The sequence below is a fragment of the Aquabacterium sp. genome (genome assembly GCF_016234775.1).
Lineage (GTDB): Bacteria > Pseudomonadota > Gammaproteobacteria > Burkholderiales > Burkholderiaceae_C > Aquabacterium.
Window position 1 is genome coordinate 1 of sequence record NZ_JACRAH010000064.1, and the last position, 56,727, is coordinate 56,727.

The window sequence follows — 56,727 nt, forward strand, 5'->3', positions numbered from 1 at the left end:
GCGAGTTGGTCCCACTCCTTCCCATCCCGAACAGGACAGTGAAACGACTCAGCGCCGATGATAGTGCGGATTCCCGTGTGAAAGTAGGACATCGTCAGGCTACCTATACAGTCAAAAGCCCCTGCGCAAGCAGGGGCTTTTTGTCTTTTGGGGCTACAGTTTGTTTGATGCGCTTGTCTCTTGCCAATCAGTTTTAGGGGCAGGTCAGACTGACGTGTTTGCTTGCCTCGCTGAGCTCACGAGCCTCACTCCCCATCGTTGTCGCTTTTGGCCTGCCCGAGTTCACGCCCTTGGTGTCAACGTGCATGCGTTGGCTTTTCCCTTGCGCTATAGTGATCTCATGTTTGATGTTCTGGTCTACCTCTACGAGCATTACTGGCGTCCTGACGCTTGTCCGGAGTCCGATCTGTTGATGCGCAAGCTGTCGGCAGTCGGGTTTGAGGAAGAGGAGATCAACGAGGCGCTGACTTGGCTGGATGGGCTGCAGACTGTGGCTCATGGCGTGGTGTTGGCGCCCTCCAATCGCAGCAGTCGTGTCTACGCGGAGGCTGAGCTCGAGCGTCTCGGCGCCGAGGCGCTGGGATTTCTCCAGTTCCTCGAATCTGCCGGTGTGTTGACGCCTGTCCTGCGCGAGGTTGTTTTGGATCGTGTGGTTGCCGTGCCTCGCGGGCCCGTTGCGTTGGACGACTTCAAGATCTTGGTCTTGCTCGTATTCTGGAGCCGCGGCGAAGAGCCGGATGCCTTGATCCTCGACGAATTGTTCGTGGACGACGAGGATCGGCTCATCCACTGAGCGCAAGTTGCCAGATATTGCCGAGCGGAAGCCTGGCTTCTCCAAGCATCAAGATTCCGCCTCGCATGCCGTAATTGTGGATGTATTGGGCCATGCATGAGCGGCCCGATTGATCACTCAGGCAAACCATGTCGTTCCCGTCCCCAGTTTCTGGTTCTTCCTTGGTCTCGCCGCAGAACAGCCCAGAGGTTGTAGGTGCGCGGCTTCGCCGGGCCGTTGCCGGAGTGCTGCTGACATGCCTCATGGCTGGCTGCGATCAACTGGGGATCGAAACCCCCCAGAAAGCCGCTGAGCATCAGTTGGCCGAGTCCAAGGCGGTGGGCAGTGCCTGCCGTCATGCCGTACGGGCCATCGAGGATTGCTACACGCTCAACCCGAAGGCAGACAAGGCTTCTGTGTTCGCGGGGTGGCGCGAGATGGACGAGTACATGCGGGAGAACAAGCTGGAGGGGGTGACGCCGGTTGTGCCTCGCCCTCCGCCCCCTTCTGCCTCCAAGGCGTCGGCGCCCAGCAAGCCTGATGATGAAGAGGAAGATGTCGCCTCCTCGGATGCATCAGACGAGGCGGCTTCAAGCAAGCCTGCAAAGAAGCCCAAACCCAAGGCTCATTGAGTCTTGCTCGGGCGCTGATCACGCCAACAGACTCATGGTCTGCGTGAACCCTGGGTTGACTACTGGTGCTGTCTTGGCCCGACAATGAGCGGATGTTGTCGAGCTCCTCTTTGTCTCTCAGTCTGCTGGACCGCCGCTTATGGCAACACGCAGAGTGTCGACAGGGCATGCGCGACATGGCGCGCGTGATGCCTGGGTTGATGGCATGGGGGCTGGTGACCGGGGTGGCCATGGCGAAGTCCGGGTTGCCCATTTCCATCGCCTTGCTCATGAGCCTATCGGTGTTTGCCGCCAGCGCGCAGTTGTCGGCTGTCCCGCTGATGTTGGCGGGGGCGCCGATCTGGGTGGTGTGGCTGACGGCGCTGTGTGTGAATCTGCGCTTCGTGATTTTCAGCGCGCAGATGCGCGAGCACATGATGTGCCTGCCTTTGCGGTGGCGCCTGGTGGCGGGTTACCTGACGGCTGATGTGACCTATGTGATGTCGGTGCACCGGTATGGCGGCAAACCATCCGCGTCCAGCGAGCGCGTCGAACCCCTGGCCTATTTCGTGGGCCTGGCGGTGATCAACTGGGGTGGCTGGAACATCGCTTCATTGTTTGGCGTGCTGTTCGCGGCTTGGGTGCCGACTGCCTGGGGCCTGGGTTTTGCCGGCACCCTGGCGCTCTTGGGGCTGCTGGTGACGCTTGCCAGGGACCGACAAACCTTGTGGACTGCCGGGCTGGCCGCCTCGGCAGCGGTCGCGGCCTTCGCACTGCCGTTTCGCCTGTATATCGTGGTCGCGGTGGCGGCCGCCGTAGCGGTGGGGCTGTTGATGGATGCGTGGTCTGCGCGTTCTGCGGCCAGGGTTGGGGGATGACCGTGCCCACGACACTCCTGCCCATGACGGAAGGCGAGATGGTGCTGGCGGTGCTGGGCCTCATGGTGATTTCGGCGGTGACGAGGTCGACCTTCTTTCTCTCGTGCGAGCCCTGGAAGCTGCCGGCTTGGGCTGAGCGGGGCTTGAAGTACGCGCCTCTGGCCGCGTTGGCCGCCGTGGTGGCGCCCGAGGTGCTGATGTCGCAAGGTCATCTGGTGAAGACCTGGCAGGATGCGCGCCTGGTGGCCGCGCCGGTGGCGATCGCCTGGGCGGTGTGGCGCAAGGACATGCTGACCACGATCGGCGTGGGCATGGCGGTGTATCTGCTGCTCAAGCTCGGGCTTGGCTGGGCCTAGGCGCCCGCGCCGTGCCCTGTGGTGACTGGGGGCGCAGAAATGCACGCTGTCCACTGAATCGGGGGGGACGAAGGCGCCAGACCTTTCTACAATGTTGGACTTTCGTTTTCATTCAACGCCGAGGCGGCAGCACAACATGAACATCCTCCGATTTGAAGACCTCGTGGCTCAGGGCAAGGCAGCGGGCCAGCGCGTGTTCATCCGCGCAGATCTGAACGTGCCGCAAGACGATGCCGGCAACATCACCGAAGATACCCGCATTCGCGCCTCGGTGCCGGCGATCGAACTGGCCTTGAAGGCTGGCGCTGCCGTGATGGTCACATCCCATCTGGGCCGCCCGACAGAAGGTGAGTTCAAGCCTGAAGATTCGCTGGCCCCTGTGGCCAAGCGATTGGGCGAGTTGCTGGGGCGCGAAGTCAAGCTGGTGAGCAACTGGGTCGACGGCGTGAGCGTGAACGCGGGCGAGGTGGTGCTGCTGGAGAACTGCCGCCTGAACAAGGGCGAGAAGAAGAACAGCGAAGAGCTGGCACGCAAGATGGCCGCGTTGTGCGACATCTTCGTGAACGATGCGTTCGGTACAGCGCACCGCGCAGAAGGCACAACCTACGGTATCGCCCAGTTCGCCAAGATCGCTTGTGCGGGCCCGCTGTTGTCGGCCGAAATCGACGCGATCAGCAAGGCGCTGGAAGCCCCGAAGCGCCCCTTGGTGGCCATCGTGGCGGGTTCCAAAGTGTCGACCAAGCTGACCATCCTGCAATCGTTGTCAAAGAACGTGGACGGTTTGATTGTGGGCGGCGGCATCGCCAATACCTTCATGCTGGCTGCCGGTTTGAAGATCGGCAAGTCGCTGGCTGAGCCGGATCTGCTGGGCGAAGCCACGGCCGTGATCGCGGCGATGAAGGCCCGTGGCGCCGAGGTGCCTATTCCTGAAGACGTGGTGGTCGCCAAGACCTTTGCCGCCGATGCGCCCGCCACCATCAAGGCCGCGACCGATGTGGCCGACGATGACCTGATCCTGGACATTGGCCCCAAGACTGCTGCCAAGCTGGCTATCCAGTTGAAAGCCGCGGGCACCATCGTGTGGAACGGCCCCATGGGTGTGTTTGAGTTTGAAGCCTTCTCGCATGGCACGGAAACCGTGGCGCGCGCGATCGCCGAGTCGGCCGCGTTCAGCATTGCCGGTGGTGGCGACACCCTGGCTGCGATCGCCAAGTACGGCATCGAGAAGGATGTGGGCTACATCTCGACCGGTGGTGGCGCGTTCCTGGAAGTGCTGGAAGGCAAGACCCTGCCGGCGTTCGAGATCCTGAGCAAGCGCGCCGCCGGTTGATGCGGGCGTGAGTGGCCGGCCGGTGCGCGAAGGCGTGGCCTGGCTGGGCTACTGATCGGATTGAAGGCCTGTTCCTTGGGGGACAGGCCTTTTTCGTTTCGGCGGCGCGGGCGTGAGCGAACTGAGCTTGTGGTGCTCAGGCGCGAGGCTGCAGGGCATCGCTGGCCGCGATCGGGTCTCCGCTTTGCTGCATCACCCGCATCCAGGTCTGGAATTCGCCGGGGGCGCCAGCGTCCCAGGGATGGAAGCCTGGCTTGTACCAGGCGAGGTAGGGGCGCAGCAAGGGGCCCATGAGGCCGCCGGGCTTGTAGAGCCACCACAGGCCTTTGAGCCAGATGCCCCAGCGCTGCCAGCGGTTGAAACCATCCACCTTGAGCATGTGGTTGAGGATCTGGAAGACGAACATGGGGAACTGGATGCTGACCATCAGCAGGGCCCACACGCGCAGCCAGTAGCCGACATGGGCCACCTGCTGCATGACGTCAAAAGCCACGCCCTTGTGTTCGACTTCTTCGACGGCATGCCAGACGTACATGGCGCGCACACGTGGATCGGCGTCTTCAAAGTGATGGCGGTTCTCGACGAAGGTGTGCGACATCAAGGCCGTGATGTGTTCGGAGGCGGCGGTGATGGCCAGGGTGTGCCCTTTGCTCATGGTCTTGCGCGCGATGTCGAACAGGTTCCGGCGCTGGTTAGCGAGAATTTTGTCGACCTTGATACCCTGCTTGGACAGGCGGTGGTTGAAGGCGTTGTGGACCTTGCTGTGCTGGGCTTCCTGGCGGGCAAAGTCGAGCAGGACTTGCTTGTGGGCGGGATCGCTGATCTGGTCCTTGTAGTCACGCACGCAGGCAATGAAGAAGCGCTCGCCCTCAGGGAAGAGCGTGGACATGGCGTCGAAGAAGCGGGTCTTGAAGGGATCACCGCCAAACCAGTGCCGTGGGATGTCGCCATCGAGGCCGAAATCCAGGCCTTCTCGGACGGTGATGGGCAACTGGTCTTCGGGCAGTTGTCCGCTGGTGCTGAGGTCGTGCGCAGTCATAGCTGAACCTTTCGGTTGACTGTGCCATGTGCTTGACTGATACGGCGCATGCGCAGGGCGGATGCGCGCTGGAAAACGTGTCGGATGCACGCAGATCGAATCTGGCAAAACTGGCAGATTCAAGGCCCGGCATCGTCGGGCAAAAAAAAGCCACGGCGCCCGAAGGTGCCATGGCTGCAATGCGCTTGATCAATGAGCCCGGAGACGGCGTCCGTCCTGGGGCTTGAGGGCGCGTGAGGCATCACGCGAAAGAGATATGGACGTGGAGATGCGCCGTGATGCCTCAGGTAGGTTGCCGGAGCCTGACCTTGATCAGGCGCCCGCGGCGTACAGGGCTTCACCAGCCTTGAGAGGGTCACCGGTGCGGTTGTAGGTGTCCAGCCAGAGCTTGTAGCTGTGCATCTGGCCACTTTGCCAGGGGTGGAAGCCAGGCTTGTAGTACTGGATGTAGTGGCCGAACAGGGACATGAACAGGCCTCCGGGCTTGTACAACCACCACAGGCCCTTGGCCCAGATCTTGGTGCGTTCCCAGCGGCTGAAGCGGTCCACCTTGAGCATGTAGCGCGTGACCAGCAGGGCGTGGATGTTGAAGCCCAGCGTGACCAGCATCATGGCGAGGATGCGCTGGAAGTAGTTGACCTTGGCAGCCTTCTGCATCACGTCAAAAGCCACGGCCTTGTGCTCGACTTCTTCCATGGCGTGCCAGGCGAACATCGCGCGCATGCGGTGGTCGGCGTTGGCCAGCAGGGTTTTGTCTTCGCAGAAGCTGTGCGCCATGATGGCCGTGAGGTGCTCAGCGGCGGCGGTGTCGGCCAGCGTCATCTTCTTGGGCACCTTCTTGCGAATGATGTTGAAGAGGATGTGGTGCTCGATGCGCTCAAGCATATCGACATCAATGCCTTGTGCCTTCAGGCGGTTGTTGTAGGTCGTGTGCACGATGCCGTGCTGACCTTCCTGGCGCATGAAGTCCTTGATCTCCTGCTGGAGCTTGGGATCGGTGACCTGATCACGGAAGTCACGCACGCAGGAGATGAAGTAGCGCTCGCCTTCGGGGAAGATGGTCGACATGGCGTCGAAGAAGCGCGACTTGAACGGGTCGTTGTCGAACCAGTACTTGGGGATGTCGCCATCCAGGCCGAAGTCGAGCTTTTCGCGAGGGATGATGGGGGGCGATTTGTGGGTTTCGTTCATGATCTCACTCCTTCATGGGTGGGAATCAAAGGGCAGGTCAGGCGTGCGCCATGCCTTGCTGGGTCAGGTTGGCGTGCAGGCGGTTGCCGGCTTCTACGGGGTCACCGGTTTCCTTGAGCAGGCGCACCCAGGGTTCGTAGCTCGGCACCACCGGCTCTTGCCAGGGATGGAAGCCGGGCTTGAGGTAGGAGAAGTACTTGCCGAGCATGGGCATGAAGATGCCGCCGGGCTTGTACAGCCACCACAGGCCCTTGGCCCAGATCTTGGTGCGCTCCCAGCCGCTGAAGCCATCAGCTTGCAGCATGTGCTTCATGATGCGGAAGACGTGGAAGGGAAACAGCGCCGTGACGAGCAACATGGAGCCAATCCGGTTGCGGTAGCTCGATTTGGCGGTGTCGATCAGCACGTCATAGGCCACGCCCTTGTGCTCCATCTCTTCCATCGCATGCCACACGTAGAGCGCGCGCATGCGCTCGTCGGCGCCGTTGAAGATGTGGGGGCGTTCGACGAAGCAGTCGGCCATGATGGCGGTGATGTGCTCGGAGGCCGCCGTGATGCCCAGCGTGAATTCACGCGAGCAATGTTTGCGGATGATGCCGAACAGGCGGCGCTCCTGGCCTTCCAGAATCGCATCGACATTGATGCCCTGGCTTTTCAGGCGGTTGTTGTAGCGCGTGTGCAGCATGCTGTGCTGCGCTTCCTGGCGGTTGAAGTCCTTGATGTCCTGGACCATCTTGGGATCGGTGATCTGATCCTTGAAGTCGCGCACACAGGTGATGAAGAAGCGTTCGCCCACGGGGAACAGCGTGGACATGGCGTCGAAGAAGCGGGTCTTGAACGGGTCGTTGTCCAGCCAGTGCTTGGGGATGTTGCCGTCCAGGTCGAAGTCCAGCTTTTCGCGCGGGATGATGGGGGGCGGCGTGAGTTTGTTTTTGCTCATGTTTTGTCTCCTCGGACTCCGTGTGTCGCAACTTGCAACGGGGGTCTGACAGGTTGTGACTTTAGGGGTGACCCTTGATCTGCGCTATGTGACGCAACGACATGAAGGTAAGTTTGGCGACAGCGCTCCGCTAGGGAAAACGCGGAGAACGCGTTTCGTTTTCGGCTGTGGGGCTGAGGGCTTGAGCCCTTCGCTGGCTAGGGTCTCAGCCGTGCTGGCGGCGGTATTGGCTGGGCGTGACGCCAGACCAGCGCGTGAAGGCCTGGGTGAAGCTGCGCCGATCGGAGAAGCCCAGCTTGTCGCTGATGTCTTCGATCGGGGTCGTATCTTGACGCAGCCATTGCTGGGCCAGTTTGTAGCGCACGCGCCCCTGGATGGCCGAGTGGCTTTCGTTGACTTCCTTGAGGCGCCGCTGCAGCGTGCGGGCGTGCAGGCCGAGCTCTTCGGCCAGCGCCTCCAGACCCAAGCCCATCAGGCGGGGCTTGTCGTGGAAGGCGCGCTCGATTTGTTTGATGAGGGCCTGGCCGTGGTGGCCAGCGCCTTCCTGCGGCTTGTGCTCTGCGCGTTGCGCCACCTTTTGCGCCAGGCGTTTGGCAGCCTGTTCGTGCAGGATGGGGAAGGCGCCGGTCAGGGGTTGATCCAGCAGGGCGCGGTCGAACCACAAGGCATCCATCGGGGCGCCCCATTCGACGGGCACCTGGAAGGCGGCTTCAACCTGGTCGCTGAAGGCGTGGCGTGGGTGGCGCATGGTGATGCGCCCGATCAGCGTCTGGCCGCCCAGCAGCAGTCGGCTGAATTTGATGGTGGTGGTGATCACGCCTTCGGTGAAGGGCCAGGTTCGCTCAACAGATTCGTCGGGTACGCTGAAGTTCAGGGCGATGCGGGCTTCGTTGCCATGCTCTGCCAGGGCGAAGGTCAGATAGGGGTTGATCAGTGACGGGATCCACTCGAGCGCGCGGGTGGCGTCTCGCAGCGTGGCGCTGGTCGTGATGAAGGTTTCCACGTCCGACATGTATTCGAACGCGAAGGTCTCGCCCAGCACGACCGGGAAGTGCTTGGGGCTGCCGATGCGGCGAGTTTCGTCCACGCAGCGTTGCATGAGGCGCTGCATGGTGTCGCGCGACAGCATGGAGGTTTCGGGATGCAGGCTGGCCGTGTCGATGCCTTCCTGACGGAAGATGGCCTCGATGTCGATGCTGCACAGGCGGGCCGCGCGCACCCAGTTCGTCACGGTGACGAAGGGAATCATCTGGTCGGCGCTGGGATCCGTGATCGACTGGTTCATGGGCCTCTGTTCAGGCGGGGGACAAGGCGGGAGACGCGGCAACAGGTGTCGCGGTCTGGAAATGATGCAGCCATTTCAGGACTTCTGCAGCCGTCAGGTCCGGCAATTCGAAAGGATACAGGTGGGTGCCCTCGATCCACGACAGATTGCGCCCCACCAGTTGCTTGATGCCCTGGATGCCGACCTTGCGGGTTTCGCGCGAGTGGGTGCCGCCGATGAAGGCCAGCGGGCATTGGTGCGGGTGACGGCGGAAGGTCTGCAGCAGGTCGTGCGGCATGGTGCCGTAGATGGCGGCTTCAATTTCACGGCGGAAACTCAGGCGGCGCGACTGGCCATCGAGATGCGTTTCAGTGCCATGGGCCAGGTAATCCTGTAGCACGCGCGGGTGGAAGGCGGCGAACTTGGGCTTGGCTGAGAAGTGCTCGTGCGCGACTTGAAGGCTTTGCCATTCCTGGGTGCGTTGGGCTGCGATGCGGGCGGGCGCAACCACGCGGTCGATCGTGCCCAGGCGCTTGGCCAGGCCCACGCCCGCGCTCTTCCAGCCGTGCAGCACGGGCGAATCCATGATCACCAGGCCTTGGGCCAGATGCGGGTGCCGACTGGCGGCCATCATGCTGAGGTAGCCGCCCAGCGAGTGCCCCACCAGCCAGGCAGGATGCCCCACTTCGCGTTCGACGAAGTCCTTGAGCTGGTCCACCAGATGCGGCCAGTTCATGGTGACGGGGTAGCGCGCATCGTGGCCGAACTTGTCCAGCGCATGGACCTCGTAGCCAGCTTGCCGCCACGATTCGAACAGCGCCTGGTAGGTGCTGGCCGGAAAGCTGTTGGCGTGCGAGAAAACGATGGTGCGGTGTACGGTATGGGGCTTCATGGCGGTCTCAGCGGTGAAAGCAAGCGCGTGCAGCCCGTCTGCGGGCATGCGCACCCTGAGCCTGTATTCGGCAGTCTCGTCCCGGCACTGAATCAAATGGCAACATTACTTCTTGAGGCATTTTTATGCGCCGAAGTGTAATGTCGTTGCGTCAGGGCATCAAGGATCTGATCTGGAGGTGTATTTCCAGCATTCAAGTGAAGGGGTTTGGTGTGACACTGGTCACAGATAGACAACAGCAGAGCCTTTCACCATGCAGCGTGCCACCAAGATCGTCGCCACCCTCGGACCAGCCTCCTCGACACCTGAGGTGCTCGAAAAAATGCTGGTGGCTGGGGTCGACGTGGTGCGGCTGAACTTCTCGCACGGCAAGGCGCAGGACCACATCGACCGCGCCCAGGCTGTGCGCGACGCCGCGGCCAAGGTTGGCAAGGTGGTGGCCATCATGGCCGATCTGCAAGGCCCCAAGATCCGCGTGGGCAAGTTCGCCGAAGGCAAGGTGATGCTGGAGCCCGGCCAGCCTTTCGTGCTGGATGCCAGCCGGACCGAGCCGGGCGACATCCACGGTGTCGGCCTGGATTACAAGGAGCTGCCGCGCGATGTGAAGCCGGGCGATGTCCTGCTGCTCAACGATGGCCTGATCGTGATGAAGGTGGATGCCGTCAAGGGTGAGGCCGTGCACACCACGGTCAAGCTCGGCGGCGAGCTGTCCAACAACAAGGGCATCAACAAGCAGGGCGGCGGGCTGACGGCCCCGGCACTGACCGCCAAGGACATGGAAGACATCAAGACGGCCGCGAGCTTCCAGTGCGACTACATCGCCGTGTCCTTCCCCAAGAACGCCACCGACATGGAAATGGCGCGCCAGTTGTGCAATGTGGCCGGCGAGCCCTGGAAGCACCGCCCAGCCCTGATCGCCAAGATCGAGCGCACCGAGGCGATCCCGAATCTGGAGGCCATCCTGAAGGCGTCTGACGGGATCATGGTGGCGCGGGGTGACCTGGCCGTGGAAGTGGGCAATGCCGCCGTGCCGGCGCTGCAAAAGCGCATGATCAAGATGGCGCGCCACATGGACAAGGTGGTGATCACGGCCACGCAGATGATGGAGTCCATGATCGTCAACCCGGTGCCCACGCGCGCCGAGGTGTCGGACGTGGCCAATGCGGTGCTGGACGGCACCGACGCCGTGATGCTGAGCGCCGAAACGGCCGCCGGCAAGTACCCGATCGAGACGGTCGAGCAGATGGCCAACATCGCGCAGGCCGCCGAAGCCGCCGAAGAGGTGTCGCTGGACGCCGATTTCACCAACACGACCTTTGGCCGCATTGACCAGTCCATCGCCATGGGCGCGCTGTTCACGGCTTACCACCTGGGGTGCAAGGCCATCATCGCCCTGACCGAATCGGGCTCGACGGCGCTTTGGATGAGTCGTCACAAGATCCACGTGCCCATCTTCGGCCTCACAGCACAGCCGATTTCGCAGCGCAAGATGGCGCTCTATCGCAACGTGCGCCCCTTGCTGATCCCCAATTATTCGGACCGTGACGAGGCCCTGAAGCACGCGGAGGCCCTGCTGGTCGAGCGCGGCGTGCTGCGCCCAGGTGACACCTATGCCATCACCTGCGGGGAGCCCATGGGCCACCCCGGCGGCACCAACATGCTCAAGGTGTGTGAGGTCAAGTGACCTGAAGGCAACCCTCCGCCCGAAACTGGGGGTAGGTAAGGTGGCCGGGCTTCGTTAGAATTCCGCCCAGTTCGCACGCGCAGGACGTCGCAGTTCTGCGCGTTTCATTTTTTTCTCGTTTCCGCTTACCTGGGGGTTTCATGGCACTCGTTTCGATGCGTCAACTGCTGGATCACGCTGCTGAAAACAATTACGGCATTCCGGCTTTCAACGTGAACAACCTGGAGCAGGTCCAGGCCGTGATGGCCGCTGCCGACGAAGTTGGTGCCCCCGTGATCCTGCAGGCCAGCGCTGGCGCCCGCAAGTACGCCGGGGAATCCTTCATCAAGCACCTGATCCAGGCCGCTGTCGAGATGTACCCCCACGTGCCCCTGGTGATGCACCAGGATCACGGCCAGTCGCCCGCGATCTGCCAAGGCGCCATGGACCTGGGCTTCGGCTCGGTGATGATGGACGGTTCCCTGAAGGAAGACGGCAAGACCCCCGCCGACTTCGCCTACAACGTCGCCGTGACCCGCAAGGTCGTGGACATGGCCCACAAGCTGGGCGTGACCGTGGAAGGCGAACTGGGCTGCCTGGGCAACCTGGAAACCGGTGATGCCGGCGAAGAAGACGGCATCGGTGCCGATTGCAAGCTGGACCACAGCCAGATGCTGACCGACCCGGAAGAAGCCGCCGTGTTCGTGCGTGAAACCCAGCTGGACGCCCTGGCCATCGCCATCGGTACCAGTCACGGTGCTTACAAGTTCTCGCGTAAGCCCACGGGCGACATCCTGGCCATCAGCCGCGTCAAGGAAATCCACAAGCGCATCCCCAACACCCACCTGGTGATGCACGGTTCGTCGTCGGTGCCTCAGGATCTGCTGGCCATCATCAACCAGTACGGCGGCAAGATGAAGGAAACCTACGGCGTGCCCGTGGAAGAAATCCAGGAAGCCATCAAGTTCGGCGTGCGCAAGATCAACATCGACACCGACATCCGCCTGGCGATGACCGGTGCCGTGCGCAAGTTCCTGGCCGAGAACCCCGACAAGTTCGATGCCCGCGAATGGCTCAAGCCTGCTCGCGAAGCCGCCAAGCAGATCTGCAAGCAGCGTTACATGGAATTCGGCTGTGAAGGCCAGGGTTCCAAGATCAAGGCCATCTCGATGGTCGATATCGCGGCCATGTACGCCTGCGGCAAGCTGGCTCAGGTTGTGGCCTGATTCCTTGGCTGACTGAACGAATGTTGCTGCCGTCGGTCGTCGATGGCAGCGCGTCATCGGCGAGGGCCCTTTGTGGTGCCTCGCCGTTTTTTTGCCTGTGTGCGTGATTGGGTTGCTTGTGGCAAGTCGTGTTTGGAAGTGGACCTTGGGCGGCCTGGCTGCTGCCGTGGTTCTGGCAACGACCCTGGTGGTCGTGCCTTGTGTGGCGACCTTGTCAGGCGAGCCCGTGTCTTCGGTGAAGGTGGCGGACGATGCCCAGACTCAATACCCCATCGTGCTGGCGCATGGGATCCTGGGTTTTGCTTACGTGGGCAAGCAGTCCTACTGGCGTGACATTCCTGAGACCTTGCGTGCCCATGGGGCGCAGGTATTCGTGACCCAGGTGTCGGCCTTCAACAGCTCGGATGTGCGTGGCCAGCAATTGCTGGATCAGGTGCAGAAGATCATGCAGGAGACGGGCGCGAAGAAGGTCAACCTGATCGGGCACAGTCACGGCAGCCATTCGGTGCGCTATGTGGCGGGCACGCATCCGGAGTGGGTGGCCTCGGTCACAACCGTATCGGGTCCGACGACGGGCTCGGAAGTGGCGGATTGGCTGGCCGATCTGGACCGGAATCACCCCTGGGTGGCTGGCGCGGTGCTGGCGTTCGGTAATGCCGTGGGCGGTGTAATCAACAGCCTCACGCACGCCGATCTACCCATTGATGCGCGCCAGGCGATGCTGTCGCTGACCAGCACGGGTGCAGGGTATTTCAACCAACGTTTTCCAGCTGGTGTGCCCGAGCAGCCATGTGGCGAGGGCGGCAACGTGGTGGATGGCGTGCGCTACTACTCGTGGAGCAGCGTGGGGCAGTTCTACCGCGCGTTGAACCTGTCGGACTACCTCATGAGCTTCACGGGCATGGCTTTTGAGCGCGAGCCGGACAACGACGGCCTGGTGGGCAAGTGCGCCAGCCACCTGGGTCAGGTCATCCGCGATGACTACCCCATGAACCACTTTCAGATCGTCAACCAGTTCTCTGGCCTGGTGCCACCCGGGGCCGATCCGATCGGGCTGTTCGTGGCGCACGCTCAGCGTCTGAAAGAGGCCGGTTTGTAATCTGCACGAGCCCTGGGCCTTGGGCGGGAGAGGGCGACGAGGGGCCGGGATACGCCAAACACGGCTTTGCCGTATGCTGCGTCCCGGCCTTTCTTCATGGCCACGACCTGATTGACCGCCCGACAACCGACCTCGGAGACATCACATGCTCAAGCTCTACGGCTTCCCCTTGTCCAACTACTACAACAAGGTCAAGCTGATCTTGCTGGAAAAGGGCGTGCCCTTCGAAGAGGTGCTGGTCAGCTTTGGCGCCGAAGGCAAAGCGGGCAAATCGCCGCTGGGCAAGGTGCCTTACATCGAAACCGAGCAGGGCTTTCTGTGCGAGAGCCAGGCCATCGTCGATTACATCGAAGCGCGCTGGCCTGCTCCGGCGTTGATCCCGTCCGACCCCTGGCAGGCCGCCAAGGTGCGTGAACTGATCGCCTACTGTGACCTGCATGTGGAACTGTGCGGGCGCCAGCTCTATTCGCAAGCCTTTTTCGGTGGCACCTTGCCCGATAAGTTCATCGAACGCGTCAAGGGCGATCTGATCAAGAACCTGGCGGCGTTCAAGCAACTGGCTCAGTTTGCACCGTATGCGGCTGGCGACACGTTCACCATGGCCGATTGCGCCGTGTACGTGAGCCTGCCTTTGACTGCATTGGCCAGCAAGATCGTGTGTGGCGAGGACCTGGTGGCAGCAGCCGGCATCGATTGGAAGGCTTACGTGAAGCTGATCGAAGCGCGCCCGACGGCTCAGAAAGTCGCCGCGGATAGAAAGGCTGATCAGGCACGCGCGATGGCCGCCAACAGGCCCAAGGCCGACGCTCAGTAGTCAGCACGTGCCATTTCAGCCTGGCTGTGATACAAAATGCAGCACGGGCACAGCTTGGCTTGATCCAGTGCATGAGGCCCGCCTGACAATCCAGGAGGTGTTCATGCGTGAGGCTGTACTGGCCCGGCACCATGTGACCAGCATGGGCAATGGGCAAGCTGTGATCGTGTTGGCTCATGGCTTCGGGTGCGACCAGCGCATGTGGCGTCATGTCGCGCCCGAACTGGCGCGCGACCACCGCGTCGTCTTGTTCGACCATGTCGGTGTTGGCCGCTCTGACGCATCAGCCTGGCGACCGGAGCGCTACGCCAGCCTGTCGGACTACGGACGCGACGTCATCGAGATCATCGAATCGCTCCAGTGCGGACCGGTGGTGTTTGTGGGGCACTCGGTCAGTGGTTCGATCGGCATGCTGGCGGCCATCGCTCGGCCAGACTTGTTCGAGTATCTTGTGATGCTCTGCCCCAACCCTTGTTTCATCAACGATCCCCCCTATGAGGGCGGCTTCGAGCGGGCCGACGTCATGGACCTGCTGGAGTTGATGGACCGCAACATGAGCGCCTGGGCCAACTTCTTTGCCCCTGTGGCCATGAAGAACGATGACCGTCCGGAGTTGCGGCAGGAGTTGCAGGACAGCCTGTGCGCGGGCGATCCTGTTATCGTCAGGCACTTTGCGCAATTGGTCTTCCTGGCCGATGTGCGCGCCGAATTGCCGAAACTGCGCGTGCCCTCCCTGATCCTGCAAGGCGGTGATGACAGCGTGGCGCCCTTGTCTGTGGGCGACTACCTGCATCAGCAACTTGCCCAATCGACACTCAGGCGCATGGCTGCGCCTGGTCATTGCCCACACATGAGCCATCCGCATGAAACCGTGGCCTTGATACGCGAGTACCTCGCAGACAGGTATGCCGGCAAACAGCTTTGATGACTTGCCTGTCGCTGTGGCCGTGGTCAATGACGATGGCCTGTTGATCGAGGCCAATGTCGCACTGGCTCAGGTGCTCGTACGCGATCAGGCCAGTCTGCGAGGGCAGGTGATCGGGCTTGTGCTGACGCGCGCCGCTGCACTGCTTTACCACTCCTACATCTTTCCGATCTTGAAAGTGTCCGGAGAAGTCCACGAGGTGGCCATTCAGCTGCAGGATGCGCGAGGCCGGCGTGTGGATGCCCTGCTCAGCGCGAATCGTCAAGAGCACGAAGGCCAGGGACTGGTGCGCTGTGTGTTCATGCGTTTGCAGGAGCGTGGGCGATTGGAGTACCAGTTGCTGACCGCCAAACGCGCTGCTGACGAAGCGCCGGGTCTGTTGTTTCAGCTGTGTCGAGCCGGCGATGGGCACACCTGGTTTTCGTACGTGACCGATGCGGCGCGGCGCATCTTTCAGATCTCGCCATCTCAAGCGCTGGAAGATGTGAAGGCGGCCTGGCGCCAGATTCATCCGGATGATCTGGTGACCGTGCTGCAGACCTTGGACTTGTCTGCCGCCTCGCTGGATCCCTGGCTTTGCGAGTTCCGTGTCTGCTTGGGTGACACACCGGTGTGGCGGGAAGTTCACGCCACACCTCACAAGGAGGTGGATGGCACGGTGGTCTGGAACGGTTTCATTGCCGACACCACCGAGCGCCGGACCATGGAAGCCGGCTTGCGCGAAAAGGCCGCCGCAGAGCGCGCGAACAAGGCCAAGAGCGAGTTCATGGCCAGCATGAGCCATGAATTGCGCACGCCACTCAATGGCATTCTGGGATTTTCCCGGCTGCTTCAGATGCAGGATGCGAGCAATCTGCGTGCGGACCAGCAGCGCAAGCTGGGGCACATCGAAACAGCCGGACAAAGCTTGCTGAGGCTGATCAACGAGTTGCTGGAGGTGTCGCGCATCGAGGCTGGCGCCATCAAGCTGCACATCGCACCGGTGGTGCTGGCGCCTGTTCTCTCGGAGACCGTGGCCCTGGCTGAACCACTGGCCGCGCCACGTGGCGCACGGCTCACCTGCGTGGGGGACCCTTCGCTGGCCGTGCAGGCCGACGGTCACCGGCTAGGTCAGATCCTGTTGAACCTGGTGAGCAACGCCATCAAGTACGGACCGGCGGGCGGCATTGTGACGGTCCAGGTGGAGCAGGTCGGTGACGCAGATCCTATGGTCGAAGTGGCGGTGCAGGATCAGGGCCCTGGCCTGACGCTAGCCCAGCAGGCGCAGCTGTTTCAGGCCTTCAATCGCCTGGGGGCCGAGCGCAGTCAGATAGAGGGCGTGGGGCTGGGCCTGGTGATCACGCGCGGCCTGGTCGAATTGATGGGCGGGCAACTGTGCGTTCACAGTGAGCCGGGGCAAGGGGCCCGGTTCGCGGTGAGGTTGCCGCGCGCCGTCGTGCGCGATGAGGGCGGCCAGTGTCTGGATGGGTTGCAGGTCGTTTTGCCGCAAACCACGCCGGCATCGTCCTGTGAACGGCCGATGTCGCGCCATCGTGTGCTGTACGTCGAGGACAACGCGATCAGCGCTTTGCTCATGCTGTCGGTGTTCGAGCATTCGCCAGACTTCGAGTTGCAGGTGGAGGATTCGGGCGAGAAGGCCCTGGCCGCCGTGCGTCAGGGCCCGTGGCCTTCTGCACTGTTGCTGGACATGCACCTCGCCGACATGGATGGCCTGACCTTGTTGCAACACCTGCGTCAGCAGCCTGGATGGGCCGGGCAGCCCATCGTGGCCGTATCGGCCGATGCCATGCCTGACGACATCCATCGCGCCATGCGGGCGGGCTTCGCTGACTACTGGACCAAGCCCATCGACATCACCCAGGTTCAGCCTGCCTTGAAGCGTTTGTTGAGCGCAAGCGCCCAGTGACGGCACAATGTCGGTTTGACGAGACGATTTCAGCGCCCGAACCACCATGACTTCTGCCCTGCACACCTCCGCCCTGACTTCCCTGCCTCTCCTTGCCCGAGGCAAGGTGCGCGACAACTACGCCGTGGGCGATGACCGGATCCTGATGGTGGCCTCCGACCGCATCAGCGCGTTCGACGTGATCATGGGCGAGCCCATTCCAGGCAAGGGCGCGCTGCTGACCAAGATGGCGCTGTTCTGGTTCGAATTGCTCAAGGACGTGGCCCCCAACCACCTGACGGGCGAAGATCCTGTCAGCGTGGTGACGCCCGCCGAGCGCGCCCAGGTTGAAGGCCGCGCCATGCTGGTCAAGAAGCTCAAGCCTCTGCCCGTTGAAGCGGTCGTGCGCGGTTATCTGGCTGGCAGCGGCTGGAAGGAGTACCAGGACAACGGTGAAGTCTGCGGTGTGAAACTGCCTGCCGGATTGCAAAACGCCAGCAAGCTGCCTGAGCCCATCTTCACGCCTGCCACCAAGGCCGATGTGGGCGACCACGACGAGAACATCAGCTACGACAAGATGGCCCTGATCATCGGTGCCGACATGGCGGCGCAAGTGCGCGAACTGGCCATCAAGCTCTACAAGAAGGCCGCCGACTACGCGCTGACCAAGGGCATCATCATTGCCGACACCAAGTTCGAGTTCGGTCTGGATGCCAACGGCACACTGACCGTGATGGACGAGGTGCTGACGCCTGATTCGTCACGTTTCTGGCCTGTGGAAGGCTATGAGGCCGCATTCAAGGCCGGCGCCAACCCGCCCAGCTATGACAAGCAGTTCGTGCGCGACTGGCTGGAGCAGGCCACCGTCAATGGTCAGCCCTGGGACAAGACCGCACCGTCGCCGGCCTTGCCGCAAAGCGTGATCGACAACACGTCGGCCAAGTATCAGGAAGCGCTGACGCGCCTGACCGGCCAGTGATGACGCAGGGCTGGGCGGACTGGGCCGTCCGTCAGCCCGGGCGCTCGTCACAGGCAAAGAAAAAGGGCACCCTTGCGGATGCCCTTTTTTTTGGCCCAGCGGCTTGATGCCCGCGTGGGTGCCGTATCAGTTGGCCTTGCGGCGACGTGCCAGCATGCCAATGACGCCCAGACCGGCGAAAGCCAGTGCGATGGATTCGGGTTCAGGCACGGCACCGGTCACGCCCAGGTCACCGTAGTAGCTGCCACCAGCTTTGCCAATGGCATGACCCTTCAGGGTGATGGTGTAGTCGCCAGCGACCAGGTTCGAGAAGCCGAACGAAGCTTGCATGCCGTTGGAAGAAATCACGCCCGTGCCGGCGAACAGTTCGGGGCTGATCAGGGTGATGGAGTCAAAAGCCACGCCCTTGAGCAGCACGTTGCCGGCGGCGTTGTACAGTGGGTCGGAGACCACGCTGAAGCTCACGTCGCTCAGTGCGTCCAGGTGGAAGCTGTAGAAGTCCTTGAACGTTTTGGTGGCGTCAACCTTGCGGGTTTCGACTTGGAAGAACGAGAAGGCCGGATCGTCGCCGCTGACTTCCAGCGTGGCGTTGACGTTGACCGTGGCCGGGTTGGCGGCCATCACGGCAGAGCTGGCTGCCAGGGCCGCCAATGCGGCGGCAAATTTCAGTTTCATGTAAAGGGCTCCAATTGACGGTACTTGGGCCCGTCAACAACTTGTTTCATGAGCGTGAACAGTGTCACAGGCAACCGGCTGCATTTTTGCGGATCACCATGACACTGTCACCCCACGGCTGCGGGGGGCGTAGGCCCTTCGGATGAGGGTAATCCCGTATTACAAGGGATTTGCGTCCGGTATTGCGTGCGCTGCAGCGAGCGTTTGCGCCAGCTCAGGAGAGGCTGCCCACTCCTTGATCATCTGCGCCGCATCGCCCACGCCGATTTTCTTCAAGGACGAGAACAGGGCGATGCCGATGTCGGCTTCTTCGGTGGCCAGGTTGGCCAGCACGTCCTGCGCTTGTCGAAGTGCTTCGGCGCCTTCCTTGCGATTGAGCTTGTCAGCCTTGGTCAGCAAGACCAGCAGCTTGACTTCACCATTGCGCACACGTGGTGTGACGAACTCCAGCAAGTTGAGATCGAGTTCAGTGAAACCGTGGCGTGAATCCACCATTTGCACCACGGCGGTGAGGTTGCGTCGCAGGGCCAGGTAGTTGGCCATCACTTCCTGCCAGCGCAGTTTGGCCGAGCGCTCCACGGCTGCGTAGCCGTAGCCGGGCAAGTCGGTCCAGACTTGATTGGGGGCCGCCTTGGGGCCAACCTGGAACAGGTTGATGTGCTGGGTGCGGCCCGGCGTCTTGGAGGCGAACGCCAGTTGGCGCTGCTGGGCCAGCGTGTTGATCGCGGTGGATTTGCCGGCGTTGGACCGACCCACGAAGGCCACTTCCGGCAGTTCGGTCACGGGCAACTGGTTCAGTTGGGCCGCTGTGGTGAAAAAACGAGCCGAATGGGCCCAGGCCAGGGCCTCCTTGGCCGGGTCAGCCACCTTGGCTGGCGTGGTGTTGGCAGGAGTGGAAGCCCCAGGATTTGCATCCTTCTGGGGACGCTTTGGTCGGGTTGCGCTTGGACGGGTCATAGGACATTGTAAAATCTCTCGGTTTATCTGCCTAATCAACTCACAGCCCACCACGCCATGAAGCGCTTTTTCAACCTGATCGCCCTTGCCACAGTGGCCCTGTCCCTGTCGGGCGTGGCCCACAGCTCGGAAACCAAAGCCGCTGCCAAGCCTGACCTGGCTGCCGGGGAAGCCAAGGCAACGACCGTCTGTGCTGCCTGCCACGCGGCAGACGGTTCGCGCGGCATGCCGACCTACCCGAATCTGCAAGGTCAGCACCCTGAATACCTGGTCAAGCAATTGACCGAGTTCAAGGAAGGCAAGCGCAAGAACGCCATCATGAACGGCATGGCTGCTGCCTTGACGCCTGAAGACATGCGCAATGTATCTGCCTTCTACGCCACGAAGGCAGCCAAGGCTGGCACCGCCAAGAATCCTGCGCTGGTGGCTGCTGGCGAGCGCATCTACCGCGGTGGCATTGCCAAGAAAAGCGTGCCTGCCTGTGCTGGTTGCCACAGCCCCAATGGTGCTGGCATCCCGGCGCAGTACCCGCGTCTGGCTGGTCAGCATGGCGACTACATCAAGGCTCAGCTGGTAGCCTTCCGTCAAGGCGAACGTACCAACAACGCCCAGATGATCAGTATCGCCGCCAACCTGAGCGACAAGGAAATCGAAGCGCTGGCCGATTACATCGCCGGTCTGCGTTGATCGCTTTGCCGGCGTGCTGTCAGGGTGCGTCGGTCCTCATTGCCAAGGCGGGACGCCCCTTACGGGCTGACCGCCTTTTGCTTTCCTGGGCTCCGCGTTTTCACCAGTGGAAGAGGTCGCGTGCACGACTTTTCAGTGCGGCGCGCCTCGGTATAGTGGCCCCTTGCCAGATCAGAACCTATGACCGCTGCAGTTGTTCCCCCCGGTGAGCCGGTGCCTTCGAGCCCACAGCGCCCTCAACGCGAGCTTGGGCGTGAGTTGCTGGAGTTGCTGGCCTCCATGCGTTTTGCCATTGCGTTGCTGACGGTGATCTGCATCGCATCGGCCATTGGCACGGTGGTCAAGCAGGGGGAGCCTTTCGTCAATTACGTGGATCAGTTCGGGCCTTTCTGGGCCGAGATCTTTGGCGCACTGGGGCTGTACCGTGTGTATGGCACCTATTGGTTTCTGGTGATACTGGCGTTTCTGGTCATCTCCACCAGCCTGTGCATTGCGCGCAATACACCCAAAATTCTGGCTGACTGGCGCACACACAAGGAATACATCCGCGAGAAGGCCCTGCAGGCGTTCCCACACAAAGCAGCGGGCCTCATCGCCACACCCCTGGAGCCCGTGCGCGAACACGTGGTCCAGTTGCTGGCGCTGCAGGGCTGGTCGGTCAAGACGCAGCAGCGCGAGGCGTCGGCCAAGGGTGAGGCCGGCTTCATGATCGCGGCCCGCCTGGGTGCGGTCAACAAACTGGGCTACATCGCCGCGCACTCTGCCATCGTGCTGGTGTGCCTGGGCGGTTTGTTCGATGGCGATCTGATCGTCAAAGGTCAAGCCTGGTTGCAGGATCTCAAACCTTTTAAAGGTGGTGTGGAAACCGAGCACAGCCGCCTCAATGAAAACAACCCGGCCTACCGGGCGCAGTTGTTCGTGCCTGAGGGCCAGCGCACCAATGCGGCCGTGATCACGATGGAGCAGGGCATGCTGGTGCAACCGCTGCCTTTTGACATCGAGCTCAAGAAGTTCACGGTCGACTACTACAGCACGGGCATGCCCAAGCGCTTTGCCAGTGACATCGTCATCCATGATCCCAAGGCCAAGGCTGCCAAGGCGTTCACGGTCGAAGTCAATCATCCGGTCACCTATGGCGGTGTCACCATCTTTCAATCCAGCTTTGAGGATGGCGGCTCGATCGTGCACCTCAAGCCGCACAACCTGACCGGTACCCATGATCAAGGCGTGCAGGCGGTGGATGGTGTGGTGGGCGGCGAGCCGCGGCAATTGCTGGGCACCACGGCCAATGGGCAGACGGCCACGGACCTGCGCCTGGAGGTGACCGGTCTGCGCGTGATCAACGTCGAGGACCTGAGCACGGCCCAACGCGGCCGTGAGGGAGCTTCTGCCGAGGGCACGGACGTGCGTGGTGTGAACCTGGGCGAGTTGAGCAAGCATCTGGGCTCGGGCGCCAAGCCCCCGGGCGACAAGAAGCTGATCAACATCGGCCCCTCGGTGACTTACAAGCTGCGTGACGCGGCCGGTCAGGCGCGCGAGTTCCAGAACTACATGGCCCCTGTGCAACTGGATGGTCAGGCGATCTTCCTGTGGGGGGTGCGTGACAGCCTCGCGGAAGGCTTCCGTTATCTGCGTGTACCCGCTGACGAGAACATGAGCATGCAGGGCTGGATGCGTTTGCGCCAGGCTTTGAACGATGCGCAAGCGCGCACCGAGGCTGCGCAACGATTTGGCAAAGGCGCAGCTCCGGCTGACAAGCCCGAGTTGCAGCAACAACTCACCACTTCTGCGCAACGTTCGCTGGATCTGTTTGCAGGTGCTGTGCAACTCAAACCCGAGAGCGGTGAGCCTTTGCCAGCTGGTGTGAGCGATGGCGGCCTGCAGGCCTTGTCCAACTTCATCGAGCAGGTGGTGCCCGCTGACCAGCGAGAGCACACCTCGGCCACCTTGATCCGCATCCTCAATGGCGCGATGTTCGAATTGTGGAACATCAGCCGTGAGCGCGCGGGCCTGAGCAAACAGTCGCCCGAGCAGGAGTCGGCACGGGCCTTCATGACGCAGGCGGTGCTGTCGATTTCGGATTCGATGTTCTATCCCGCGCCCATGATCCTGACGCTGGAAGGCTTCGAGCAGAAGCAGGCCAGCGTGTTCCAGGTCACGCGCACCCCTGGTCGCAACGTGGTCTATCTGGGCTGCGTGCTGCTGATCATTGGCGTTTTCTCGATGCTTTACATCCGTGAGCGTCGTGTGTGGGTCTGGCTGCAGGATGATGGCCAGGGCGGCACGCGTGTGAGCATGGCCTTGTCGTCCACACGCCAGACACTGGATACCGATCGTGAGTTCAATCGCCTGCGTGACGAGGTGTTGGGCCCCCAGAGCCAAGACAGATGATTTGCAAGGATGCATGAGATGAGCAGCACCTCGACTTCCACACAGGCCCCCATGGGCGCGCCTTCGATGGTGCAGCGCCCCTGGACGGACTGGCTTTTCGCGCTGGCCATCGTGGTCACGGGCGTGTGGGGCTTCACCTCCTTCGGCGATGCCATGGATGTGTATGAAAAGGGCATCCTGGCGGTGGCCATCCCCAGCCTGATCGGCCTGGGCTGGTTCTGGCGGCCCTTGCGTGCGCTGATGTTGTTGTCTGGCCTGACGGCGTGGGGTGCGGCGGCCCTGTACATGCGGGCTACGGATGATTACGGCGCGGATCTGGCCAAGGCCGATCAGGTGTTCTGGTTGAAGTACATGTTGTCCAGCCAGAGCGCGATTCTGTGGATGAGCGTGCTGTTCTTCATGAGCACCTTGTTCTACTGGATCGGCGTGGCCACGCGCAGCGATACGGGGGCTCGTCTGGGCGCGCGCATTGCCTGGGCGGGCGTGTTCATGGCGGTGACGGGCACGCTGGTGCGCTGGTTCGAAAGCCACCAGATCGGGCCTGATATCGGCCACATCCCGGTGAGTAATCTGTACGAAGTGTTCGTGCTGTTTGCCTGGTTGACGACCATCTTCTGGCTCTATTACGAAGACCGCTTTGCCCGCATGGGGCAGTCGCTGGGCTCTTTGGGGGCCTTTGTGATGCTGGTGGTCAGCGCCTCAGTGGGTTTCCTGCTCTGGTATGCCATGGCGCGTGGTGCCAGCGAGATCCAACCCCTGGTGCCCGCTTTGCAAAGCTGGTGGATGAAGATCCACGTGCCCGCCAATTTCGTGGGTTATGGCACTTTTGCCCTGTCGGCCATGGTGGCGCTGGCCTACCTGCTCAAGACGGCCGAGAAGGCTGCGCTGTGGAAGGGCCTGGTGGGTCTGCCTGTTGTCTTCGTTGGCTTGCCCCTGCTGGGCTTTGCGCTCTTTGGTGACCTGTCGGCCGACAACATGGCGGCCGTGAGCAAGGCCGGGCGCATGCTGGGTGGGCTGGTGGTGTTCCATGCGCTGGTGATCCTGGCGCGTGACTGGATCAACGAACGCACGCCCGCGCCGGAGGTGGCCGATGACGTGATGTACAAGGCCATTGCCGTTGGCTTTGCCTTCTTCACGATCGCCACCATACTGGGCGCTTTCTGGGCAGCCGAGGCCTGGGGCGGCTACTGGAGTTGGGACCCGAAGGAAACCTGGGCCCTGATCGTCTGGTTGAACTACGCGGCCTGGCTGCACATGCGCCTCATGAAGGGCTTGCGCGGTACCTTTGCGGCCTGGTGGGCATTGGTGGGATTGGTCGTCACGACCTTTGCCTTCCTGGGCGTCAACATGTTCCTGTCTGGCCTGCACTCTTACGGCCAGCTCTGAGCTGCTTTGAAAGGCTGCCTGCATGCGTGAATGGATTACGCCCGATGTGTTGGCGATGTTGCGAGCCGATCCCTGGTTCGGCAGCGTGCCCAAGGACTTTGAGCGCGACCTGCTGAGCCTGGCCACGCCACGTCGGCTCAAGCATGGCGAGCACCTGTTCTTTCGTGGTGATGCGCCCGATGGCCTGTACGCCATTCTGGAGGGCACCCTGCGCGTGTCCGGTGTGACCGAAGCGGGTAAGGAGGCCATCCTGTCGCTGGTGGACGCGCCCAGTTGGTTTGGTGAAATCGCTTTGTTCGATCGCCTGCCGCGCACCCACAACGCCGTCGCTGAGGGCGCCGTCAAGTTGCTGCACATTCCGCAACAAGACCTGCTGACCTTGCTGGGGCGTGCGCCGCATTACTGGCGTGAGCTGGGCGTGTTGATGGCGTTGCGCTTGCGCCTGACCTTCATCAGCATGGAAGACCTGGCCTTGCTGCCGGCAGAGGCTCGCCTTGCACGGCGCCTGGTGTGGCTGGTCGAAGCCTCGGCGCTGACGCCCAGCGAGGGCGTGTGTGTGGTGCCCATCAGCCAGACGCAACTGGGCTTGATGTTGTCCCTGTCTCGCCAGACGACCAACCAGGTGTTGCAGAGCTTGCAGGATCAGGGCGTGCTGCGCGTGGCCTATGGCCGCATCGAAGTGCTGGATCGTCAGCGGCTCATGGAAGTCGCCAGCGTGTCCACCAATGAAAAGCGCATCCTCAGCCAGTTGCAAGGCGCGGGCCCCAAGGGCCGGGCGTCCGATCAGGGCTGAGGCTACGGTCTTTCCCTTGAATGTCGTGGCGCTGACAGGGTGAAGGGGCCGATGTCGGCATGATCCGCCCCATGGCGAATTTGTCTGCGGCTCACCGCGAACTCCTGCTCACTGACATCTGGTTGTCTCAAGTGCCTTCTGCGTTGGCGGAGGCCTTGATGTCGCACGGCATGCTCAAGACGCTGCGTGATGGCGAAACCTTGTTCTTGCGTGGCGAGCCCGTGGATGGCTTGTATGCCGTGCTGGAAGGCAGTTTGCACATCACGGGCGTGACGCGGGATGGCCGGGAGGCCATGTTGTCGCTGATCGAGCCACCCATGTGGTTTGGCGAAATCGCCTTGTTCGATCGCCTGCCGCGCACCCACGATGCCGTGGCCGTGGGTGCGACCTCCTTGCTGTTCGTACCCTTGGGGGCGCTGGACGCCATGCTCGACGATGAGCCCTTGTGGTGGCGCCATTTCGGCAAGCTGATGGCCTTCAAGGTGCGCATGGCCTTCATCGCGCTGGAGGACTTGTCCATCGTGCAGCCGGCAGAGCGTCTGGCGCGGCGCCTGGTCTGGTTGACCTATTGCGCAGTGACCGGTGGCGAGGTAGGGCGCTGCAAACTCACGATCAAGCAGACCCAGCTGGCACTGATGATGGCCTTGTCTCGCCAGACGGTGAACCAGTTGCTGCGGGCCCTGGAGGAGCGCGGCATCATCCGCCTGTCATATGGCTTGATCGAGGTGCTGGACTTGGCGGCCTTGGTGGATGCCGCGACGCTCACGCCGATAGAACGACGCATGCTGGAACGTGCGGGGTTTTTTCCTGCCAGCGAGGGCTGAGGTCTTTCCCTGATTTGTCGTGGCCCTGACATGGATGTCAGCCGACCTTGGCGAACATGGCGCCATCGTTCATTGGCAAGACTTGTTCGAGGAGATGACCATGGCCAGACAACATCGATACACAAGGGGGCTCGCCAGCCCCTCATGGGCACCCGCACTGGGTGCCATCGCCTTGGCGGCGCAATGGGTGAGTGCCCAGGCTGCCCCCGCTTTTCCCAATCAGGAAACCATCTGCAGCTTCAATGCCGCGCGTGAACAGCAGCGTGCCGCATCGGCGCAGAACTTCGGCACGCCCGTGGTGTCGCAGATGCTGGTCAATGGTGCCCTGGTGTGGACGGCCGGCGCCAACAATGTGGCGCCTACACTCAAGCCTGGTGACACCGTTACGCTGAACGGTAGTGGTTTTGGCCAAGGCACGAACATCGACTTCAGCAAGATCATGATCGGCAATGCCCGTGTGCTGGAGACCGATCTCGTGATGTACGAGCAGAAGCTCGACATCATCTCCACGGCCAACTACGAGACGGGCGTGGTGCGCAGCAGCTGGCCCAAGGATGTGCTGGCCTGGTCTGACACGCAGGTGCAGTTCCGTGTGCCGCCCCATGCCAGCAAGGGCCCCTTGAAGCTGCAGGTGCAAAAGCGCACCGGCTACAACAATTCGCTGACCAAGTCAGGGCCGCACAATATCATTGACGCCCAGGTCTACCGCGTGCCGGCGCCCGCCAACCCCAATTGCGATGTGGTGTCGACCTTGTCCGAGCAGACCAAGGCCATCACCCCGATTGAAGTGGCGGTGAGCAATCCGAGCTTCGCCGCGATGGTCAAGCTGGGGCGCCAGATGTTCTGGTCGTATGACTACAACCTGGGTCTGAGCCACAAGTTCAAGAACCTGGACTGGGACAAGATCCTCAACTACAAGACCACGGATCCGTACACACGCAAGGCGGCTGATCCACTGGCGCTGTTTGGTGCCTACAAGATCAATCCGAGTGAAGTGCCGGCCGAGGCCTATACCGATGTGTACTTCAAGCCCTATCCGCAAACCAACCCGACGCCTGGCTTGCTGGCACTTGGCCCGCAACTGACGGAGGGCAATACCAGCTCGACCGGCTGGGTAGGCTACCGCAAGGCCGAGTCCAACCATCCGCTACTGGGCAAGGGTGCCTGGGCCGGGTTTAACTGCGCCTCCTGTCACGGCTATCGCATCAGCTATGACAAGGGCGGCAGCACGGTCACCAAGGTTTTCCCCGGCCTGCCCAACCCTGGCTGGACGATGAAGTGGGCCGTGCTGGGTGACAAGATCGGGCAGACCACCGCCAATTTCGCCTACATCTCCGAGATGGAGGAGGGCCCCAGCTGGAATCCGGGCTCCAAGAAAGTAGACAAGACGGCCTTGCTCTACCACATGCCTGCCGGTGCGGCCGAGGCCACGATCACGCGTACCGCTCACGAAGGCACGCTGTACGACAACGACTACATCTTCTCGCCGATCGCGATTCCTAACGTCACCTTCCACTTGCCGATTCGCCGCTCGCTGTCGCACACCGAGTCGTACGTGGGCTTCGAGGGTTCCTACATCCATGCCCAGGAGCCCGATGGCGCCATGGGTTCGACGGACGCCAATTCGCTGAAGGCGCTGACGGCCTACATGTCGACGCTGGACGAGAACGACGACGATCTGCGCAATGCGGGCATGTTCCGCTGGCTCAAGTCCAACGGCAAGCTGGCCCAGACCGGCGGAACCGGCACAACCGAAGGCAGCTTCGTGCAGAACGGCTGGAAGGCTTATCCAGGGGTGAGCGGCGCGGTGGCGCAAGGCAAGCTCACGTATGACCAGAACTGCGCGAGCTGCCACTCGGACAAGGTAGGCGCCAACACCAACGAGCGCATGATTCCGCTCAATCAGGTGGGCCGCTTCTTCGCGCCGACGGACTTCCAGGTCAAGCAGCAATCCATCCGTGCCACCTATTTGCGTGATCTGTACTGGGTGACCTCACGCGGCTTGCTCAGCGATGGCCATGTGCGCAACCTGGAGGACCTGGTGCACCCGGATCGCTGCGCGGAAGGTACGGCGCTGTACAACCAGTACTACACGCTGCACGCACCGGTGCGCCCTGCGCCCGGTACGGCGGATCAGCCCACCCCGGTGCCCGATCTGAACCGCAAGGGCGATGTATTCCGCGTGCCCAAGGCCAAGCAGATCAACATCTTCGATGTGACCTCGCCCGCCCGCAACCTGTTCGTGGAGCGCCACAAGTACTTCACGGTGCCTTCGTTCGACGCGAACAACTACTACTGGGATTTCCAGAAGATGCGCAAGGAGTTCGGGCCTGAAATGGGTGCTTCCGGCCCCATCGGCATGCCGGCTTCGCCGCACCCTTGGTGTGCCAAGTCCAGCTCGGAGGTCTCCAATCTGGTGCAGTACTTGCTGACGCTGTAAGGCGCGGCCTGGCCCAGGCTTGTGCGCGCACAGTGTGCATGGCTGGCCTGGTCTTTGCTGTCACTGGGGGGCAGTGGTCTGCTCTCTCCTTTGGCGCCAATGGATATTGGTGTGATGGCGTCTTGATGCCGCTGGCTTGTTGGCCAGCGGCATTTTTTTCTCGACGGTTAAATGCGTGGCGGCTGGAGAAAGCGTGAAAAGTGGACGCTGGGGGCTCAAGAATGCACAGGATGGCGACGATAAGTCGATATCAGCCATCAGCCCAGTCGACGAGGTCCACCATGTTTTATGTTTTGCGCGATGCAGCCGGTCAGATCCGCAGCCTGCACCGGGATCCGGTCGTTGGCGCGCAAACCCTGCCTGAAGACCACCCCGAAGTGCGTCAGTTCATGGGGCTCGACGGCGATGCGCAGCAGTTCGCGTCTTTGGACGCCAGTTTCCTGCGCGTGTTGGAAGACCTGATTGATGCGCTCATTCGCCGCAACGTCCTGTGCATCACGGATCTGCCCATGGAAGCCCAGCTCAAGCTGTTTGACCGCAAGCATTTCCGTGAGGGGGCGCACTCGCATTCGCTTGATCTGTTCAATCCGAATGCACCTCGCAGCGTGGAGTCCAACACGGTGATTGCCGAGTGGCATGACCTGCCGGAATAACCCGGGCGTTGTCATTGGAGCGCCATCAAGCGCGGGTTAATCCAACACCCGGTGCGACAGCGCCGGCAACTGCGTGCGCAGTGTGATCTGGTGGGGTTTGCTCAATTCGGCCAACACCACGCCGGGGCCCTCTTGCGTCTGCATGGCCAGCACCTGCCCCCATGGCTCGATGACCACTGAGTGGCCAAAGGTGCGCCGGCTGTTTTCGTGCAGGCCGCCCTGGGCCGGCGCCAGGACATGGCAGAGGTTTTCCACCGCGCGGGCGCGCAGCAGCAATTCCCAGTGCGCCTTGCCCGTGGTATCGGTGAACGCCGCCGGCAGCACAATCAGGTCCAGCGGTTTGCGTGCACCCAAGGTACGGAACAACTCTGGAAAGCGCAGGTCATAACAAACGCTCAGGCCGATGTGCCAGGACTCCCCCTGTTTGTCCGTCATCTCGAAGGACACGGGCTGTGAGCCCGGCGTCAGTGAGGCGGCTTCGTCATAGCGGCGTTGGCCATCGTCGAAGCAGAACAGGTGGATCTTGTCGTAGCGGGCCACACGTTCGCCTTGTGGGTTGAATACCAGCACCGTGTTGAAGACGCGTTCGGGTTCGTGGCTGAGGATGGGCAAGGTGCCGCCGATCAGCCACACGCCGTGTTCACGCGCCCCCTGGGCCAGCATGTGCTGCATGGGGGCGGTGCTCGGGTCAGGGTGCAGGGCATCGGCCAGGGGTTCGGCAATGCGCAGCTTGTCCTGGTCATGCAAGCCCATCAGGCAGAAGTACTCGGGCAGGGCGACCAGTTCGGCGCCGGCCCGGGCAGCCTCCGCGATCAAGGCGCGGGCTTGTGCGAGGTTGTCGTCCACACGCGGGGTGGACACCATTTGCAGTGCAGCAACTTTCATGTGATCTGGGCTAACAAAAAGCCTGACTGTAAGGGTGTGGCGCAAGACGGTGTGCGCCTTGCCTTATGCTTGCTCCCATCATGGCTGAACACGACGCAAACGCGCAAGCCGAAAACCTGTCGGCAGGCACCCCTCCCGCTCAACGGCTCGAATGGGCCGAGCAGATCCACGACGCGGCCCGTCGCGGCGTGTGCTTGCGCGTGCGTGGTGGCGGCAGCAAGGATCACCTGGGCGATATCGCGCAGGGTGAGTTGCTGGACACACGCAGCTGGCAGGGGATTGAATCGTACGAACCCAGTGAACTGGTGATGAAGGTGCGGGCCGGTACGACCTTGCGCGAAGTCGAAGCCGTGCTGGCCGACAAGGGGCAGCATCTGGCTTTCGAGCCACCGCGGTATGGCTTTGCCGCCACACAGGCTGGCGAGTCCACCATCGGTGGCGTGGTGGCCAGTGGCCTGAGCGGGCCAGCGCGCGTGTCCCGAGGTGCGGTGCGTGATCACGTGCTGGGCTGTTCCGTGCTGACCGGGCGTGGCGAGTTGCTGCGCTTCGGTGGCGCAGTGATGAAGAACGTCGCCGGCTTCGATCTGTCTCGGTTGATGGCGGGCTCCATGGGCACGCTGGGCGTGCTGGTGGATGTCACGCTCAAGGTGATGCCGCAGCCCATGGTGTCGGCCACGATGCGATTCGAGGTGAGCGAGGCCGAGGCCCTGGCGCAAATCAACAAGTGGGCGGCGCAGCCTTTGCCGATTGACGCGTCCGCCTGGTGGGATGGCACCTTGCTGGTTCGCTTGCGCGGCGCTCGGGCGGCCGTGGCCAGCGCCGTGCAGGGCATGTACCGCGAACGCCGCGGTGAACTGCTGGCGCCGCCAGTCGCGGAGGCGTTCTGGCAGGGCGTGCGCGATCACACTGACGAGTTCTTCGTGCGTGCTCGCCAGGCCGTGATGCAGGCCGGTCAGCATGGCGTGACCTTGTGGCGCATCTCGGTGCCGCCCACCACCGCCCCCCTGGGGCTGCATGGCGAGTTGCTGGCCGAGTGGTTTGGTGGCCTGCGTTGGGTGTGCACGCCAGCGCCTGCTGCCGCCGTTCAAGAGGTGGTTTCGAAAGCAGGCGGGCATGCGCAGGCCTTTCTGTCACTGAGCCATGGTGCCCTGGTGGCCGCTTCGGCCTGGTCGCCTGTGCAGCGGCGCCTGCACGAGCAGGTGCAAAAAGCCTTTGATCCTCATGGTGTGTTCGACACGGGCCGCCTGTGGCCGCGTTGCGCAGATTGATCCTTTCTCAACATGCAGACCCAGCTCGCTCCCCAACACCAGACCACACCGGAAGGCCTCAAGGCTCAGGAGGTGCTGCGCCAGTGTGTGCACTGCGGTTTCTGCAATGCCACGTGCCCCACTTACCGTCTGACCGGCAATGAGCTGGATGGGCCGCGCGGCCGCATCTACCTGATGAAGCAGGTGTTCGAAGGTCAGACACCGACGCGCACCACGCAGGAGCACCTGGATCACTGCATCGGCTGCCGTCATTGCGAAAGCACCTGTCCATCCGGCGTGCAGTATCACGAACTGTTGGCCGTGGGGCAGCCCGTGGTCGATGCGCAGGTGGCGCGCCCCTGGCGCGAGCGCGTCTTGCGATGGGGGCTGATCAAGCTCATGCCATCGCCCTGGTTCACGCCGGCGCTCAAGCTGGGGCAGGCGGTGCGCCCCTTGTTGCCATCGGCCTTGCGCGAGTACGTGCCTGCGCGCGCACCGCTGGCGCCACCGGCTTGGCCTGATCCCAAGAAGAGCCTGCACGCCAGGCGGGTGTTGCTGCTCAAGGGCTGCGTTCAGCCGGGCTTGAGGCCTCACATCGATGCCTCAACGGCGCGCGTGCTGGATGCCATCGGCATTCGCGCCGTGGTGGCGTCGGCGTCCACCTGTTGTGGCGCGGTGCAAGGCCACATGGGGGACCTGGATGGCGCGAAGGACAGGGCGCGGCGCAACATCGATGCCTGGTGGCCTTTCGTCGAGTCGCCTACGCCGGTTGAAGCGTTGCTGATCAATGCGTCCGGTTGTGGTGCCTGGGTCAAGGATTACGGTGGCCTGTTGGCCGATGACCCGGCTTATGCCGACAAGGCCAGGCGTGTCGCAGAACTGGCACGGGATCCCGGCGAGATGCTGGCCAATTGGATGCCTTTGCTCAAACGCAAGCTGGGCAAGCGTGCTCAGGCCGGGCTGGGGGCGGTGACCTTTCACCCGCCTTGCAGCCTGAGCCATGCACAAAAGCTCAGCAGTGCGGCCAAGCCCGGGCCAATCGAATCCGGCTTGAGGGAGTTGGGCTTCGAGGTCAAGCTGGCTGTGCAGGACAGCCACCAGTGCTGTGGCGCAGGTGGTGCCTACAGCGTGCTGCAGCCCGAAATGTCACGGCAACTGCGCGACCTCAAGCTCAAGTCCTTGAAGGCAACCGAGCCGCATCTGATTGCCAGCGCCAACATCGGTTGTATCGTGCATCTGCAGTCCGGCACCGATACACCGGTCAAGCACTGGCTGGAAGTGCTGGATGAGGCCTTGACGCGGTAAGCGGGGTTGCCGTGTATGGCGCGCTCATTGCGCGCTGTCCAATGGCGTGTTGTCGAACACCACCTCCACACGTGTGCGTGACTTGACCTGCTGCCCCTCGAGCTGCCCCGGTGAAAATGTAGCGGTCATGAATGCTGCGCGTGCTGCCTGTACGTATGCCGGCGGCATGTCGTTGTCATCGGCTTCGATGTGGCGCACGTGGCCGCTCTCATCAATGTACAGCGAGAGCACCACCACGCGGCGTGCCGGTTCTTTGTCTCCTTCGGGGGGGGCAATCAGGATTGGCACCCGTGGAATGGGGGCTACGCTCAATTGTGGCCGAGGTATGTATTCGGCATAGGGCTTGGGCGGCAATGGCGATGTGTCCGTGTCCAATGCCTGTGCGGGATCGCTGGATTGATCGGGCGGAGGCTCATCCGTCGTGGCCATGTCGGCCTCATCGTGTGGGGGCTCGGTGAGGTCTGGCTCTTGTGCCGGCGCTTCGGGTTGCGGCGTCGGCGTGAGGTGTGTGGCGGGCGCGGCAGACCCCCAGGCCATGGTGCGGACCTGCATGCTGGGTGAACCAGGTGGCGCGCCGTTCTTTGGCCTGTGTTGGCCGGATGGCTGCAGCCCTGTCAGTACCAGCGCATGGGCTGCTACCGACAGGCTCACGCACAGCATGGCTGGGGAGCCCCATGCTGGCTTGAGCCATGTTGTCGAGGTCATGAGCGTGCCTGACGCTGGTGGCGATGAATTCAATCCACCAGTTCGCGCCAGGAAGTCCGGTGGGCATTGCCGGAGCCGCCTGGGGGCGCGGTCTGGGGCGTTTCCGTGACGATGGATCCGTCGCTGTTCTGGTAGATGACGCGCACGTTGCCGTTGATGTCCTTCACCCAACTGTCGCCGACGATCAGGGAGTTGTCGCTCCAGCGGATGCCCACCGGGTTGCTGGTGACGGTGGAGCCCGAGCTGGCATTGAGGTAGTAACGCCAGGACTCACCGCCTGAGGCGCAGGCATCGCCGCTGGGGATGGCCGTGGCCAGCACCAGGGTGTTGAGCTGCAAGGTCATGTTGGTGAAGACGCGTTCCTTGCTGTGTGGCAAGTCAATCCACCAGCCGCCCTTGGTATTGAAGTCCACCAGATTGGTGGTGACCGATGCGGTGGTCGTGGTGGGCAGCGAGAAGCTTTGCTGTACGAAGCGACTTGCATCGGTGCGCACATCGCCCCAGCCCGTGTTGTTCAGGGGGTCCTTGATGGCGTAGATGCTTTGTTGTGTGGTGTCGGTGATGTCGTCGGTGCCCAGGTAGCGGCCTGTTGCCACGATCACCACGGGCTTGCCGGAGACGTCAACCGTCACAGGTATCGTGGTGATCGGTTGAGGGTGGGTGGCATCCACCTGCAGTGTGGCCAGCAGCAAGGCTGCTTGCTTGGGTTCGATCAGATCGTCAATATCAAAGCGCCAGACGTTACCCAGTTGATCGCCACCATAGTAGCGAAGCGAGGTGTTGTTGCTCGTGTCTTCCACCCATGCGTTGATCTTGGCCAGGCCGCTGGGGCTGCTGGCACTGCCCGCGCTGGTGATCAGATTCAGCAACACGGCGCCCGTGTTGGCATTGAGGATGTAGAGGTGTCCCTTGCCATCACCGGTGCTGTTGTTATAGCCCGACGTGACGGCGACCACCCAGGTGCCATCGGCACGCTTGCTGATGATGGGGTTACCGTAGGTCAGGCCCATATTGGCATCGGTGAACTCCCACAGCATGACTGGGCTGGTGGGGTTGGTGATGTCCAGCGCGTAATAGCTCTTGCCGCCTTTGTTGAGGCCGCCAACCAGAATGGTCTTCCAGGTGCTGCCCACCTTGATGTCGCCAATCACGGGGGCGCCATCCACATAGTACTGGTGGTTGTTGGCGTAATTGGTATTGGCCAACTGGTACAGGTTGGGCATGACAGCGCTGGGGATGAAGGCCCACAATTCGCTGCCGCCGTCGGTTGAGTCTGCCGAGAAGGCATGCAACATGCCGTCATTGGCGGCCACATACACCACGGGTTTGCGGTTGGCTTGGGCTGCAACGAAGTCAGCGTAGCCGGTATCGCCGTAGGAGAACGGTGGTTTGGCCACGTGAACAGGGGCGCCGTTGATGATGTCACCCAGCACGTGCGCCCGCTGGCGGAACAAGGGGGACATGGCCGTCGTGCCGGTGCCGGTCGCCGATTCATAGGTTCGATCACCCCGGAGGTAGTTCACCAGCTTGCTGCCGTCATTGGCCGCGGTGAGCTCCGTGGCGGACAGCGTGGCGCATTGCGCAACTTTGGTGCTGGGTGAACAGAGGTTGTCGAAATAGCCCTTCTGGGTGGCCGTCAAGTTGGCGTAGGTAAAGGCGCTCAGGCCGGAGCTGCTCTTGAAGTAGATGAGGCGCGTGGAGGCGGCCTTGGCATCCAGCAGGGTCTTGGCTGACCATGATGCGGTGGAGGCGATGGAGGCGTCGGCGCCATCCATCGCAAAGGCCTCCAGATCGCCAAACCACGAACTGGTGGTGTAGCTGGCCCGGAAGACCTGGTTGTTGTTGCCACTGACCAGCTCCAGCGTGCTGGTGGACGCCGCGGACGCTGCGCCAAGGGTCTCGCCTACGGAGTTGATCACGCTGCTGATGGCGCGATTCAGGTCGTCCGCACTTTGGGCGGAATAGTAGTTGCCGCGTCCGTTGATGGCGGCATGCCAGAGGTCGTCAATGTTGACCGCATCACCATTGCCCGAGCTGGTGTTGCCGGGGTCGGGCCACCGGATGGCGCCACTGGTCAGCGAGTTCAGGGTGGTGGTGGTGTAGGGCAAGGTGCCCTTGAGACCCAGACCAATGGTGAAGGTGTTCATGTGCTGCGGCATGGTCGTGCTGGTCCCCTCACGCACGATGTTGCTGCACACATCTTGAGACGAGCCTGAGGACGTCGATGAGCAGTTGCCCAAGGTGCTGGTGCGCAGGTCGGTCTTGTAGTAGTACTCGGCCACGTCCGCCAGGGTGTTGCTGATGCCGCCTGTCGTCGACGGCGTGATGACCTCGGTGCTGTTGAGCGTGGTGACCTCTGGTGTGCTGTAGCTGTAGGTCAGTGTGGAGGGCGTCCAGCTGCTCGTCCAGCTGGATTGGATGACGGGTGCGGTCTTGACGACGGTGCCGGGCAGTGTGGAGTCATTGGGCAGTGTCACGCAGTTGTTGGACGATGAGCCACCTGTAAACGTGGAATCGTTCGTAGGCTCGGGGCCGGTGGCTGCAAAGGTCTGCGCTGCGCCATTGTTGCTCCAACTGCTGTAGGTGTAGCCCGTGCTTGGCGCCCGCGTGGGGCCGGATGTGACCGTGCCGTCCGTCGTGACGGTGGTGAGCGTATACGAGGCCTGGCTCGTTTGTTGCGTCACGAAGTACTGTGTCTTGCTTTGCGTGAACTGGCGTGCCGTCAGTTTGGTGGTTCTGTATTTGCCACCCCAGCAGCCACCCGTATTGGGCGAGCTGGCGTAGGTGGTTTCGTCACGCTTCCAGGTTTGTGTCTTGGTCTGGGTGTTGGATGTTTGCGTGCGCGTGGCGGGTGTGTTGCTCGGGGTCGCATAAGTGACCACCTTGGTGGAGACGCTTTGCGAGGAGTCCCGCATGGGGCGATCTTCGGTGGCGTCTTGCTGGCCTACCTCGGTGCTGCCATTGAGTTGCATACCCTTGGAGCCGTTCCAGTAGCCGTCGGTTGACAGCAGGGTGTAGTTGCGCTGGCAGGCGTATTGCATGGGGTCATAGGTCTGCCCCGTCACCTTCTTGGCGAAGTAGCGCCCCGCTTTGGACAAGGCTGATCGCAAGGGCGTACTGCCATTGGGATTGACGCTGTAGAGGCTGCTGTAAACGTTGGTCTTCTGGCTGGCGTCAAAGTCCTTGATGTCTCGGAAATAGTTGGTGCCGTCGACGGCGCCGGTGTCACTGATGGTGCTGAAGCCCACGCGGTACTTGTCATCCAAGGGGGCCAGCGCACGGCCCATGGAGGTGCGCATCAGGGTGTAGCGATGGCGGTAGTACGAATACCAGTTGGCGTACTTTTGCGCGTCGGCGGACGTGCTGGTCATCGTCACTTTCTGGAAGCTGTTCTTGCCGTACGCATAGGGATCCGAGATCTCACTGGAGCACTCACGGTAGAAGTTGTTGTTCACCACCCCATCGGTGGTGTACTGCCAATCCATGCGGGTCTGAGTGCCCGTGTAGCGGTAGTAGTAAGCATTGGCCAGGTTGGTGGCAGTGCTGGAACTGCTGTAGCCATCGTCTTTGGCTGCGCCAAAGTTGGCGTTGTCATACGTTGTGACGCCGTCTGCCTTCAAGGGGGGCAGGTAGTCTTCGTTGGGGTCATAGGCCGTGCCGTTGCACTGCGAGGACCAATAGCCATACCAGTTTGTATAGGGCTCATCGGTTACCGTTGCAGAGCGGCCCAGGTCGTCAGGCATGTAGGTCCAGTTCATGGAGCCGGAGTTGTCCAGCACCACGAGCAGATTGGGCTTGGCTTGTACCGCCGAGCGCGTGGCCAGTGGTTGGTCGGCGATCTGGGTTTCGCCACCTTGCGTCAGGGGGGTGAACAATGCGGCGGCCACAGCCAGGCTCAGCTTGCAGCGGGCGCAGGCGGCAGGCGATGGCGAGCGAGTGAGGGAAGGCGTGTGCATGGTCATGGCGGCTACATCCTGTCTTGGCTCAAAGCGAGCAAGCTGCTTCAGAAATGAACGATCGTTTCGGTGAAGCTGGCCGTGTTGCGCGCGCCAAGTGCGCGCACCACAATGCGGTAATAAGGCCCTGCAGCGCTGGTGAAGCGTGTGTAGTTTGTATAGTCCACAGAGCCACGGCCTGTGGCGCTCGAATCACTCGACATCATGGGTTTTGCGCAATTGTTGGAAGGGTCCGTGCTGAAATCCCCAGCCTTTGAGCACAACCTGAAGATCACGTAGCGAGCCTGGTTGCCGTTGATGGTGCCTGCGCTGGCCGTCTTGATGGTGCAGCTGGCGTAAGTGCCTGATGTGGCAGAACTGCAGTTGTTGTCGTCCCAGTCAATGAGCTGGCGTGTGCTTGTTGTGAGTTGGTTGCCGGTTGCATCCACGGGTGCAGACGCCGTTACGCCATCCGAGGCGAACTCTTGGTTGCTGGCGTAATAGGCGTTGGCAATCACATTGGAATTCAAGGCCGTTTTGTTTTGCGTGAGCCATTGGATGGCTGCGCGTGATGCTTGCTCGGCCGAGGCTGTGGCGTCTTGCTTGAACCCGATGTTGCCCAGCAAGACAGTGCCAGTGTCCACGGCGCGAACCAGGCCCAAGGTGGCTACCAGCATGGCAACCAGGGTCAGCAAGGCAAACAGCAAGGCGGCGCCTCGCTGAGCGGGGCGGCGTGGTGACAGGGGGGGGGAGGGCTGCTTGATCATGATGTCGACCACTCAGGAGTTCCACAGAACGTTGCGCAATGGCACGATGGTTTCGTACACCTTGTAGCGGTAGTGCTGCCAGTCGGTGTCCTGGTTGACCTTCAGGGTGATGCACTTGCTGCCGCTGTTGCAAGTGGCCGTGGTGGTGCCGCTGACGCTGACGCTGGCGCCCACATCCCACAGCGGGGCGCTGGTGGTCACGGCGTCTTTTTCATAGTGTGCGGAGCGAGCCACCACGGCCAACCTGATGTTCTGCACCTTTTGCCAATCGGCCGCCGTGGTGGGTGTGGTGTTGTCGTACAGATCGATCACGCCATCACCGCTGGTGTCTTTGCCGTACATGGCTTGCAGGTTGACGATCTGCGGATAGAAGGGGCGTGTTTCCTGTGCGCCTGTGCTGGTTGACACCTCCATGGCCACCAGTTCGTTGGTTGCACTGACGGTGTAGGCGCGCACCACCATCGAGCCCATATTGAGCAAGTAGTCGTCCTTGGCATAACCCGCTGCCGGGAAGATGGCATTGACATTCCACTTCGATGTGCTTGTGCTGACATGGGGAATGCGGGTGGCACTGAGGGTGGTGCTGGCCGAACTGGTATCGGCTTGCACACTGAACACGGCGCAGTTGGTGGCGGCAGACTGAGTCTTTGGCACCGCAATCATCAGGTCGCCTGCCGATACACCCAAGGATGACGTGACCACGAAGTTGTTGCTGGATTGGGGGTGGTTTTCAGCGATCTTGATGGGGACCGATGAGCCACGCGTGCGAGCCAGCATGACCTGCACGGTGTCAGGGGCGCCTGAGGCGCCGTCGGTGATGACAACCGGTGCGAGGGTGTAGCTGTAGGTGGTGCTGGCGGCACTGAACTGCGTCAGAATCGTGCAACCCAGGGCGTCCGGGCTGGACAGGGCCCCGTAGCCTGCCATCTGGATGTCGCGCTGCAGCGCGAAGAGTGCCAGGGAGCCATTGATTTGAGCATCGCTGCCCATGGAAACCGCGCGGCGACGGTTCTCTGCTTGTACCGTGACTTGGGTGATGACGAGCACGGTCAGCAAGCCCAGCACCACGCCCACCATCAGTTCAACCAGGGTGAAGCCTTTTTGGAGTGTGTGCTTCATCATCAGTTCCCCGCGATCGTCGTGTGCGTCACGTACTGATGGGCACCGCCTGCCGGGGTGCTCCAGCCAATGGTGATCGTCACATTGTTGGTGCTGCTGTCAAAGGTCACGGCACCAGCGCCACCAGGCAGTTGCCGCGTGACCTTGCTTTGCCATTCCGCACAGCGGGTTTGACCGGCGCAACTGGTGCCGTTGTAGGTCGTGATGTTTTTCAGATCAGACCACATCTTGCCGATCAGCTCATTGGCCAGATAGGAGGCATCCGCGCGGATCTTGGCATCGGTCTGGGCGTTCACCATGGCGCCTTGCATGGTGACCATGGCGAGCACGCCCAGCGAGAACAACAGCATGGCCACCAGAGATTCAATCAAGGTGGCGCCGCGTTGCAGGCTGCGGGTGCCGCTGCGGGGCGATCGCCCATGAAGATGAGGTGTGAGCATGGTGCTGCCTCGCTTATTCGATGCCGTTTCCGTCGCTGTTCGGGCACTTACGCGGGTCCGAGGTATTGGTCACGTGTGTGTCACACATGCGTACCAGGCCTGCAGTCGAAATCGTGATGCGCAGCTTGCGGTAGTTGGTGTTACTGCTGTCGCTGCCGGTGATGTCGATTTTTCGAATGGCATCGGTATTCGTGATCTGGCCAAATCCGTTGAAGGTGACCCGTGTGCCCGCGGTGGTGTTGTCAGATTGAACGGTCGTCACGGTGGTGCGAGCGCTACTGTCACTGGCCGCACGGCCCGTGACGATCATGGGCGACGTGGTGGTCGATGGGGCGGCGTCGCAGTGGCCGCTTGGGTCGTTGACGCTGACCACCCAGGAGGCGCTGTCACCGTCCAAGGCGCAGCTGTTGTCCAGTCCGGCACCTTCGTTGGTGCTGACCAGCCAGAAGCTGACGTTCTGATTACGCCGAACGGCTTCAGCACGCGCGGTCTGCAGGCCATGTTGCAAGGACTCGCTGGCGTTGCGGATGCGGGTGTTGTCCAGCCAGCTGGTGATGTTGGGCACGGCGGTGAACAGCAGCAGGGCCATGATGGTGATGGTCACCGCCATCTCGATGATGGTGAAGCCTTGCTGGGTGGAGGTGAGTTTGTTGTTCATCTTGTTCTCCGGGTCAGCACGTGGTGCCCTTGGTCAGCCAGCAAGCTGCCGTGACCGTTGCGCCCTTGTAGGTCGTCGTGGCGCGGTCGCCTGCCTGGTTGATCGTGTAGACGTGGCCGGTGGCGGCGCCTGCACTGCCCGTGGCGGTCACGGTGTAAGCCTGGCCCGAGCTGGATGTGGCGCAGCTGTAGGTGAAGTACTTCCGGCCTGATGGGGCAAAGCCGCTCCAGGCGCTGGCGCCGGTGTCGGTGGCACAGGTGGTGCCCGTGGCGCCGTAGTTGCGGTTGTCCTGGTAGTACTGCTCCATCTTCGTGCGGAAGTCGGAGAGGTTGGTGAACGCCTCTTGAATCTGGCCCTGGCGGACGTAGTCGCTGTACGCAGGCAGCGCCACGGAGGCCAGGATGGCGATGATGGCCACGGTGATCATCACTTCGATCAGCGTGAAACCTTGGCCGGTGGGCCCGCAGGGCCGTGTCTTGGTGCTCGTGTACATACCCAAACCCTTCTCTCTTGAGGAAATGATGTCCTCGCGACAGGAATTCTGGGTGGGGCCCCTCGGGCAGGAAGACCGGATAACCGTGACAAATCCGACGTATTAGCGCCGGTTTACGACTTGTTGCGAGCAGCTGTTCACAGGCGTGGGCGCACGCTCAACCGTTCGTCGGCTGGGGGCGACCGTTCAGCGAAACCGAACGGCAGGCGGATCGGGCGGTGCTTTGGCGGGTGGTCAGCGTTCGACCGGGCGCGCCGGATCGGCACACCACTCGCTCCACGAGCCGGCGTACAGGCGCGTGGCGGGCAGGCCGGCCTGTGCCATGGCCAACAGGTTGTGGCAGGCGGTCACGCCGGAGCCGCACTGGTGCACGATGGCCTGCAAGGGGGTGTCGGCGATCAGGGCCGTGAACTCGTCGTGCAATTGCGTGGCCGGCTTGAACTGGCCGCCCGGCTGGAGGTTGAGCTGAAAGAAACGATTGCGCGCACCAGGGATGTGGCCGCCAACCGGGTCCATGGTCTCGTTCTCGCCGCGGAAGCGGTCTGCCGCGCGGGCATCGATCAAGACCTGTTGCTGGCCTTGCCCCAGTTGCGCCACGACTTGATCCACCCGGACCAGCCAGGCCTCACGCGTCTGCACCTTGAACGCACTGCTGGGGCGGGTTGCCGCCATGGTGTCAACGGGGCCCTGCGCGGCCTGCCAGGCTTGCCAGCCGCCATCGAGCACCTGCACCTGATCAAAGCCATGAAAGCGCAGCAGCCACCACAGGCGCGCGGCGAACATGCCGCCGGCATCGTCATAGGCCACCACGCGGGTCTGGGGCGTGATGCCCCACGCTTGTGCCGTGCGTTCGAATGCGGCCGTATCCGGCAAGGGGTGACGGCCATTGCGGCCGGTCTTGGCGCCGGACAGATCCCGATCCAGGTGGGCATACAGCGCGCCGCTGACATGGCCTTGCGCGTATGCCTGCTCACCGGCCTGCGTGTTACCCAGATTGAAGCGGCAATCGATGAGCAGCCAGTCTTGATCCTTGGCTTGCAAGGCAGACATCAGATCGGTAGCGGAGATCAGCGGTGAGGTCATGGCAATGATCGTGTGGGTGTGTGGCGGGCATCAACGAAGCAAGGCGGCATCGATGGCTTGCGCGACCTCTTCTGGCGCTTCATGCAACAGCCAGTGCGTGGCTTGAGGCAGGCGGGTGACATGCAGCTTGGGTACGTAACGCGGCAGACCATCAAGCAGGCTGGGCGGCAGAGCAGTGTCGGCTTCGCCCCAGATCACGCTGGTTGGCACATTCACATAAAGCAGGGCGTCCGGCAGTTGCAGCGTGTTGATCGTGTCGGTGGGGGATGTGGGCGGGTGCAGGGGCGAGGCCCGGTAGTAGTTCAGCGGTCCGGTCAAGGCCGATGTGGCGGTGTGCGCATCACCCGCCGGTTGGGGAGGGGCCGACCAGGCTTGTCGGTACTGCTCGCGCAAGGACGGTGTCAGCCACGCGGCCCCTCCAAAGCGCTCGAAGAAGGTCCACATCAGCTCGAAATCGTTGGCGGCCAGTCGGGCTTCGATACCCGGCGTGCGCAGCAGGTTCATGTAGCTGCTGGCGGCCTGTTGGGCAGGGTCATCACGCAAGGCCTTGAGGAACAGGCCAGGGTGCGGGGCGTTGAGGATGACCAGCCTTTGCATGACCTGGGGCGCAGCCGCTGCGAGCCCCCAGGCCAGTGCGCCACCCCAGTCATGGGCTATCACGGCGGTAGCCGGGGTGTCGGGCGTGGTGGCCTGTTGGTGGATCAGGGCGACGAGGTCGCCCAGTACGATGTTGGCCCTATAGGCCTTTACATCGGCCGGCGCATAAGAGCCAGGGTAGCCACGCAGATTGGGCGCCACGCAGCGGTAGCGGTCACCAAAGCGTTGCAGCAGGTCGTCCCACACGAACGCGGCTTCAGGGAAGCCGTGCAGAAACAGCAGCAGGGGCGCACCCTTGGGGCCGGCCACACGGCAGCTCAGAAAGGGTTGTTCAGCGCCGCTGGCGGGCAGGGTGACAAGCTCGGTGGAGATCATGCGGGATCACATGCCCAAGGGCAGCAAGGGCAACGCGTGTGTGCCGGGATGCGGCCCATTGTGCATGATCGATCGCGGCATCGGCCCGCGTCAGGGTGCGATGCGCACGTCCGCCTTGGAGTAGGTCGGCAAGGCCGCGCCCGTGAGGAACGGCGCGTAACGACGATCGCCATCCACGAAGCGCTTGAGCCAGCTGATCACGCTCTGGCCCACCGTGTTGTTCACGCTGTCCTTGGCCATGTCCAAGGGGCACAGGTGATCAGCGCCGGCGACTTCCAGGTACGCCCGCTCGGTGTTGGGATTCATGGTGGCGTAGTACTTGGCCGAGAAGGTCTTGTTGGGCGCGATGGCGTCTTTCTCGCAAGCCAGGATCAGCGTGGGCACGGTGATGCCGGAGAAGTCCGACGAGGTGCTCGCGGGCGTCATCGGGATGGCGGCCTTGAGCGTGGGGTCGTCACGCGTGGCGGTGAGTGTGCCGCCGCCGCCTGCCGAGTGGCCCATCAGGGCCCGGCGTGAGGTGTCCGTGGCGCTGCCAAAGGGCGTGTCAGGCAAGGCGGCCAGTGCCACCACCTGCTTGAGTGCCGCGGCCATTTCGCGGCCGCGGGCGTCGGGCACATCGAAGATGGTCTTGGTGCCGATGTTGACGACGACAAAGCCATGCGAGGCCACCCGTTCGGCCAGCCATTGGTAGTAGCCGGGCACGGCCAGGAAGCCGGGCGTCATGATCACCAGGCCGAACTGGCCCTGGCTGGTGTCGCGCGGGAAATAGACCGTGCCACTGCCGTAACCATCGGGCTTGGCGATGGTGGCCGTGGCGATGGCAAAGGGGCCGTTGGCCTGCAGGGCCGCCAAGGTGGGGGCCGGGCCCCGTTCATCAGCGGCGAGGGCGCTCAGGCTCCAGGTGAGGGCGCTGACGCACAGGGCGGCGCGCGTCAGGCGTCGTGCGCGAGGGGCTGGGATCATCTGCGGCATGGCTGGTCTCCGTCAGCTGTGAATCAGCTTGTGTGGCAGCCATGCTAGGCAGATCAGGGGCGCTTTAACACTAGGTGTTTCCGCCTTGGCTCGTGTTGTCGCCCCTGTTCTGCAGGGGCGCGCACCGGGTCAGTTCAGCGCCATGCTGAGCTTGCGTCGGTACTGGTCGACCACGGGGTCATTGCCAACGATCTCGACCTTGCCGGCGATCTCCAGCTTGGGCTTGTCCTGCGCGCCCGGGGCGCCGGCCACGGGCTTGCCCGCCACCGGCTTGGGCTGCGGTTTGGTCATCACTTCGAGGATGGCGACATAGGTCTTGCGCGCCAGTTCATCGTTCCAGGCCTTGTCGCGCATGATGATTTCCAGCAGCTCGTCCATGGCCAGGGTGGGCTGGCTGGCCGCCCAGAACAGCTGGGCCAGCTCGAAGCGGGCTTCGAAATCACGCTTGTTGGCGCCGATGGCGGCTTCCAGCTCCTGCGGGGCGCGGCCTTGGCGAGCGGCCTGCACCGCCGAGATGAAGCGGCTGAAAGCCAGCGGGCGGGCTTCGGGCACGGGGCCTGTGGCGCGGCCGGCCATCGGCAGGAAGATGTGCTTGGCCGCGTCCACCTGGCCTTCGGCCAGCAGCAACTTGATCAGGTCGTAGCGGGCCTCGTCGTTGCCCGGGTCCTTGGCCAGGGCGTCTTCCAGCTTGGCGATGGCGTGGTCCAGATCGCCTTCTTCAGCCAGTTGTTCGGCCTCGGCCGTTTCTTCTGCGGCTTCAATTTCGCCTTCCGAGGGCACGTGCTTGCTCAGAAACTCGCGGATCTTCTCGGCAGGCAGGGCGCCCACAAAGCCGTCCACCGGCTGACCGCCCACGAACATGACGCAAAACGGGATCGAGCGCACGCCGAACATCTGCGAGAGCTGGCCAGCGATTTCCTGCTGTTCGTCGGCATTGACCTTGGCCAGGATGAACCGGCCGGCGTATTCCTCTTCCAGGCGCTCCAGCACGGGGCCCAGCGACTTGCAGGGGCCGCACCATTCCGCCCAGATATCGAGCAAAACAGGGGTCTGCATCGAGGTGGCGATCAGGTCGGATTCGAAGTTTTCTATCGTGATGTCGATCATGTTGGGCAGATCTGGCGAGGATGAAGGTGGGCGGGCGGGCGGCCAGCGCCTAAAATCCCGGGTTTGACGTGGCGTAAAAAGGATCAAGCCGTGACTGACACGACTGGTGTGAAGACTGTGAAAGTGGGTGTGGTGATGGGTTCCAGCAGCGACTGGGACGTCATGCGCCATGCTGCCGACATTCTGACCGAGTTCGGCGTGCCTTTCGAGGCGCAGGTGGTCTCGGCGCACCGGATGCCCGATGACATGTTCCGTTATGCGGAAGCCGCAGCCGACCGCGGCCTGGTGGCCATCATCGCCGGTGCCGGCGGTGCCGCCCACCTGCCAGGCATGCTGGCGGCCAAGACCACGGTGCCCGTGCTGGGTGTGCCCGTGCCGTCCCGCCATCTGCAAGGCGTGGATTCGCTGCATTCCATCGTGCAGATGCCCAAGGGCATCCCCGTGGCCACATTTGCCATCGGCACGGCCGGTGCCGGCAATGCCGCCCTGTTCGCCGTGGCCATGCTGGCCCATGGTGATGCGGCCCTGCGTGCCAAGCTGGACGCTTTCCGCGCCCGCCAGACCGAAGTGGCCCGAGCCATGACCAATGACCTGACCATGGACACCAAGGCATGACCATCAAGATGGATGTGATCCTGCCCGGCGCCACCCTGGGCGTGATGGGCGGCGGCCAACTGGGTCGCATGTTCGTGCACGCGGCCCAGGCCATGGGCTACCGCACCGCTGTGCTCGATGCCGATGCCACCAGCCCCGCCGGCCTGGTGTCGCACGAGCACATTCAGACGGCCTATCTGGACGAAGCTGGCCTGACCCGGCTGGCCCAGGTGTCGGCCGCCATCACCACCGAATTCGAAAACGTGCCCGCTCAGGCGCTGGACAAGCTGGCCGAGACGCGCCCTGTGGCCCCGGCCGGCAGCGCCGTGGCCATCTGCCAGGACCGCGCCCGCGAGAAAGCCCATTTCGTGGCCTGCGGCGTTGATTGCGCCCCGCACGCCCTGATCGAGACGCCCGAGCAACTGGCCGCCATCAGCGACGACCTGCTGCCCGGTATCCTCAAAACCGCCCGCCTGGGCTACGACGGCAAGGGCCAGATCCGCGTCAAGACCCGCGACGAACTCATCGCCGGCTGGGATGAATTGAATCGCGTGGGCTGCGTGCTGGAAAAGATGCTGCCGCTGGCCTACGAGGTCAGTGTCATCGTCGCCCGTGGTCGCGATGGCCAGGTTGTGCATTTCCCGCTGCAGCAGAACCTGCACCGCGACGGCATCCTGGCCGTGACCACCGTGCCCGCGCCCAATGTGACCGAGGCCGTGTCGCAACAGGCTTATGCCTCGGCGCACAAGATTGCCGCGTCCATGAACTACGTGGGCGTGCTGTGCATCGAGTTCTTCGTGCTGGCCGATGGCCGCATCGTGGCCAATGAAATGGCCCCGCGCCCGCACAACTCCGGCCACCACACGATCGACGCCTGTGACGTGTCGCAGTTCGAGCTGCAGGTGCGCGCGATGACGGGCCTGCCGCTGGTCGAGCCCGTGCTGCACAGCCCCTGCCTGATGCTCAACCTGCTGGGTGACCTGTGGTTCCCCGGGGATGCCACCACGCAGCAGGAGCCAGACTGGGCCGCCGTGCTGGCCTTGAGCGGCACCCACCTGCACCTGTACGGCAAGACCGAAGCCCGCAAGGCCCGCAAGATGGGCCACCTGACGGTGACCGGCGCCACGCCGGCTGCCGCGCGTGAAGTGGCCTTGAAAGCCGCTGCCATCCTGGGTATCGCGCCTTTCTGATCGATCAACCGCCGTACCTGACCTGCGAACCACCACGCCCATGCGTCTGCTCGACCCTGCCCAACACGCCGATGCGATCGAGCAAGCCGCTCAGCGCCTGGCCGATGGTGGCCTGCTGGCCCTGCCCACTGAAACGGTCTACGGCCTGGGGGCCCGCGCCGATGACGATGCCGCCGTGGCCCGCATCTTCGCCGCCAAGGGCCGCCCGGCTGATCACCCCCTGATCGTGCACGTGCCCAATCAAGCTGCGGCCCTGACTTTTGCCTCTGCCTTCCCGGCTGTGGCGCGCAAGCTGACCGATGCCTTCTGGCCGGGCCCGCTGACCGTGATCGTGCCGCGCAACCCGGATGTGGCCACCGCTTCGGCGGGTGGGCACGACACCATCGGCCTGCGCTGCCCGGATCACCCCGTTGCCCGCGCCTTGCTCGAAGCCTGCGCCCAGCGCGACATCCTGGGCGTGGCCGCACCCAGCGCCAACCGCTTTGGCCGCATCAGCCCCACGCGGGCCGAGCACGTGGTCGAAGAGTTCAAGGACCAGGGCGCAGGGCTGGACGAAGTCTGGGTGCTCGAAGGCGGCCCTTGCGGCGTGGGCATCGAGTCCACCATCATTGACTGCTCGCGTGGCCACCCCGTGCTGCTGCGCCCCGGCAAGCTGACCCTGGCCGAGATCGAAGCCGTGGCCGGCGAGCCGGTGATGTGGTCCAAACCGGAAGCGCCTGATCCTTCGGCGCCCAAGGCCTCGGGCACGCTGTTGTCGCACTATGCGCCGCGCGCCAAGGTTCGCCTGATGAGTGACGAGCAGATCAACGCCGCGCTGGATGTGATCGAGCCCGAGTTGACTGCGGCCAAGATCCGGGATGCAGCGCAGGGCCCGCGCATCGCCGTGTACTCGCGCAGCCTGTGGGCCTGGCGCCCCAAGCACCAGGGCGTGGTGCACCTGTCCATGCCGGGCGATGCCATCACCGCCGCGCACGACCTGTTTGCCGACCTGCGCGAGCTGGACGCCACCGGTGTCGAGCTCATCTGGGTGGAGACGCCCCCGCCCGAGCCCGCCTGGGACGGCGTGCGCGACCGCCTCAACCGCGCTGCGGCGTCCTGAAAACTGAGGCCAGACCCCTCCGCCTGGGGATGGGCTCAGCCGGATTGCCTTTCTTTACGTGGCAGACTCTGGGCCTTCCCGCCGCACCGTTATGCTTGCGGGTTGAGCGCAGTACCGCACCTCACACTCAAGCACGACCGACCGTTAGACGGAGATTTCATGTTTCGCTTAGCCGCCTCTTCCACGCCTTCGACCCTGACCCAGACCGTGATCCGTCTGGGTGCTGTGGCCGTGGCCTGTTCTGCCTTGACCTGGTCGCTGTCGGGTTGCGGCGGCGGCAGTCGCGCCAAGGAGTACGCGCCCAGCAGCGTGGTGTCGTTCGGGGATGAGAACAGTTTGATCGAAACGTACACCAGCGCGACAAATCACTTCAAGGACTCGGCTGGAGCCAGCACGACGTTAAAAGGTTTGACCTATACGGTCAATAGCCTGCTGCAAGATGCGCCACTCTATTGCGTGGACTCTGTCAGCAACCCCGCTGCGTGCGTGACAGCGTCGGCCTATACAGATGTTGGCAACGATTTTGTTGCCTCTGTCTCTACTTTTGCCCACGTTTTCGATGGCACCAAGCCCAACACCGTGACCTTGATCGAGCGGGGCACCGCTACAAAAGGCGGCACCCCAGCAACCCCGCTTCAACGCTCGACCGTGCTTGGTTACAACTGCGCGGAGAGTGTTTTGTGGAATCAAGTCGTCGCGCACAGTTTTGGCAAAGGCTTTGGTGATGCCTGTGCGATTGACAACGATGGTGCTAAAAGTTACGCCGCTTATGGCGCAACGATTGCCAACCTGCAAGCGCAGGTTGCGGCCCACCGGGCCGAGCTGGGCGAAGGTGTGTTGGTGACGATCATGGTGGGGCAGCATGACATCCTTGAGCTGTATCGAGACACGTTGTCGCATCCTCAGAATGAGGCCGCCAATCGTCAAGAGTTGTCCAACCGCGTCGCCAATTTGGCCAATATCGTCAAAGATGTCTTGTCTACGGGGGCCAAAGTGGTATTGGCCTATCCGCCAGATTTGAGCAAGTCACCGCTTGCATCCAAAAACGGAGCGAATGCCAACTTGTTGGCCTTGTTCGTGGACGACAGATTCCTGGGTGGGAATAGCCTCAAAATCGGTTTTATCCCGACGCTGATCCGTTCGCTTGGTTCTGGCGTCACCACGGACGGGCGTCACTTTGCGGTTGTCGAGACCAATAATCTGACGAACTTGCAGAGTGCGGGCTATGTGTACGGGCCCAACAGATTGTGTGATGAGAATTCCACTTATCTGGAGCCGGATGGGAGCGTCACGGCAGAGTCTGATCCAGGCAAGCTGGTGAAGTACTGCACCCGCAGCAATTTCGTGACCAATGGCAGCACGTCTACCTATATGTGGGCCGATGACATCCATTTCGCACCACTCGGCCATGCCTTGATCGGCTCCCAGGCCGCATCGCGTGCCTACAACCAGTTCTGATCACTGATCTGCACGATCCCGCATGGCCCAGGCCACCAGGGCCTCCATCGCGGGGCGAGCCGCATTGGCCTGGGCGTGATTGATCACTGCCACCACCACGTAACGGCGGCCTGACTCGCCTTCCACATAGCCGGCCAATGCGGCCACACCATCGAGCGATCCCGTCTTGAGGTGCGCGCGCCCGGCCACGCTTTGCAGGCGCCGTGCCGTGCCATCCGTGCCACTGATGGGCAGCGAGGCGATGAACTCGGGCATCGTGGGGGCCGCCCACATGCCCTGGAGCCAGCGCCCCAGGCAATGCGCCGAGCTGCGCTCCTGGCGTGACAGGCCGGAGCCGTTGTCCAGCGCCAGCGCGTCGCCTTCACAGGGCGAGCGGCCTGCGCCGTCTCGCGTGTTCAACAGCACCTGCTGCGTCACGGCGGCTCTGGCCTTGTCCAAGGTGGCGGGCCACCCGCTTTGCTGCGCACCCAGCGTGAGAAACAGCTGCCTGGCCATCACGTTGTTGCTGAACTTGTTGATGTCCCGCACGATCTGGCCCAGCGGGGGCGACACCCAGCTTTGCCAGGCGGGGGCCGGATCCGCTCCTTGGGCAGGCCAGTTGCCGGGCTCGATGGCGTCGCCCAGCTTGCCGCCAGCGCGCTGCCAGGTGGCGCTCAGCAGGCGCGCGGTGTAGTCGCCAGGGCCATCGCCTTGCCACAGCACGGGCCAATCCTTCATGCCGCAGGCAGCAGGGTAGGGGCCGTTCACGGTCAGGGTCCAAGGCCGCAGGCCGTGCTGCTTCCAGCCGGCTGCGGGCTTCATGTTCAGGGCCAGGCCTTCGCGCCAGTCTCCACAGGCACCGGAGGCCTGCAGGCGTACATGAGGATCCAGCCGCACCTCGGCCAGTTCGGGTTCCATGCTCACACGGATCTGGCCGGGTCTGGCCGCGTCAGGCATGAAGCGCAGGATGATGGCCTGGTGATTGAGCAGCAAGGCATCCGGCCCCGCGTTGTAGGGCTTTAGCACCTGGCCGTCAAAGGCGGCGGGGTCATGGGCCGGGATGTCAAAGGCCTGGCGGTCGACCAGGATGCCGCCCTGAATGTCCCGCAGGCCGGCGGCACGCCAGCGCGTCATCATCAGCTGAACGTTTTCCAGCACCAGGCTGGGGTCGCCGCTGCCGCGCAGGTAAAGCGGGCCGTCCAGCTTGCCGTTGGGCTTGAGCGGGCCGCCCAGCGCAGCATCGGTGCGCCACACGAAAGCCGGGCCCAGCGTGTTCAGCGCGGCACCGGTGGTGAATAACTTCATCACCGAGGCCATCGTGCGCACCGCCTGTGTGTCGTGCTCCAGGCGAGCGGGGGCTGCACCCTCGACCGGTGCCACCAGCATGGAGACGGCCTCCGGCGGCACATTGGCGGCTTGCAGTGCCGCCACAACCGAGTTGGGCAAAGCGGCCTGGGCGGCGCAAGCCAGGGTGGCGCCCAGTGTGCTCAGGGTCAACCTCAGGGGCATCTTGACGTGGTGACCCTGGCCGGCGCGTTGGCTGCCTTCATTGATGTAGCCCGCACCCTGCGTGCCTGGCCGACGAGCCCGATTAGCCGGATCGGCGTCATGGCGAACGGAACGTGGCCTGAGGGCGCGGCGGCGCAGTGCGGTCGGATGGCGGTGCATGGCACGATCATAGAAGCCCGCGCAGCCCACTCTGTACACTTCAGGCCATGTCTTCGTCTGATTCTGCCGTGCCGGTTCTGCTGGCCCTCGATACCGCCACCGACCGCATCCACGCCGCGCTCAGCGTGGGTGGCCAGGTGCATGCCCTGGATCTGCCTGGGGGCGCGCAGGCTTCTGCCACACTGCTGCCGGCGCTCAATGGCTTGCTGGCCGAGGCTGGTCGTGTCTGGGCAGACGTGGACGCCATCGCCTTCGGCCGTGGCCCGGGGGCCTTCACCGGCTTGCGCACGGCCTGTTCGGTCACGCAGGGGCTGGCGCTGGCGCTGAACAAGCCCGTGATCGCACTGGACACGCTCATGGCCGTGGCAGAACACGCCCGACTGGCCTCGCCCTCCTCCTGGGCTGAGGGCGACACGCTCTGGGTCTTGCAGGATGCCCGCATGGACGAACTCTATGTGGCCGCCTACCGCTGGGATGGGCATGACTGGCAGCAGGATCAGGCGCCCGCCTTGTGGCCGCTGACCGAGCCTGCCCACCGTTGGGCCGCCACGGGCGGGCAACAGGCGACCCTGCGCTGGGCGGGCAATGCCTTGAAGGTCTACCCTGTGCAGTTGTCGGTGTTGAATGATATGGCTGTCGCTGTCGCCACTGTAGCCGCCCCCGGTTCGATCCCTGTGTGCGCGGCTGAACCTGCCGTGCCGGGCGGCGCAGCCCTGGCCGCCCTGGCGCAGCGTGCCTGGCAGCGTGGCCAGACGCTGGATGCCGCCCTGGCGCTGCCGCTGTATGTGCGCGACAAGGTGGCCCAGACCACCGCCGAGCGGGTGGCTGTGAAAGCGGCCCTTTCCGGCGGCACGCTCGGGACCATTTCCGGGGCATGATCCTGCCCTCGCACTTTTTTTGCCATGCCGACCTTGCAGACCCGTTTTGTTGACCGCCCCATGACCGAGGCCGATATCCCGGCCGTGATGGCCATGGAGCGTGAGGCTTGCCTGCATCCCCTGCACGCCTGGAGCGACGACAACTACCGTTCGTCCATGCGGGCCGGGTACTGGGTGCGTGTGCGCTGCGAAGCCGACAGCGGGCGTGTGCTGGCCGTGTGCGTGGCCATGGACGGGGTGGACGAGGTCCACCTGCTCAACATCGCCGTGGCCCGTGAACTGCACGGCCAGGGCGTGGCGCGCAGCATTCTGGCGGTGCTGTACGACCGCTGTCGCCAGCGTCAGGCGCCTTTGCTGTGGCTGGAAGTGCGCCCGAGCAACGAACCCGCGCGCGCCCTGTATCGCCGCGAAGGCTTTGTGGAAGTGGGCGTGCGCAAGAACTACTACCCCGCAGCACAAGGCCGCGAAGATGCGCTGGTCATGAAGCGCGACATCGACCTGTTCAACGGAGTCAGCCATGCGCTGGACTGACACCCAGCGCGCCATGCTGCGCGAAATGGGCATCCCGCCGTTCTGGCCTGAAGAGGCCGCACCTGCGGATGAGCTTGCTCAAGCGCCCACGCCCATGCCGGCCATGGCCGAGGCGCCGCCTCACGGTCAGTTTGTGCAGGCGGGTGCAGCGGTGTCGGTGCCGATGCCTTCTGTCGCGGCGGCGGGCGCTGCGCCTTCTGCGCCCCTCGCGCCGTCCCCCGCGAGTGCCCGCCCAGCCACACCACGTTCAAATGGGGCCACGGCGACATCACCCTCCGCCAAGCCCGTCGATGTGCCGCTGGGGCCTCGCCCCGTTGGCGTCGAGACGATGGGCTGGCCCGCCTTGCGCGAAGCCGTGGCCTCGTGCCAGGCCTGCAGCCTGTGCCAGAGCCGCACGCAGCCTGTTTTTGGCGTGGGCCACGAACAGGCGCAATGGATGATCGTGGGCGAAGCCCCGGGCGAGCAGGAAGACAAGCAGGGCGAGCCCTTTGTCGGCCGCGCCGGTCAACTACTTGATCGCATGCTGGCCGCGCTGGCCCTGACCCGTTCCGAAGCCGATGCCACCCAGCAGGTGTTCATCGCCAACGTCTTGAAGTGCCGCCCGCCCGCCAACCGCAATCCGCAACCGCAGGAGGTGGCGCAGTGCGAGCCCTTCCTGACGCGGCAGATCGAGCTGGTCAAGCCCAAGGTGATCCTGGCCATGGGGCGTTTTGCCGTGCAGTCCCTGCTCAAGTCGAGCGAGCCGATCGGCAAGCTGCGCGGCAAGGTGCACGAGGTGGCTGGTGTGCCGGTGATCGTCACCTACCACCCGGCCTATCTGCTGCGCAGCCCGGCCGACAAGGCCCTGGCCTGGGACGACCTGTGCCTGGCTCGCGAGGTGATGCGCAGCCAAGGCTGACCGGGCATTCTGGTGGCAGGCCCAGGCCCGTCAGTCACCCAGATAACGCTGGCGCCTGAACCACCAGACCAGGCCGATCACGACGCAGGTCATCAGCCCCAGCGCGACCCAGAAACCCACGGGGGAGTGGATCAGCGGCAGGCCGTCAAAGTTCATGCCGAAGACCCCGGTGATCAGGTTGAGCGGCAGGAAGACCGCGGTCAATACCGTGAGCGTGCGCATGATGCCGTTGGTGCGGCTGCCTTGCGCCGAGAAATGCATCTGCACCGCGCTCTCGGCCGAGCTTTCCAGCCGGCGCACGTGACCGAGCACACGCTCGATGTGCTCTTGCACGTCACGCGAGCGCACGCGCAACAACTCGCGTTCACGTGCGGCAACCGGCTCAGCCGGTATGGGCCATTCTTCGAGAGCATCAATCCATTCTTGAACGGCACTGCGTTGGTCTTCGCAGGTATCTTCCAGCATGTGCAGGGTGTTGCGAGACTCCAGCAACGCCTGCCAGTTGGTGAACTGGTTGCGGTTGCTCAGCAGTTCCTGCTGCAAGTAGCCGAACTGTTTGGTCAGCAGCCGGCGCAGGTCCAGGTAACTGTCCACCATGTGGTTGACGATGCGCAGCATCAGGTCGGCCGGGTTGGGCGGCAGGCGCGACGTGCTGCCTCGGCCTTCATGGCGCATGCCGGGCGCACCGTCCATGCCTGGCTCGTGCGCTGCTGACGGGGGCAGGGCGTTGTCATCGGTCTGGGCATCCTCGTTGGTGCTGCCTGCTTGCGCCGCCTCACTGGCGTAGCTCGGCCCTTGCGCCAGCGCGGCCACGTCGTGCAGATCCTGTTGCCGCTGATCATGTCGTGGCACGTGCGGGATCATCTGGCTCAGGCGCGCTTCAAAGAAGTCGCGTACCGAGCAGTCTGCCGGGTGCACGGTCAGCAGCACACGGTCGAACAAGGCAAAGCCCACCGGGCTGGTGTCGATGGCAGCCATGGCCTGCCTGGCGCTGGACGCCGTGCCGCGGTCTTCATCGAGGAACAGGCGCGCCGTGCCATGGCCCGCAGCCAGCCGACGGAACACCAGCAGGTCGTACCAGGATGTGTAGTCGTACTGCGAGGGTAGTTGCGGGTTGAGCAGGTCGGCAATGTGCAGGTCAACCAGGGTGCCGCCAGCCAGTCTTTGCAAATGCTGTTGCACCTGGGGCAGTTGCACCTCGAACACGCGCCGGCTCGTGGTAACCCACAGGAATCCCTGGGCCGGCAAGGTCTTGGGCCATTCGGGCAGTTCGATGAAGTTGTCGTTGATCAGGAAAAAGCGCACTACGGGCTCCCGCGTCTCCAGCCGAGAGCTTATGCGATTTGGCTGGGCACCCCCTCGATCGGTGCGCCCATGTACGTCCGTTTGTGTGCCTGTTTGTGCCCGACGGCGATCAGCCGCGCAGTTTTTCTGCTGCGTCCAGTGCGAAATAGGTCAGCACGCCATCGGCGCCGGCACGCTTGAAGGCCAGCAGGGATTCCATCATCGTGGCGTCGTGGTCCAGCCAGCCGTTCTGGGCTGCAGCCTTGATCATGGCGTACTCTCCGCTGACCTGGTAGGCGAAGGTGGGCACGCGGAATTCATCTTTCACGCGCCGCACGATGTCCAGGTAAGGCATGCCGGGCTTGACCATGACCATGTCGGCGCCTTCGGCGATGTCCAGCGCCACTTCGCGCAAGGCCTCGTCGGTATTGGCCGGGTCCATCTGGTAGACCTTCTTGTTGCTCTTGCCCAGGTTGGCTGCCGAGCCCACGGCATCACGGAAGGGGCCGTAGAAGGCGCTGGCGTATTTGGCGCTGTAGGCCATGATGCGGGTGTAGATCAGGCCTTGCGATTCCAGCGCGCTGCGGATGGCGCCAATGCGGCCGTCCATCATGTCGCTGGGGGCGACGATGTCCACGCCAGCCTCGGCTTGCACCAGAGCCTGGCGGGTCAGCACCGCCACGGTTTCGTCGTTGAGAATGTAGCCCGTGTCGTCCAGCAGGCCGTCCTGGCCGTGGGTGGTGAAAGGGTCGAGCGCCACATCGGTCATCACGCCCAGTTCAGGAAAACGTTTTTTCAGTTCGCGCACGGTGCGTGGCACCAGGCCTTCCGGGTTCAGGGCTTCCTGGCCATCGGGGGTCTTCAGGCTGCCGTCGATCACGGGGAACAAGGCCAGCACGGGCACGCCCAGTTCGAGGCAGCGCTCGGCGGCGGCAAACAGCGGGCCACGCCCCAGGCGCGATACCCCCGGCATGGAGGAGACGGCCTGGCTGCCGTCGTCCTGGTCCAACATGAACACGGGGTAGATCAGATCCGCAGATGTGAGCGCATGCTCACGCACCAGCCTGCGCGAAAACTCATCCTTGCGTAAACGACGAGGGCGGTGGTGCGGGAAGTGCTGCGAAAAAGTCATTTCTGTCCAACGTTAAAAATCTGTGAAGGAATGCAAAGCGCGCAAAAAAACACCATTAAAAGCGGTATTTCCGGACATGGGCTAGAGACATGGCCCGTGATCCCCCCTATAATCAATCCTGAATGATACGCCGCAAGGCCTTCATTCCCTGCTTTTCCTCCCTGAGCAGGTGCCTTACCGTGATGACAGCGTTAAGGCTTGAAAGCCCCGGCCTGTGCCGGGGCTCTTTTTTTTCCAGAGTTGGCTTTTTGAGGGCTTCCTGCCCTCGCTGCTGTTCATAATTCCGCCATGAGCAACGCCTATCTCTGGGTCAAGGCCCTGCACATCATTTTCGTGGCCAGCTGGTTCGCCGGGCTGTTCTACCTGCCCCGGCTGTTCGTCAATCTGGCCATGGTGCCCTCGGACAGTCACGCAGAACGGGAGCGCTTGCTGCTCATGGCTCGCAAGCTATACCGCTTCAGCAACATGTTGATGACATTGGCGCTGACTTTTGGTCTGCTGCTCTGGCTTTACTTTGGCATGGGCAAGGGGCCGGGGCAAATCTGGCTGCATCTGAAGTTGATCCTCGTCATAGCGGTGGTGGGTTATCACCATGTTTGTCGCAAGCTTTTGCGGGAATTCGAGGGCTTGAGCAATCGGCGCAGCCACAAGTGGTTCCGTGTGTTCAACGAGGTGTCGGTGCTGCTGTTCGCGGCCATCGTCTTCCTGGTCGTGCTCAAGCCGACGATCGGTTGAGCCACTGCGGGCAGTTTGTCCAGATGTCTGTGCATCGCAGCTCCGCCTGGCCACTGACGTGGGTGGCGATTGCCCTCATCGTGTATGCCACGTTGCATCCGTGGAGCGGCTGGCATTGGCCTGAAAGTCAGGTGTTCCGCTGGGTGTTGCCCAAGTTGGGCATTGAGGTGGCCAATGACCTGATGGCCAACATCCTGGGTTATCTGCCCTTCGGCCTGATCATGTGCGTGGCCCACCTGCGCAGCGGGCGTGGGCCTGTGGTGTCTGCCTTCTTGACGGTGTTGTCGGGCTCGGCCATGTCATATGCGCTGGAGCTGACTCAATTCGCGCTGCCCTTTCGGGTGCCGTCCATCACCGATTGGATGCTCAATACTCTGGGCATGGCGTGGGGCGCGCTGGCTGCGCTGACCATCCATGCCTTGGGTCTGGTGGATGTGTGGCACCGCTTGCGTCAACGCTGGTTCATTGCGCAGGCGGGGCACGGCCTGGCCCTCTTGTGGATGTGGCCGCTGGGTTTGCTGTTCCCGCCCCCTTTGCCCCTGGGTGAGGGGCAGTTGTTGCCGCGTTTGCGCGTCATGTTGATGGAGGCCACGCGTGACACGCCCCTGCAGCAGTGGATTCTGCCGGCTGATCCCTTGACCATGTGGTCGACCTTTCATTCGTCGGTGGCCTCGTCAAGCTGGGCGCCTGTGATCGAGTCTCTGACCACCGCGGCGGGCCTGTTGGCCCCGGTGTGTGTGGCCTGCGCCGTGGCGCGCCCGCGCTCCTTGCGTGTCATCTTGCTGACGGGCCTGGTGTTGCTGGCCATTGGTGTGACGGCGTTATCGACCGCCCTGAACTTCGGCCCCGTTCACGCCTTTACCTGGTTGACCCTGCCCGCCGTCGTCGGGATGTTGCTGGGGGCTTTCGGGGCCGTGTTCCTG

Annotated in this window: 52 protein-coding genes and 1 rRNA gene (1 of these 53 only partly in view); 31 read left to right on the forward strand and 22 right to left on the reverse strand. The window is 63.0% G+C overall.

All coding sequences use genetic code 11. From position 1 onward, the window contains the following. From rrf to HY836_RS18090, 6 genes are all read left to right on the forward strand, one after another. Nucleotides 1-100 (forward strand): 5S ribosomal RNA (rrf, locus tag HY836_RS18065); the annotation flags it as partial. A gap of 240 nt (nt 101-340) precedes the next feature. After that, nucleotides 341-793, forward strand: coding sequence for a DUF494 family protein (locus tag HY836_RS18070; protein WP_290679089.1), 453 nt, complete (start codon nt 341-343; stop codon nt 791-793). Between the two features lie 242 nt (nt 794-1,035). Continuing rightward, complete coding sequence (locus tag HY836_RS18075) at nt 1,036-1,404, forward strand: hypothetical protein (protein WP_290679092.1); 369 nt, start codon at nt 1,036-1,038, stop codon at nt 1,402-1,404. 95 nt (nt 1,405-1,499) lie between these two features. Next, nucleotides 1,500-2,261 carry an AzlC family ABC transporter permease gene (locus tag HY836_RS18080; RefSeq protein WP_290679094.1) on the forward strand — a complete coding sequence of 254 codons (762 nt, stop codon included), beginning with the start codon at nt 1,500-1,502 and terminating at the stop codon, nt 2,259-2,261. Continuing rightward, complete coding sequence (locus HY836_RS18085) at nt 2,258-2,617, forward strand: AzlD domain-containing protein (RefSeq protein ID WP_290679097.1); 360 nt, start codon at nt 2,258-2,260, stop codon at nt 2,615-2,617. The genes HY836_RS18080 and HY836_RS18085 overlap by 4 nt, the downstream gene beginning before the upstream one ends. Before the next feature lie 136 nt (nt 2,618-2,753). After that, entirely contained in the window at nt 2,754-3,947 is a 1,194-nt protein-coding gene (locus HY836_RS18090; RefSeq protein ID WP_290679100.1) for a phosphoglycerate kinase, read from the forward strand. A gap of 136 nt (nt 3,948-4,083) precedes the next feature. Here the strand turns inward: HY836_RS18090 and HY836_RS18095 are convergent, their stop codons facing one another. The 5 genes from HY836_RS18095 to HY836_RS18115 form a co-directional block, all read right to left on the reverse strand. Then, nucleotides 4,084-4,986, reverse strand: coding sequence for a metal-dependent hydrolase (locus tag HY836_RS18095; RefSeq protein ID WP_290679102.1), 903 nt, complete (start codon nt 4,984-4,986; stop codon nt 4,084-4,086). A gap of 312 nt (nt 4,987-5,298) precedes the next feature. Beyond that, nucleotides 5,299-6,177 (reverse strand): metal-dependent hydrolase, encoded by an 879-nt coding sequence (locus HY836_RS18100; RefSeq protein WP_290679105.1) that lies wholly within the window; start codon nt 6,175-6,177, stop codon nt 5,299-5,301. A gap of 37 nt (nt 6,178-6,214) precedes the next feature. Further along, a complete protein-coding gene (locus HY836_RS18105) occupies nt 6,215-7,117 on the reverse strand; it encodes a metal-dependent hydrolase (protein WP_290679108.1) in 903 nt (300 codons plus the stop codon). Nucleotides 7,118-7,322: 205 nt separating this feature from the next. Continuing rightward, the gene (locus HY836_RS18110) at nt 7,323-8,402 is read right to left on the reverse strand and encodes an AraC family transcriptional regulator (protein ID WP_290679111.1); all 1,080 of its coding nucleotides are present in this window, start codon (nt 8,400-8,402) and stop codon (nt 7,323-7,325) included. A gap of 10 nt (nt 8,403-8,412) precedes the next feature. Next, on the reverse strand, nt 8,413-9,273 hold the full coding sequence (locus HY836_RS18115; protein WP_290679114.1) for an alpha/beta hydrolase: 861 nt from the start codon (nt 9,271-9,273) through the stop codon (nt 8,413-8,415). Between the two features lie 253 nt (nt 9,274-9,526). On the opposite strand from HY836_RS18115, the gene pyk reads away from it, so the two are divergent. The 7 genes from pyk to HY836_RS18150 all read left to right on the forward strand — a co-directional run bounded on the left by pyk (nt 9,527) and on the right by HY836_RS18150 (nt 17,864). Beyond that, entirely contained in the window at nt 9,527-10,957 is a 1,431-nt protein-coding gene (gene pyk, locus HY836_RS18120) for a pyruvate kinase (protein ID WP_290679117.1), read from the forward strand. 140 nt (nt 10,958-11,097) lie between these two features. Continuing rightward, nucleotides 11,098-12,162 (forward strand): class II fructose-bisphosphate aldolase, encoded by a 1,065-nt coding sequence (fba, locus tag HY836_RS18125; protein WP_290679120.1) that lies wholly within the window; start codon nt 11,098-11,100, stop codon nt 12,160-12,162. Nucleotides 12,163-12,280: 118 nt separating this feature from the next. Further along, nucleotides 12,281-13,261 carry a triacylglycerol lipase gene (locus HY836_RS18130; protein ID WP_290679123.1) on the forward strand — a complete coding sequence of 327 codons (981 nt, stop codon included), beginning with the start codon at nt 12,281-12,283 and terminating at the stop codon, nt 13,259-13,261. 145 nt (nt 13,262-13,406) lie between these two features. Further along, nucleotides 13,407-14,075, forward strand: a complete 669-nt coding sequence (locus HY836_RS18135) for a glutathione S-transferase (protein ID WP_290679126.1) — start codon at nt 13,407-13,409, stop codon at nt 14,073-14,075. 103 nt (nt 14,076-14,178) lie between these two features. Then, nucleotides 14,179-15,000, forward strand: a complete 822-nt coding sequence (locus HY836_RS18140) for an alpha/beta hydrolase (protein ID WP_290679129.1) — start codon at nt 14,179-14,181, stop codon at nt 14,998-15,000. Beyond that, on the forward strand, nt 14,981-16,906 hold the full coding sequence (locus HY836_RS18145) for an ATP-binding protein (RefSeq protein WP_290679132.1): 1,926 nt from the start codon (nt 14,981-14,983) through the stop codon (nt 16,904-16,906). The genes HY836_RS18140 and HY836_RS18145 overlap by 20 nt, the downstream gene beginning before the upstream one ends. A gap of 46 nt (nt 16,907-16,952) precedes the next feature. Continuing rightward, nucleotides 16,953-17,864, forward strand: a complete 912-nt coding sequence (locus HY836_RS18150; RefSeq protein WP_290679135.1) for a phosphoribosylaminoimidazolesuccinocarboxamide synthase — start codon at nt 16,953-16,955, stop codon at nt 17,862-17,864. Between the two features lie 126 nt (nt 17,865-17,990). Here HY836_RS18150 and HY836_RS18155 read toward each other — a convergent pair whose 3' ends face one another. Beyond that, nucleotides 17,991-18,539 (reverse strand): FxDxF family PEP-CTERM protein, encoded by a 549-nt coding sequence (locus tag HY836_RS18155; protein WP_290679138.1) that lies wholly within the window; start codon nt 18,537-18,539, stop codon nt 17,991-17,993. Between the two features lie 159 nt (nt 18,540-18,698). After that, entirely contained in the window at nt 18,699-19,406 is a 708-nt protein-coding gene (gene yihA / locus HY836_RS18160) for a ribosome biogenesis GTP-binding protein YihA/YsxC (RefSeq protein ID WP_290679141.1), read from the reverse strand. A gap of 147 nt (nt 19,407-19,553) precedes the next feature. Here yihA and HY836_RS18165 point away from each other — a divergent pair, with 147 nt between their 5' ends. From HY836_RS18165 to HY836_RS18195, 7 genes are all read left to right on the forward strand, one after another. Further along, entirely contained in the window at nt 19,554-20,183 is a 630-nt protein-coding gene (locus tag HY836_RS18165) for a c-type cytochrome (RefSeq protein WP_290679144.1), read from the forward strand. A 180-nt stretch (nt 20,184-20,363) separates the two neighbouring features. Beyond that, nucleotides 20,364-22,574, forward strand: coding sequence for a cytochrome c biogenesis protein ResB (locus HY836_RS18170; protein WP_290679147.1), 2,211 nt, complete (start codon nt 20,364-20,366; stop codon nt 22,572-22,574). Nucleotides 22,575-22,592: 18 nt separating this feature from the next. After that, complete coding sequence (ccsB, locus tag HY836_RS18175; RefSeq protein WP_290679150.1) at nt 22,593-23,960, forward strand: c-type cytochrome biogenesis protein CcsB; 1,368 nt, start codon at nt 22,593-22,595, stop codon at nt 23,958-23,960. 22 nt (nt 23,961-23,982) lie between these two features. Next, complete coding sequence (locus HY836_RS18180; protein WP_290679153.1) at nt 23,983-24,753, forward strand: Crp/Fnr family transcriptional regulator; 771 nt, start codon at nt 23,983-23,985, stop codon at nt 24,751-24,753. Nucleotides 24,754-24,824: 71 nt separating this feature from the next. Next, complete coding sequence (locus tag HY836_RS18185; protein ID WP_290679156.1) at nt 24,825-25,577, forward strand: Crp/Fnr family transcriptional regulator; 753 nt, start codon at nt 24,825-24,827, stop codon at nt 25,575-25,577. Between the two features lie 100 nt (nt 25,578-25,677). Next, the gene (locus HY836_RS18190; RefSeq protein ID WP_290679159.1) at nt 25,678-28,017 is read left to right on the forward strand and encodes an IPT/TIG domain-containing protein; all 2,340 of its coding nucleotides are present in this window, start codon (nt 25,678-25,680) and stop codon (nt 28,015-28,017) included. A gap of 281 nt (nt 28,018-28,298) precedes the next feature. Then, a complete protein-coding gene (locus HY836_RS18195) occupies nt 28,299-28,670 on the forward strand; it encodes a hypothetical protein (protein WP_290679162.1) in 372 nt (123 codons plus the stop codon). A 36-nt stretch (nt 28,671-28,706) separates the two neighbouring features. Here HY836_RS18195 and HY836_RS18200 read toward each other — a convergent pair whose 3' ends face one another. Beyond that, a complete protein-coding gene (locus HY836_RS18200) occupies nt 28,707-29,555 on the reverse strand; it encodes a carbon-nitrogen hydrolase family protein (protein WP_290679165.1) in 849 nt (282 codons plus the stop codon). A gap of 80 nt (nt 29,556-29,635) precedes the next feature. On the opposite strand from HY836_RS18200, the gene glcE reads away from it, so the two are divergent. Further along, nucleotides 29,636-30,823 carry a glycolate oxidase subunit GlcE gene (gene glcE / locus HY836_RS18205; RefSeq protein ID WP_290679168.1) on the forward strand — a complete coding sequence of 396 codons (1,188 nt, stop codon included), beginning with the start codon at nt 29,636-29,638 and terminating at the stop codon, nt 30,821-30,823. A 12-nt stretch (nt 30,824-30,835) separates the two neighbouring features. Further along, nucleotides 30,836-32,107 carry a glycolate oxidase subunit GlcF gene (glcF, locus tag HY836_RS18210; RefSeq protein ID WP_290679171.1) on the forward strand — a complete coding sequence of 424 codons (1,272 nt, stop codon included), beginning with the start codon at nt 30,836-30,838 and terminating at the stop codon, nt 32,105-32,107. A 24-nt stretch (nt 32,108-32,131) separates the two neighbouring features. On the opposite strand, the gene HY836_RS18215 is transcribed toward glcF, so the two are convergent. The 11 genes from HY836_RS18215 to HY836_RS18265 form a co-directional block, all read right to left on the reverse strand. After that, nucleotides 32,132-32,812 (reverse strand): hypothetical protein, encoded by a 681-nt coding sequence (locus HY836_RS18215; RefSeq protein WP_290679174.1) that lies wholly within the window; start codon nt 32,810-32,812, stop codon nt 32,132-32,134. 29 nt (nt 32,813-32,841) lie between these two features. After that, the gene (locus HY836_RS18220; RefSeq protein WP_290679177.1) at nt 32,842-36,774 is read right to left on the reverse strand and encodes a PilC/PilY family type IV pilus protein; all 3,933 of its coding nucleotides are present in this window, start codon (nt 36,772-36,774) and stop codon (nt 32,842-32,844) included. A gap of 41 nt (nt 36,775-36,815) precedes the next feature. Next, nucleotides 36,816-37,514 carry a pilus assembly protein PilX gene (locus HY836_RS18225; RefSeq protein WP_290679180.1) on the reverse strand — a complete coding sequence of 233 codons (699 nt, stop codon included), beginning with the start codon at nt 37,512-37,514 and terminating at the stop codon, nt 36,816-36,818. Nucleotides 37,515-37,526: 12 nt separating this feature from the next. Continuing rightward, complete coding sequence (locus HY836_RS18230) at nt 37,527-38,633, reverse strand: PilW family protein (RefSeq protein WP_290679183.1); 1,107 nt, start codon at nt 38,631-38,633, stop codon at nt 37,527-37,529. A gap of 2 nt (nt 38,634-38,635) precedes the next feature. Beyond that, complete coding sequence (locus tag HY836_RS18235; protein WP_290679186.1) at nt 38,636-39,073, reverse strand: prepilin-type N-terminal cleavage/methylation domain-containing protein; 438 nt, start codon at nt 39,071-39,073, stop codon at nt 38,636-38,638. A gap of 13 nt (nt 39,074-39,086) precedes the next feature. Continuing rightward, entirely contained in the window at nt 39,087-39,731 is a 645-nt protein-coding gene (locus HY836_RS18240) for a GspH/FimT family pseudopilin (protein ID WP_290679189.1), read from the reverse strand. A gap of 13 nt (nt 39,732-39,744) precedes the next feature. After that, a complete protein-coding gene (locus HY836_RS18245) occupies nt 39,745-40,224 on the reverse strand; it encodes a type IV pilin protein (protein ID WP_290679192.1) in 480 nt (159 codons plus the stop codon). A gap of 234 nt (nt 40,225-40,458) precedes the next feature. Next, the gene (locus HY836_RS18250) at nt 40,459-41,307 is read right to left on the reverse strand and encodes a sulfurtransferase (protein ID WP_290679195.1); all 849 of its coding nucleotides are present in this window, start codon (nt 41,305-41,307) and stop codon (nt 40,459-40,461) included. Between the two features lie 30 nt (nt 41,308-41,337). Continuing rightward, the gene (locus tag HY836_RS18255) at nt 41,338-42,279 is read right to left on the reverse strand and encodes an alpha/beta fold hydrolase (RefSeq protein ID WP_290679198.1); all 942 of its coding nucleotides are present in this window, start codon (nt 42,277-42,279) and stop codon (nt 41,338-41,340) included. Between the two features lie 90 nt (nt 42,280-42,369). After that, the gene (locus HY836_RS18260; protein WP_290679201.1) at nt 42,370-43,251 is read right to left on the reverse strand and encodes an alpha/beta hydrolase; all 882 of its coding nucleotides are present in this window, start codon (nt 43,249-43,251) and stop codon (nt 42,370-42,372) included. Between the two features lie 129 nt (nt 43,252-43,380). Beyond that, nucleotides 43,381-44,358 carry a tetratricopeptide repeat protein gene (locus tag HY836_RS18265; RefSeq protein WP_290679204.1) on the reverse strand — a complete coding sequence of 326 codons (978 nt, stop codon included), beginning with the start codon at nt 44,356-44,358 and terminating at the stop codon, nt 43,381-43,383. 108 nt (nt 44,359-44,466) lie between these two features. Here HY836_RS18265 and purE point away from each other — a divergent pair, with 108 nt between their 5' ends. The 4 genes from purE to HY836_RS18285 all read left to right on the forward strand — a co-directional run bounded on the left by purE (nt 44,467) and on the right by HY836_RS18285 (nt 48,699). Continuing rightward, nucleotides 44,467-44,973 (forward strand): 5-(carboxyamino)imidazole ribonucleotide mutase, encoded by a 507-nt coding sequence (purE, locus tag HY836_RS18270; protein ID WP_290679399.1) that lies wholly within the window; start codon nt 44,467-44,469, stop codon nt 44,971-44,973. Beyond that, complete coding sequence (locus HY836_RS18275) at nt 44,970-46,142, forward strand: 5-(carboxyamino)imidazole ribonucleotide synthase (RefSeq protein ID WP_290679206.1); 1,173 nt, start codon at nt 44,970-44,972, stop codon at nt 46,140-46,142. The genes purE and HY836_RS18275 overlap by 4 nt, the downstream gene beginning before the upstream one ends. 40 nt (nt 46,143-46,182) lie before the next feature. Next, nucleotides 46,183-47,241: an L-threonylcarbamoyladenylate synthase gene (locus HY836_RS18280; protein WP_290679208.1), complete on the forward strand. Its 1,059-nt coding sequence runs from the start codon at nt 46,183-46,185 to the stop codon at nt 47,239-47,241. A gap of 159 nt (nt 47,242-47,400) precedes the next feature. Then, nucleotides 47,401-48,699 (forward strand): SGNH/GDSL hydrolase family protein, encoded by a 1,299-nt coding sequence (locus tag HY836_RS18285; protein WP_290679210.1) that lies wholly within the window; start codon nt 47,401-47,403, stop codon nt 48,697-48,699. On the opposite strand, the gene dacB is transcribed toward HY836_RS18285, so the two are convergent. Beyond that, entirely contained in the window at nt 48,700-50,346 is a 1,647-nt protein-coding gene (gene dacB / locus HY836_RS18290; protein WP_290679212.1) for a D-alanyl-D-alanine carboxypeptidase/D-alanyl-D-alanine-endopeptidase, read from the reverse strand. Nucleotides 50,347-50,393: 47 nt separating this feature from the next. Here dacB and tsaB point away from each other — a divergent pair, with 47 nt between their 5' ends. Genes tsaB through HY836_RS18305 form a run of 3 tightly spaced genes read left to right on the forward strand, consistent with a single transcriptional unit; the run spans nt 50,394 to nt 52,653 of the window. Continuing rightward, the gene (gene tsaB / locus HY836_RS18295; protein WP_290679215.1) at nt 50,394-51,224 is read left to right on the forward strand and encodes a tRNA (adenosine(37)-N6)-threonylcarbamoyltransferase complex dimerization subunit type 1 TsaB; all 831 of its coding nucleotides are present in this window, start codon (nt 50,394-50,396) and stop codon (nt 51,222-51,224) included. Between the two features lie 24 nt (nt 51,225-51,248). After that, nucleotides 51,249-51,755: a ribosomal protein S18-alanine N-acetyltransferase gene (gene rimI / locus HY836_RS18300; RefSeq protein ID WP_290679218.1), complete on the forward strand. Its 507-nt coding sequence runs from the start codon at nt 51,249-51,251 to the stop codon at nt 51,753-51,755. After that, nucleotides 51,742-52,653, forward strand: a complete 912-nt coding sequence (locus tag HY836_RS18305; protein ID WP_290679221.1) for a uracil-DNA glycosylase — start codon at nt 51,742-51,744, stop codon at nt 52,651-52,653. The genes rimI and HY836_RS18305 overlap by 14 nt, the downstream gene beginning before the upstream one ends. 30 nt (nt 52,654-52,683) lie before the next feature. On the opposite strand, the gene HY836_RS18310 is transcribed toward HY836_RS18305, so the two are convergent. Both HY836_RS18310 and hemB read right to left on the reverse strand, forming a co-directional pair. Then, nucleotides 52,684-53,958, reverse strand: coding sequence for a magnesium transporter CorA family protein (locus HY836_RS18310; protein ID WP_290679224.1), 1,275 nt, complete (start codon nt 53,956-53,958; stop codon nt 52,684-52,686). Between the two features lie 109 nt (nt 53,959-54,067). Then, nucleotides 54,068-55,069, reverse strand: coding sequence for a porphobilinogen synthase (hemB, locus tag HY836_RS18315; RefSeq protein ID WP_290679227.1), 1,002 nt, complete (start codon nt 55,067-55,069; stop codon nt 54,068-54,070). Between the two features lie 288 nt (nt 55,070-55,357). On the opposite strand from hemB, the gene HY836_RS18320 reads away from it, so the two are divergent. Together HY836_RS18320 and HY836_RS18325 are read left to right on the forward strand one after the other, a co-directional pair. Next, a complete protein-coding gene (locus HY836_RS18320; protein ID WP_290679230.1) occupies nt 55,358-55,804 on the forward strand; it encodes a CopD family protein in 447 nt (148 codons plus the stop codon). 23 nt (nt 55,805-55,827) lie between these two features. Continuing rightward, nucleotides 55,828-56,727: the 5' portion of a VanZ family protein gene (locus HY836_RS18325; protein ID WP_290679233.1), read on the forward strand. It continues 249 nt past the right edge of the window; the window shows 900 of its 1,149 coding nt (coding positions 1-900); the start codon lies at nt 55,828-55,830; its stop codon lies off the right edge, out of view.

Coding starts and splice junctions, on each gene's coding strand:
- HY836_RS18320 (WP_290679230.1), top strand. CDS start 55,358: ATGAGCAACGCCTATCTCTGGGTCAAGGCCCTGCACATCATTTTCGTG.
- HY836_RS18095 (WP_290679102.1), bottom strand. CDS start 4,986: ATGACTGCGCACGACCTCAGCACCAGCGGACAACTGCCCGAAGACCAG.
- HY836_RS18260 (WP_290679201.1), bottom strand. CDS start 43,251: ATGCCGCAGATGATCCCAGCCCCTCGCGCACGACGCCTGACGCGCGCC.
- hemB (WP_290679227.1), bottom strand. CDS start 55,069: ATGACTTTTTCGCAGCACTTCCCGCACCACCGCCCTCGTCGTTTACGC.
- HY836_RS18150 (WP_290679135.1), top strand. CDS start 16,953: ATGACTTCTGCCCTGCACACCTCCGCCCTGACTTCCCTGCCTCTCCTT.
- HY836_RS18115 (WP_290679114.1), bottom strand. CDS start 9,273: ATGAAGCCCCATACCGTACACCGCACCATCGTTTTCTCGCACGCCAAC.
- HY836_RS18075 (WP_290679092.1), top strand. CDS start 1,036: ATGGCTGGCTGCGATCAACTGGGGATCGAAACCCCCCAGAAAGCCGCT.
- HY836_RS18190 (WP_290679159.1), top strand. CDS start 25,678: ATGGCCAGACAACATCGATACACAAGGGGGCTCGCCAGCCCCTCATGG.
- dacB (WP_290679212.1), bottom strand. CDS start 50,346: ATGCACCGCCATCCGACCGCACTGCGCCGCCGCGCCCTCAGGCCACGT.
- HY836_RS18085 (WP_290679097.1), top strand. CDS start 2,258: ATGACCGTGCCCACGACACTCCTGCCCATGACGGAAGGCGAGATGGTG.
- HY836_RS18165 (WP_290679144.1), top strand. CDS start 19,554: ATGAAGCGCTTTTTCAACCTGATCGCCCTTGCCACAGTGGCCCTGTCC.
- ccsB (WP_290679150.1), top strand. CDS start 22,593: ATGAGCAGCACCTCGACTTCCACACAGGCCCCCATGGGCGCGCCTTCG.
- HY836_RS18220 (WP_290679177.1), bottom strand. CDS start 36,774: ATGACCATGCACACGCCTTCCCTCACTCGCTCGCCATCGCCTGCCGCC.
- HY836_RS18180 (WP_290679153.1), top strand. CDS start 23,983: ATGCGTGAATGGATTACGCCCGATGTGTTGGCGATGTTGCGAGCCGAT.
- HY836_RS18200 (WP_290679165.1), bottom strand. CDS start 29,555: ATGAAAGTTGCTGCACTGCAAATGGTGTCCACCCCGCGTGTGGACGAC.
- HY836_RS18240 (WP_290679189.1), bottom strand. CDS start 39,731: ATGAACAACAAACTCACCTCCACCCAGCAAGGCTTCACCATCATCGAG.
- HY836_RS18265 (WP_290679204.1), bottom strand. CDS start 44,358: ATGATCGACATCACGATAGAAAACTTCGAATCCGACCTGATCGCCACC.
- HY836_RS18090 (WP_290679100.1), top strand. CDS start 2,754: ATGAACATCCTCCGATTTGAAGACCTCGTGGCTCAGGGCAAGGCAGCG.
- HY836_RS18100 (WP_290679105.1), bottom strand. CDS start 6,177: ATGAACGAAACCCACAAATCGCCCCCCATCATCCCTCGCGAAAAGCTC.
- HY836_RS18235 (WP_290679186.1), bottom strand. CDS start 39,073: ATGCTCACACCTCATCTTCATGGGCGATCGCCCCGCAGCGGCACCCGC.
- HY836_RS18285 (WP_290679210.1), top strand. CDS start 47,401: ATGTTTCGCTTAGCCGCCTCTTCCACGCCTTCGACCCTGACCCAGACC.
- glcF (WP_290679171.1), top strand. CDS start 30,836: ATGCAGACCCAGCTCGCTCCCCAACACCAGACCACACCGGAAGGCCTC.
- HY836_RS18305 (WP_290679221.1), top strand. CDS start 51,742: ATGCGCTGGACTGACACCCAGCGCGCCATGCTGCGCGAAATGGGCATC.
- HY836_RS18185 (WP_290679156.1), top strand. CDS start 24,825: ATGGCGAATTTGTCTGCGGCTCACCGCGAACTCCTGCTCACTGACATC.
- HY836_RS18275 (WP_290679206.1), top strand. CDS start 44,970: ATGACCATCAAGATGGATGTGATCCTGCCCGGCGCCACCCTGGGCGTG.
- HY836_RS18135 (WP_290679126.1), top strand. CDS start 13,407: ATGCTCAAGCTCTACGGCTTCCCCTTGTCCAACTACTACAACAAGGTC.
- HY836_RS18110 (WP_290679111.1), bottom strand. CDS start 8,402: ATGAACCAGTCGATCACGGATCCCAGCGCCGACCAGATGATTCCCTTC.
- tsaB (WP_290679215.1), top strand. CDS start 50,394: ATGTCTTCGTCTGATTCTGCCGTGCCGGTTCTGCTGGCCCTCGATACC.
- HY836_RS18170 (WP_290679147.1), top strand. CDS start 20,364: ATGACCGCTGCAGTTGTTCCCCCCGGTGAGCCGGTGCCTTCGAGCCCA.
- HY836_RS18155 (WP_290679138.1), bottom strand. CDS start 18,539: ATGAAACTGAAATTTGCCGCCGCATTGGCGGCCCTGGCAGCCAGCTCT.
- HY836_RS18225 (WP_290679180.1), bottom strand. CDS start 37,514: ATGATCAAGCAGCCCTCCCCCCCCCTGTCACCACGCCGCCCCGCTCAG.
- pyk (WP_290679117.1), top strand. CDS start 9,527: ATGCAGCGTGCCACCAAGATCGTCGCCACCCTCGGACCAGCCTCCTCG.
- HY836_RS18140 (WP_290679129.1), top strand. CDS start 14,179: ATGCGTGAGGCTGTACTGGCCCGGCACCATGTGACCAGCATGGGCAAT.
- HY836_RS18245 (WP_290679192.1), bottom strand. CDS start 40,224: ATGTACACGAGCACCAAGACACGGCCCTGCGGGCCCACCGGCCAAGGT.
- fba (WP_290679120.1), top strand. CDS start 11,098: ATGGCACTCGTTTCGATGCGTCAACTGCTGGATCACGCTGCTGAAAAC.
- HY836_RS18215 (WP_290679174.1), bottom strand. CDS start 32,812: ATGACCTCGACAACATGGCTCAAGCCAGCATGGGGCTCCCCAGCCATG.
- HY836_RS18145 (WP_290679132.1), top strand. CDS start 14,981: ATGCCGGCAAACAGCTTTGATGACTTGCCTGTCGCTGTGGCCGTGGTC.
- HY836_RS18250 (WP_290679195.1), bottom strand. CDS start 41,307: ATGACCTCACCGCTGATCTCCGCTACCGATCTGATGTCTGCCTTGCAA.
- HY836_RS18070 (WP_290679089.1), top strand. CDS start 341: ATGTTTGATGTTCTGGTCTACCTCTACGAGCATTACTGGCGTCCTGAC.
- HY836_RS18230 (WP_290679183.1), bottom strand. CDS start 38,633: ATGAAGCACACACTCCAAAAAGGCTTCACCCTGGTTGAACTGATGGTG.
- rimI (WP_290679218.1), top strand. CDS start 51,249: ATGCCGACCTTGCAGACCCGTTTTGTTGACCGCCCCATGACCGAGGCC.
- glcE (WP_290679168.1), top strand. CDS start 29,636: ATGGCTGAACACGACGCAAACGCGCAAGCCGAAAACCTGTCGGCAGGC.
- HY836_RS18255 (WP_290679198.1), bottom strand. CDS start 42,279: ATGATCTCCACCGAGCTTGTCACCCTGCCCGCCAGCGGCGCTGAACAA.
- HY836_RS18105 (WP_290679108.1), bottom strand. CDS start 7,117: ATGAGCAAAAACAAACTCACGCCGCCCCCCATCATCCCGCGCGAAAAG.
- HY836_RS18195 (WP_290679162.1), top strand. CDS start 28,299: ATGTTTTATGTTTTGCGCGATGCAGCCGGTCAGATCCGCAGCCTGCAC.
- HY836_RS18280 (WP_290679208.1), top strand. CDS start 46,183: ATGCGTCTGCTCGACCCTGCCCAACACGCCGATGCGATCGAGCAAGCC.